Here is a 55,982-nt window from a genome sequence, read left to right as displayed (position 1 = left end):
GTCTGACGGCGCGCAAGGAAGGTTTGCTCGGTCTGGAAGGGGTGGCCGATGCCGAGCCCGACAGCTACTCGCGCAAGGGCCTGCAACTGCTGGTTGATGGCGCCGAGCCGGAAGCGATCCGCAGCATTCTCGAAGTGGATTTCTACACCCAGGAAGCCCGCGACATCGAAGCGGCCAAAGTCTTCGAAAGCATGGGCGGCTACGCGCCGACCATCGGCATCATCGGTGCGGTGATGGGCCTGATTCACGTGATGGGCAACCTCGCCGATCCGTCGCAACTGGGCAGCGGCATTGCCGTGGCCTTCGTCGCGACCATATACGGCGTGGCCAGTGCCAACCTGATCCTGTTGCCGGTGGCGGCCAAGCTCAAGTCCATCGCGTTGCGGCAGTCGCGTTATCGCGAAATGTTGCTGGAAGGAATTCTGTCGATCGCCGAAGGTGAAAACCCTCGTTCCATTGAGTTGAAGCTGCAAGGCTTCATGGACTAAGGGAATAACCTCATGGCTCGTCGTCGCCACCAGGAAGAACACGTCAATCACGAGCGCTGGCTTGTGTCCTACGCGGATTTCATCACCTTGCTGTTCGCGTTCTTCGTGGTGATGTACTCGATTTCGTCGATCAACGAAGGCAAGTACAAAGTCATTTCCGAAGCGCTGATCGGCGTGTTTACCGACTCCGATCGCGCGCTCAAGCCGATTCCGATTGGCGAGGAGCGGCCGAAAACCGTGACCCCGGCCAAGCCGTTGGTCAAGGATGCCGAGCAAGTCGACGCCGGGATCGCCGGCGCCAGCGATCCGCTGAAAAGCATCGCTGACGACATCAGTGCTGCATTCGGCGACTTGATCAGCTCCAACCAGATGACCGTGCGTGGCAACGAGTTGTGGGTCGAGATCGAGCTCAACTCCAGCCTGTTGTTCGGCAGCGGCGACGCCATGCCGAGCGACATCGCCTTCAGCATCATCGACAAGGTCGCGGCGATTTTGAAACCGTTCGACAACCCGATCCACGTCGAAGGCTTCACCGACGATCAGCCGATCCGCACTGCGCAGTACCCGACCAACTGGGAGCTATCCTCGGCGCGTTCGGCAAGCATCGTGCGCATGCTGGCGATGCAGGGTGTCAATCCTGGTCGACTGGCGTCGGTGGGCTACGGCGAATTCCAGCCAGTGGCGAATAACGCCACGGTTGAAGGCCGGGCGAAGAACCGTCGCGTGGTGCTGGTGGTGTCGCGTAATCTCGACGTGCGCCGCAGCCTCACCGGCACCGGAACCGCCCATGCGCAACCGGACGCCGCGTTGAAGCGTGCTGGCACACAAACTGCACCGACCCCGGTCAAGACGCCGGGACGCGAGAGTGCCGTCAATTCTCCGTCACCCGCATTAACACGCTGAGCCATGTCTCGGTCGAGCATATCGGCCGGGAGGAAAGAACCGAATGAGAGTCTGGGCAGTCGCCAATCAAAAGGGTGGGGTCGGTAAAACCACCTCTTCCATCGCTTTAGCCGGGTTGCTGGCGGAGGCGGGCAAGCGCGTGGTTGTGGTCGATCTCGACCCGCACGGCTCGATGACCAGCTATTTCGGCTACGACCCCGACAGCCTGGAACACAGCAACTACGACCTGTTTCTGCACAAGGGCAGCGTGCCGCAAGGCCTGCCGGGGCAGTTGCTGTTGTCGACCAGCGACGAACGCATTTCCCTGCTGCCATCGAGCACTGCACTGGCCACCCTTGAGCGGCAGTCGCCGGGGCAGAGCGGCCTGGGCCTGGTGATCGCCAAGAGTCTGGCGCAGCTGTGGCAGGACTTCGATTACGCGATCATCGACAGCCCGCCGTTGCTCGGCGTGCTGATGGTCAACGCCCTGGCCGCGAGCCAGCAACTGGTGATCCCGGTGCAGACCGAACACCTGGCCGTCAAAGGCCTGGAACGCATGGTCAACACCTTGGCGATGATCAACCGCTCACGCAAACAGGCCTTGCCATTCAGTATCGTGCCGACCCTGTTCGATCGCCGCACCCAGGCCTCGATGGGCACCTTGCGGGTGTTGCGCGATAAATTCCCTGACGACATCTGGCACGGCTACATCCCGGTCGATACCCGTCTGCGCGACGCCAGCCGTGCCGGTGTCACGCCTTCGCAATTCGACGGCAAGAGCCGCGGCGTGCTGGCCTATCGCGCGCTGCTCAAGCACCTGCTCGCGCAGCAGCTTGTCCCGCAGGTGGCTTGAGATGATGCCGATCCGATCGCCTATCTGCCCGTTGCACAAACCCTGTGGGAGCGAGCCTGCTCGCGAAGCGGACAACGCGGTTCCCCTGTCTGGCGCCATTGACCGATGAACCGCCCAGTCAAACTCAGTTCACGTCCGCAACAGGCCTTGCAGTCTTATCTGGAAGACCTGCTGCAGGACGTGCCTGAAGCGCTGCCGTTGCCGGTCGAGTCGCCGCCGCAAGTCGTGCAGCAGGCGCAGCCCGCAATCGCCGAAAGCACCGAGGCCATGGACGAGTTCCAGGCCGCCGTGCTGGAAGAGCAGGCCCGTGACGCGCAGAAAACTGTCAGTCCGGCTGCCGCGCCCGTCCCGGCACCCGTGACCAAAGCCCCGGTTGCACTGATCGATGAGCTGCGCGCGCCGCTGTCGACTCTGGCACCGCTGCTGCAAACGCAATTGTTGAACGTGCCGGAACCAGAACCAGAGCCAGAGCCGGCGCCGCAAGTAGCGGCACCCCAGGTTCTGGTCCCGCCGCTGGTCGAAGTGCACCTGCCACCGAACAACCCGCCGCCACCGGTGGAAACCGATGGCCGTCCGGCCTGGGCTGCCGAAGCTTTCGAATGCCTGCTGTTCGATGTTGCCGGGCTGACTCTCGCGGTGCCGCTGGTGTGCCTCGGCTCGATCTATTCGCTGGCCGGCCACGAGCTGACGCCGTTGTTCGGTCAGCCAGAGTGGTTCCTCGGGATTCTGCCGAGCCAGGCCGGCAACCTGAAGGTTTTGGACACGGCGCGCTGGGTCATGCCCGATCGTTACCGCGATGACTTCCGTCAGGGCCTGCAATACGTGATTTCGGTACAAGGTTACGAGTGGGGGCTGGCGGTGCATCAGGTCAGCCGCTCGTTGCGTCTGGATCCGAATGAAATCAAATGGAGAAGTCATCGGGGGCAGCGGCCATGGCTCGCCGGCACCGTGATTGAGCACATGTGTGCATTGCTTGATGTCGCCGCACTGGCCGAGTTGATTGCCAGCGGCGGGGCAAAGCACCTGGGCGGCAACAAGCCGCTACATAAACCGACATAGCAGCCGACATAACAATCAGGCGATGGCATTTTTCAGTGCCACCACACAGAACACACACCGCTCAGAGCGGTTTTTTCGAGGGGTCAGGGTATGAGTAGTCAGGCGTCGAATGCAAAAGGTTCTGAAGATCCGATCCTGCAATGGGTGACCTTCAAACTGGATAACGAAACCTACGGCATCAACGTGATGCGCGTGCAGGAAGTGCTGCGCTACACCGAGATCGCGCCGGTGCCGGGTGCGCCGAGCTACGTGCTGGGCATCATCAATCTGCGCGGTAACGTGGTCACCGTGATCGACACCCGTCAGCGCTTCGGCCTGAACAGCGGCGAGATCAGTGACAACACCCGTATCGTCATCATCGAAGCCGACAAGCAAGTCGTCGGTATCATGGTCGACAGCGTGGCCGAAGTGGTTTACCTGCGTCAGTCGGAAATCGAAACCGCACCGAACGTCGGTAACGAAGAATCGGCCAAGTTCATCCAGGGCGTGTGCAACAAGAACAACGAGCTGCTGATTCTGGTCGAACTGGACAAGATGATGAGCGAAGAAGAATGGTCGGAACTGGAGAGCATCTGATTTGATTCTCGAGGTTGCAGTCATTGTTCTGTTCCTGTTCTGGGCAGGCACGCTGGCGATGTTCGTCTCGTACATCAAGGCGCAGCGGGTGATCGCTGCGCAACAGGCCCAGGGCGATGCGCTGCGCGATCAGCGCATCAAGGACCTGGCCAAGCGTGTCGACGATTACCAGAACGGTAATGTGCGCATGGGCGAGGCGCTGCACGAGCTGCGTGCGGTGGTCAGCCCGTTGCCGGACAAAATCGTTGCGCTGGAACAGCGCGACCCGTCGAGCCTGTCATTCGCCCAGGCGGCGAAACTGGTGGGCATGGGTGCAAGCGTCGATGAACTGACTCAGTCGTGCGGGTTGACCCAGGCAGAGGCGGAGTTGATGCGCAAACTTCACAAAAACTGAGTTTTGCGCTGAGGCTAATGGCCTATTCGCGAGCAGGCTCGCTCCCACATTCGACCGTATTCCACAATTGGATCACGGTCGAATGTGGGAGCGGGCTTGCTCGCGAAGGCGTCTTTGAAACCTCAATAATCATCCCCACGGGCGGTGATGTCCTTCTCGACCATCGGCGCGTCCGGGTCGTGCCCCTCGGGAAATTTCCCCTTCAGATTCCACGCAAACGCGATGATCTCGGCAATCGTGCGATAGAGCTCTTCGGGGATGCTGTCGCCCAATTCCATCCGCGCCAAAAGGCGCACCAGCTCGGCGTTTTCATAGATCGGCACGTCACAGTCGCGGGCGATGCGCAGGATTTCTTCGGCCAGTTCTTCGTCACCCTTGGCGGTGAGGGTGGGGGCGTGGTTGCCGTCGTATTTGAGGGCGATGGCCTGGCGTGGGGCAGTGGAATCGTTCATGCGGTTTCGTCGACCCAACGGTGTTCGAGGCGGGTGTGGTTGCCTTGCGGCGGGGTGCCGAGGTGGCAGTCGATGTCACCGACGTTCAGCCCGCGATCCAGCAGGCGCTGGCGCAGGGCGAACAGGTTGGTTTCGATCAGATCGGCGGTGTATGGCCGTTCGGCCCACAGCTGACCCGACAGACTGCCGGCAATCAACTGCGCCTGAATCTGCAAAGGCCCGAGCGGTTCCATGTCGAACGCCAGATCGACGCGCCACAGTTGCTGTTTCGCTTCGCGCTCGTCGCGGCGTTCGTTCGGTTGCGGTTCGCGTTCCGGTGCTTCTTCACGCTGGAATTTGACCTGCAACGGCACGATGTCCTGCAGGTTGCGCATGGGGATTTCCAACTGCCAGGTACTGAGTAGACGCCCATCGTCGGTGACGCCGGTCTGTTCCAGGCTCGATAGCTGATGGCTTTGCAGGCGCGACACCGCCGCGGCGGCGAGGCGCAGTAGCTGTTCCAGATCACCTTCGCCCTCCAGATTTGCCAACAGACGCTCGGGCAGGGGGAAGCTGCTCGGCAGTGGTTTGGCGCTGACCTGACCAAGCGTGCCGAGGGCGTTACGGACGAAGCTCGGCAGCGCTTGCGCCAAAGTATTGGCAGCGATGATTGCGTTGAAACTGGTGCTGCTCGGCAGACCCGGGGTCAGTTGCGCGATCAGTTTGAGCAGATCGGCTTTCATGTCCGGGGCGAGGGTCGGGTTGTGTCCGGTCAGCAGTTTGGCCTCAAGAAAGGCGCCGCTGTTGGCCAAGGCCAGCGCCACGCCTTTGGCGGTACTCATTTGCTGAACATCCGGAAGACTGGCGAGCAGTTTGTCGACCACGGCACGCAGATCCGCAGCGGCAGGGTCGTCCGCTGGCGGCAGGTTTTGCAGGGCGTTGAGCAAACCGGTCAGCGACGCCTGACGACTTTGCTGGCCGACCAGTTGCTGACTCACCGCCAATTGTTCCTGGCGGCTGCTCATGGGCAGGAATTTGAGGGTCTGCGAATCTTCCACCAGCGCCGACAGCAGAGTACCGATACGCAGCGGCTGCGGGCTGTCGACAGTCAAGGTGCTGCCGCTCAACGCGGTGTTGAGCAGGCTGACCATCGAGCGGAATACCGTCGCTTGTCCCGGCGTCTGCGGCAGCACTTGCGAGGTCAGCACCTTGCCTTGCAGCAGTGTGCCGACCGGCAACTGCGCGGTATCGATGCGGGTCAGCGTGGCGACGCTGCTGGCAATCGCTTGCTGCACGGTGATCGCCAGATTGCTCGCCGACGGCTGGGTGATCGCCAGGTTGGTGCCTTGGGCCAGCGGCAAATTGCTGGTCGCTTGTACGGTGGTCTGGCGGCCATTGTCGAGCGTCACTTTGAGCAACACTTGAAAGGTCTGATCCGCCTGCTTGAGCGACAACACCTCGGCCTTGGCGCTTTGTCCGGCACCGATCAAACCCTCGACCGGCGTCAGCAGCTTGAGCAACTCGCCAACCTGCGGGCGAACGGTCGCCGCGGTGGTTGGCGGCAGCGGGAGGATGTTCATTTCGCCTGTCATACGCGGACACAACCTGAGGAAATTGCGCTCTTGAGAGTAAGGCACGGCATGTATAATGCCGCGCGTCGTGCGCTTCGTTCAAAAAACATAGCAATTGTTTGATCCAGCTCGCCAAATCGGGCGATCAAAGCATCTATGCTGCATCTCTTTAACGGCCGTGCCAGAGCCGACTTGAACCGTATAAGGCCCGTGATCCCTTGACCAGTCCTGTCCTGCAAACCGTCGCCCTCGCGTGTGAACGTGACCTCAGACTGCTCTTCGAAAACTTCGAACTGCGTCTGGCCGGCGGCGACATGGTGCAGATCAGCGGTCCCAACGGCAGCGGCAAGACCAGTCTTTTACGTCTGCTCGCCGGTTTGATGCAACCCACTGACGGCCAGGTGCTGCTCAATGGTCAGCCACTGACCGGGCAGCGCAGCGAACTGGCGCGCAATCTGTTGTGGATCGGCCACGCCGCCGGGATCAAGGATCTGCTGACCCCGGAAGAAAATCTGTCGTGGCTCTGCGCCCTGCATCATCCCTCCGAACGCGAGGCAATCTGGCAAGCGCTGGCAGCGGTAGGATTGCGCGGCTTCGAAGACGTTCCCTGCCACACGCTTTCAGCCGGCCAGCAACGGCGCGTGGCGCTGGCGCGTTTGTATCTGGACAGTCCGCCGCTGTGGATCCTCGATGAGCCGTTCACGGCGCTGGACAAGCAGGGCGTGGCGCAACTTGAAGAACACCTGGCCGGGCACTGTGAGCGCGGCGGTCTGGTGGTGCTGACCACGCACCACACGCTGAGCCGGATGCCGGCCGGTTATCGTGACATCGATCTGGGGAATTGGGCCGTATGAGTGTGTTCGGCCTGCTGCTTGCCCGCGAATCGCGACTGCTGTTCCGCCGCCCGGCGGAGCTGGCCAATCCGCTGATTTTCTTCGCCATCGTCATCGCGTTGTTCCCGCTGGCCGTCGGCCCGGAAACTCAAGTCTTGCAAAACCTGTCCCCGGGGTTAGTCTGGGTGGCGGCATTGCTGTCGGTCCTGCTTTCACTGGACGGACTGTTTCGCAGTGATTTCGAAGACGGCTCGCTGGAACAGTGGGTCCTTTCGTCGCACCCGCTGCCACTTCTGGTGTTGGCCAAGGTGCTGGCACACTGGCTTTTCTCCGGTCTGGCACTGGTGCTGCTGTCACCGTTGCTGGCGCTGATGCTTGGTTTGCCAGCGGCGTGTCTGCCGGTGCTGCTGCTGTCGTTGCTGCTGGGCACGCCGGTATTGAGCCTGCTCGGCGCAGTCGGCGCGGCGCTGACGGTCGGCCTGAAACGCGGTGGCCTGTTGCTGGCGCTGCTGATTCTGCCGTTGTACATCCCGGTGTTGATCCTCGGCAGCGGCGCGTTGCAAGCGGCGTTGCAGGGCATGCCGGCGACCGGATACCTGTTGTGGATGGCCAGCCTTACAGCGCTGGCGATCACCCTGACACCCTTTGCAATAGCCGCTGGCCTGAAGATCAGCGTCGGCGAATAATAATGAGGCCTGGTCAAAAATTGACCACTTCTTTTTGAAGAAAGGCATGACCCTCTGCCAGCTCGCGATGATGAGCGGCAACCGTGATGGAAACAGTATGAACTGGACCTGGTTTCACAAGCTCGGCTCGCCCAAATGGTTCTACGGTATCAGCGGCAAGTTCCTGCCGTGGTTGAGCATTGCAGCGCTGCTGCTGATCGGCGTCGGCGTGGTCTGGGGCCTGGCGTTTGCGCCACCGGACTATCAGCAGGGCAACAGCTTTCGCATCATTTATATCCACGTGCCTGCCGCGCTGCTCGCCCAGTCGATCTACGTGATGCTCGCGGTGTGCGGCGTGGTCGGGCTGGTGTGGAAGATGAAACTGGCCGACGTCGCCCTGCAATGTGCCGCGCCGATCGGTGCGTGGATGACCGCCGTGGCGCTGGTCACCGGGGCGATCTGGGGCAAGCCGACCTGGGGTTCGTGGTGGGTCTGGGACGCGCGCCTGACCTCGATGCTGATTCTGCTGTTTCTGTACTTCGGCGTGATCGCCCTGGGCAATGCCATCAGCAATCGCGACAGCGCCGCCAAGGCCTGCGCGGTATTGGCCATCGTTGGCGTGATCAATATTCCGATCATCAAATACTCGGTGGAGTGGTGGAACACCCTGCACCAGGGCGCGACGTTCACCCTCACCGAAAAACCGGCAATGCCAGTGGAAATGTGGCTGCCGTTGTTGCTGACGGTGCTGGGCTTCTACTGCTTCTTCGGCACCGTGCTGTTGCTGCGCATGCGTCTTGAGGTGCTCAAGCGCGAGGCCCGCGCCAGTTGGGTGAAAGACACCGTGCAGAACAGCCTGGAGGTCGCGCGATGAGTTTTGCTTCATTCGGCGACTTCCTCGCCATGGGCCATCATGGCCTGTATGTCTGGTCGGCCTACGGCATCTGCCTGGCGGTGCTGGCCCTCAACGTGGTGGCGCCGATTGCGGCGCGCAAGCGTTATTTGCAACAAGAGGCGCGTCGTCTGCGCCGGGAGAATGACAAGTGAATGCGCTGCGCAAGAAACGTCTGATCATCATTCTGGCCATTCTGGTCGGGGTGGGCGCTGCCGTCGGCCTGGCCCTTAGCGCGCTGCAGGAAAACATCAATCTGTTTTACACGCCGACCCAGATCGCCAACGGCGAAGCGCCGCAGGGCACGCGCATTCGTGCCGGCGGCATGGTCGAGGCCGGTTCGCTGCAACGCTCGCCGGACTCGCTGGACGTCAGATTCGTCGTCACCGATTTCAGCAAATCCGTGACCATCACCTACCGCGGCATCCTCCCGGACCTGTTCCGCGAAGGGCAGGGCATCGTCGCCCTCGGCAAGCTTAACGCCGACGGCGTGGTGGTGGCCGATGAAGTGCTCGCCAAGCACGACGAGAAGTACATGCCGCCCGAAGTGACCAAAGCGCTGAAAGACAGCGGTCAATCCGCGCCGACGCCTGTGAAGGAGGGTTGACCAAATGACGTCCGGGATCTTTATTCCTGAACTGGGCCACCTGGCAATGATCCTGGCCCTGTGTTTCGCGCTGGTGCAAGCGGTGGTGCCGATGCTTGGCGCCTGGCGCGGCGACCGTCTTTGGATGAGCCTGGCGCAACCGGCGGCGTGGGGCCAGTTTGCCTTTCTGCTGTTTGCCTTTGGCTGCCTGACTTACGCGTTCATGGTCGATGATTTCTCCGTCGCTTATGTGGCGATGAACTCCAACAGCGCGCTGCCGTGGTACTACAAATTCAGCGCGGTGTGGGGCGCTCATGAAGGCTCGCTGCTGCTGTGGGCGCTGATCCTCGGCGGCTGGACTTTCGCCGTGTCGGTGTTCTCACGACAGTTGCCGCAAGTCATGCTGGCCCGTGTGCTGGCGGTGATGGGCATGATCAGCACCGGTTTCCTGCTGTTCCTGATTCTCACCTCCAACCCGTTCTCGCGCATCCTGCCGCAGATTCCGGCCGACGGTCGCGACCTCAATCCACTGCTGCAAGACATCGGCCTGATCGTGCATCCGCCAATGCTCTACATGGGTTACGTCGGCTTCTCCGTGGCGTTCGCTTTTGCCATCGCCGCGCTGCTCGGTGGTCGCCTCGATGCGGCGTGGGCGCGCTGGTCGCGGCCCTGGACCATCGTCGCCTGGGCCTTCCTCGGCATCGGCATCACCCTCGGTTCGTGGTGGGCGTATTACGAACTCGGCTGGGGTGGCTGGTGGTTTTGGGACCCGGTGGAAAACGCCTCGTTCATGCCATGGCTGGTCGGCACCGCGCTGATTCACTCGCTGGCCGTCACCGAAAAACGTGGCGTGTTCAAGAGCTGGACGGTGTTGTTGGCGATTGCCGCATTCTCGCTGAGCCTGCTCGGCACCTTCCTCGTGCGCTCGGGCGTGCTGACGTCGGTGCACGCGTTTGCCTCGGACCCTGAGCGCGGCGTGTTCATTCTGATTTTCCTGCTGTTCGTCGTCGGTGGTTCGCTGACCCTGTTTGCCCTGCGCGCGCCGGTGGTGAAGAGTCAGGTCGGCTTCAATCTGTGGTCGCGCGAGACGCTGCTGCTGGGCAACAACCTGGTACTGGTCGTGGCTGCGTCGATGATCCTGCTCGGCACCTTGTATCCGCTGATTCTCGATGCCATCAGTGGCGCCAAGCTGTCGGTCGGCCCGCCGTATTTCAACGCGCTGTTCATTCCGTTGATGGCCCTGTTGATGCTGGTGATGGCGGTCGGTGTGATCGTGCGCTGGAAAGACACACCGGTGAAATGGCTGGCAAGCATGCTCACCCCGGTGTTGCTCGGCAGCGTCGCGCTGGCGGTGGTCGCGGGCGTGGCGTATGGCGATTTCAACTGGGCGGTGATCGCGACTTTCCTGCTCGCCGCGTGGGTGTTGCTTGCCGGCATGCGCGATCTGGTCGACAAGACCCGCCACAAAGGCCTGATCAAAGGCTTGCCGACACTGACCCGCAGCTATTGGGGCATGCAGATTGCCCACCTGGGCATCGCCGTGTGCGCGCTCGGGGTGGTCTTGTCGAGCCAGAACAGTGCCGAGCGCGACCTGCGGCTGGCGCCGGGAGAATCGATGGATCTGGGCGGTTATCAGTTCGTCTTCGAAGGCGCCAAGCATTTCGAAGGGCCAAATTTTACCTCGGACAAAGGCACCGTTCGGGTGATTCGCGACGGCAAGGAAATCAGCGTGCTGCACCCGGAAAAACGTCTGTATACCGTGCAGAACTCGGTGATGACCGAAGCCGGGATCGACGCTGGTTTCACCCGCGACCTCTACGTTGCTCTCGGCGAACCGCTGGGCAACGGCGCCTGGGCGGTGCGCGTACACGTCAAACCGTTTGTGCGCTGGATCTGGTTCGGCGGCTTGCTCACCGGGTTCGGTGGCTTGCTGGCGGCGCTGGATCGGCGTTATCGGGTCAAGGTGAAAAGCAAAGTGCGTGAAGCATTGGGCATGACGGGAGCGGCGGCATGAGACGTTGGTTGATGGTGCTGCCGCTGGCGATTTTCCTGCTGGTGGCGGTGTTTCTTTATCGTGGCTTGTACCTGGATCCGGCAGAGCTGCCGTCGGCGATGATCAACAAACCGTTCCCGGAGTTTTCCCTGCCGAGCGTTCAGGGCGACAAGACCCTGACCCGCGCCGATATCCTCGGCAAACCGGCATTGGTCAATGTCTGGGGCACCTGGTGCATTTCCTGCCGGGTCGAGCATCCGGTGCTGAACAAACTCGCCGAGCGCGGCGTGGTGATCTACGGCATCAACTACAAGGACACCAACGCCGACGCCTTGAAATGGCTGGCCGAATTCCACAATCCCTATGCGCTGGATATCCGCGACGACGAAGGCTCGCTGGGCCTCAATCTCGGTGTCTACGGCGCGCCGGAAACCTTCTTCATCGATGCCAAAGGCATCATCCGCGACAAGTTCGTCGGGGTGATCGATGAGCAGGTCTGGCGCGAGAAACTCGCAGCCAAGTATCAGGCGCTGGTTGATGAGGCTCAGCCATGAAGCGTTTTCTCGCTGCCGTGGTATTGGGCTTGAGCCTGGCCGGTGTCGCCCACGCGGCCATCGATACCTACGAGTTTGCCAAAGAGGGCGACCGCGAGCGTTTCCGCGAACTGACCAAGGAACTGCGCTGCCCCAAGTGCCAGAACCAGGACATCGCCGACTCCAACGCACCGATTGCAGCTGACCTGCGCAAAGAGATTTTCCGCATGCTCGGCGAGGGCAAGGACAACCAGCAGATTATCGACTTCATGGTTGATCGCTACGGTGATTTCGTCCGCTACAAACCGGCGCTCAACGCCAAGACCGCGCTGCTGTGGTTCGGCCCGGCCGGTCTGCTGCTCGGTGGTTTCGTGGTGATCGCGCTGATCGTGCGCAGGCGTCGCGGGCAACGTGCCGAAACACCGTCATCGCTGTCTGCCGAAGAACGTCAGCGCCTCGACCAACTGTTGGATAAAAACCAAGAATGATTGATTTCTGGCTTGCCGCAGGGCTGTTGCTTCTGGTCGCCCTGAGTTTTTTGCTGATCCCGGTGCTGCGTGAACGTCGCGCTCAGCGTGAAGAAGATCGCACCGCGCTGAACGTCGCGCTGTATCAGGAACGTGTTGCCGAGCTGCAAGCACAGCAAGCCGAAGGCGTGCTGGATGCCGCGCAACTGGACAGTGGCCGCGCGGAAGCGGCGCGAGAGTTGCTCGCCGATACCGAAGGCGTTGCCGCGCCGCGTGTCTCGCGCTTGGGCAAGCCATTGCCGCTGCTGGCCGCCGCGCTGGTGCCAGTATTGGGGCTTGGTCTCTACCTGCATTTCGGTGCCGCCGACAAGGTCGAACTGACCCGCGAATTCGCCCAGGCGCCGAAGTCGATGGAAGAGATGACCCAGCGCCTGGAACGTGCCGTTGCCGCGCAACCGGATTCCGCCGAGGGCCTGTATTTCCTCGGTCGTACTTACATGGCGCAAGAACGTCCGGCGGATGCGGCAAAGCTGTTTGAGCGTGCCGCCAACCTGTCCGGTCGCCAGCCGGAACTGCTCGGTCAGTGGGCGCAGGCGCAGTATTTTGCCGACGGCAAAAAATGGTCGGACAAGATTCAGGCACTGACCGACGAAGCCTTGAAGGCCGATCCGAAAGAAGTTACCAGTCTTGGCCTGCTCGGTATCGCCGCATTCGAGGGCCAGCGCTATCAGGAGGCCATCGACTATTGGAATCGCCTGCTCGCGCAACTGCCAGCGGATGACAATTCCCGTGCGGCGCTGCAAGGTGGCATCCAGCGCGCCGCCGAACGCCTGCACGCCAGCGGCGGCAAGGTGGCCCAGGCACCCGCGGCGAAAACCGCATTGCTGAAAGTCAGCGTCGATCTCGCCAGTGAACTCAAGGGCAAGGTGAAACCGGGCGACAGCGTGTTCATCTTCGCCCGCGCCACCTCCGGTCCACCGGCACCGTTGGCGGCCAAGCGCCTGACCGTCGCCGACCTGCCGGTGACCGTTGAACTGGGTGATGCCGACGCAATGATGCCGCAGTTGAAACTGTCCAACTTTCCGGAAGTCCAACTCGTTGCGCGCATCTCCCGGGCCGGTCAACCGACCGCCGGTGAATGGGTTGGTCGCAGCGGCCCTCTGGCCACTAGCACCACTGCGCTACAAACACTCATGATTGACAGCCCGGACCTATAACCGGAACCACAGGAAAGCCCCGCCATGCACACCATCGCCCGCATCACAGTCCTCACACTGGCCCTGGGCTTGAGTGCATGTGCGGTACAACGACCGGAACCGACAACCAGTCTGCCGCCGATCCCGCCGTCCCAGCCAGGTCCGACGCCGTCGACGTCGCCGACTCCCGGCAAAAGCATCCCGGCCAAACCCGCCAAGCCAGTCCCGCGCACCTCGGCCAGCTTCGCTCCGCCTCCAGGCGGCAACAGCCACTGGGACCAGAAGCTCGGCGTCTACGTCCTCGACGACCAGACCAACACCTTCTACCGCCAGCGCACCTACTACCGCTGGAACAACGGCTGGAGCCGCGCGGTCAGCCCCAACGGCCCGTGGGAAGACACCAACATCCACGGCGTACCGCCGGGGTTGGGCAAGAAGTTCGGGCAGTAAGAGAAACGGCGATCCTGGGATCGCCGTTCTTTTGTGCGTCTGATTTTCAGAGAATCGCACGATAAATGCTTAACGCCTTTACCGATTCGACCAAGCCTTGCCGTTGTAGAAGGCCAAGATATTTGTCCACTTCCACCGTGGGCGTTTTCAGTTGTCGGCGCTGGCTTTGAGCAGCAGCGACGACGGCAGCGGAATCAAGATGGAAAAGGTTTTCCACAAACTCATCCGGATGTTGAGCTTCGATGCCGTATGGCGCGAGGTATCGGGCTGGAAAATCTTTCAGGTTGAAGGTCACGATTACATCGGCGCCACATCGGATAGCAGCTGCCAGAACATGGCGGTCGTTCTCATCAGGCAGTGTCAGTCCGAACACCAAGTCTTCGTAGCCATCAATACAAGCGTCTGGAATGGCGAGGTCCATCAATTGCGATGTGCGGTCGAGTTGTTCGACGGTCAGGTCTGACCGGTTCTTCAACAAATTGCGCTTCCATTCGTGATGTATCTCCGGTGTCCAGCGAGCCCGATATAGCCCTGATAACGCGAGCCACATCAGGAAGTCTCTCAAGGGGGCCGGATATAAGACGCATGCATCGTATACAGCAGTGAAAGAGGAATGCCTCACTCGTATCCTGTCCTTAGCGCCTGTGCCTGCTCCGCGAGAAGCGTCATTGCCTGCTCGCTGGCGGTGTCTCGCCGGGTTTTATATTCCATCAGATCAGCAAAACGCACACGTCGGTGCTTGCCTGTTTTGTGGTAGGAAATCTCACCGCTCTCCAGCAGTTTGATCATGTGCGGACGTGAGACGTTGAGCAGGTCGGCCGCTTCTTGAGTGGTCAGCTCGGCGTGGATCGGCACCACCTTTACGGCGTTGCCCTCCGCCAGCGCGGCGAGGATATCGCTCAGTAAGCGCAATGCGGACGTAGGCAGCTCGACGCTGTGGGCTTCGTTCTGTTCATCAAAGATCTGGATGCGCTGAGTTTCAAAACCCGTTGCGAGGAAAGCGGTCAAGGTGCGCTGGCCTTCAATCGCAGCTTTGACTTCTCGTTCAACTGGCAGATTGATAGCGGAGGGAATAGCGGTGGACATAAGACTGTTCCAGCATTCTATGGGCGATGCGCGAAACGTTATTCGAATTAAACGAAAATCGCAATAAACGAAAATTGTCTCAGGTATATCTTGCAAAGCAACGAGCCATCGCGCCATACCATTCTGTGCTTGAGTAAAGATAACTCTAGGGTTACTTTTAGAAGACCAGGCCAAGGAGGCGGTTGGTGCAGAGCAGGCTATTGATGAAGGAGCTGGAGGAGGCGGGCTGGACGCTGGATCGGGTTGCGGGCAGTCATCACATCTTTACTCATCGCTACAACCCGAACACGATTGCTGTCCCGCATCCGAAGAAGGATTTACCGCTGGGGACGGTCAAAAGCATCCGGCGGCGTGCGGGGTTGTTCAGCCCGCCAACCCGTCATGAAGGAGATCCGTAATGCAATATCCCATCTGCATCGAATGGGGGGACGAGAACACTGCCATCGGTATTCAGATCCCCGATATTCCCGGCGCAGTCACGGCCGGGGACAGTTTTGAAGAAGCGTACAACGCTGCCGTGGAAGTCGCGCACCTCATGCTGCAAGAAATCGCGGCGGCCGGGCGGGCGATTCCGATGCCGACCTCGGCAGCGGCGCATCGCAACCATCCGGATTTTGCCGGGATGGGCTGGGGCATGCTGGAGCTGGATATCTCGCCGTACCTGGGCAAGACCGAGAAGGTCAACGTTACGCTGCCCGGCTATGTGATTCAGCGCATCGACCGCTATGTTCGTGAGCATAACGTCAAAAGCCGCTCTTCGTTTCTGGCGGATGCGGCGATGGAGAAACTGATTCGTTATTGAGCGCATGGCCAATGTGGGAGCGAGCCTGCTCGCGAAAGCGGTGTGCCAGTCAGCGAAAATATGGCCTGAACTGACGCCTTCGCGAGCAGGCTCGCTCCCACAATGACATCACCTCAGGAAGCGATCTGTGGGAGCGAGCTTGCTCGCGAAGCTTTTGACGCCTCATGCCGTCGCGAATGAAGCACGTCGCGATGCGCTCAAAAACCGCAACAACGCCAACAGCGGAAACACGCTGCCGACAATCACGATCCACAACCAGCCGCCATGTTCATACACCGCACTGGCCACCGACGAGCCGAACGCGCCGCCGATGAAGATGCTGGTCATGTACAGCGCGTTGAGGCGACCACGGCTTTTCGCGTCCAGTGAATACACCGCGCGTTGACCGAGGACCATGTTCATCTGCACGCAGAAATCCAGGACCACGCCGGTCACGGCCAGGCCAATGACGCTGTAGGCCGGGTGAATGAAGGCGGGCAGGAAGCTCAGGCTGGCGAACAGCATGGCCAGCAGCGAGGCGATGCGCGTGTGGCCGGCGTCGGCGAGACGGCCGCTGATGGGCGCGGCGATGGCACCGATGGCGCCGACCAGGGCGAAGATCGCAATTTCGCTTTGCGACAGGCCATGGTTGCGTGCCAGTTCCAGCGGCACGGCGGTCCAGAACAGGCTGAACGTGGCAAACATGCAGCCCTGATAAAACGCCCGCTGGCGCAGCACCGGTTGCTGGCGCAGCAGCGTCCACAGCGAGCCGATCAATTGCCCGTAGGTTGCGCTGTGGTCGGGCTGGCGCTTGGGCACGGTCAACGCCAAGACCACGCTGATCGCCGCCATCAACGCGGCGGCGATCATGAACATGGCCCGCCAGCCGAGGTGATCGGCGACCACGCTCGACACCGGTCGCGCCAACAGAATGCCCAGCAGCAAACCGCCCATGATCCCGCCGACCACGCGACCGCGAGATTCTTCCGGCGCCAGATGCGCCGCCAGCGGAATCAGGATTTGCACCGACACCGAGCTGAAGCCGACCAGCAATGAGATCAGCAGGAACACATTGGGCTGCTCGGTAAACGCGGCGCCCAGCAGACTGGCAATCGCGACCACCGTAGTGATGATCATCAGGCGTCGGTTTTCCAGCAGATCACCCAGCGGTACCAGAAAGAACAGGCCCAACGCATAACCGATCTGAGTCAGCGAGACGATGAAGCTGGCCATGGTGTCGGACAGGCCGATGTCTGGCGCGATCAGGCCGATGATCGGTTGCGCGTAGTAGATGTTGGCAACGATGGCGCCGCAGCAGAAAGCGAACAGCAGGACCATGCCTCGGGTCATTGCGTGAGGGGTGGCGGTCATAGGATTACTCAGGTCGGGCACAGGGAAAGCGGTGAGGCTAATGGACAGCGCGGGTCGGCAGAAGGCGCTTTCGGATAATAACTCTTATTACTCGCGGTAATGATTGGTTACTTAATTTTGAATGAGTGAGTGAGGGTGATGCAGACGCATGAAAAAGGCGACCTCAGTGGGTCGCCTTGTCTTGATCGAGCAGGCCTTACTGCCCGCTATAAATCTGATCAAACACCCCACCGTCATTGAAGTGGGTTTTTTGCACCGTGCGCCAGTCACCAAAGGTCTTCTCCACCGAGAGGAAATCGACTTTCGGGAAACGGTCGGTGTATTTCGCCAGCACCGCCGGATCACGCGGGCGCAGGTAATTGGCTGCAGCAATTTCCTGACCTTGTGGCGACCACAGGTACTTCAGGTACTCGTCAGCCGCGGCGCGCGAGCCTTTCTTGTCGACAACTTTGTCGACCACGGACACCGGTGGCTCGGCCTCGGCGGAAACGCTCGGATAGACCACTTCAAACTGATCGCGACCAAATTCGCGGGCGATCATTTCCGCTTCGTTCTCGAAGGTCACCAGCACGTCGCCGATCTGGTTGGTCATGAAGGTTGTGGTGGCGGCGCGGCCACCGGTGTCCAGCACTGGCGCCTGCTTGAACAGTTTGCCAACGAAGTCCTTGGCCTTGTTCTCGTCGCCACCGTTTTTCAGCACGTAGCCCCAGGCTGACAGATAGGTGTAGCGGCCATTACCGGAGGTTTTCGGGTTGGGCACGATCACCTGCACGCCGTCCTTGAGCAGATCGGGCCAATCCTTCAGGGCTTTCGGGTTGCCCTTGCGGACAATGAACACCGTGGCCGAGGTGAACGGCGCGCTGTTGTTCGGCAGGCGCGTGACCCAATTGTCCGGCACCAGTTTGCCGTTGTCGGCGAGGGCGTTGATGTCTGTGGCCATGTTCATGGTGATGACGTCGGCCGGCAAGCCGTCGATTACCGAGCGCGCCTGCTTGCTTGACCCGCCGAAGGACATCTGTACGGTGATGTTTTCGTTGTGCTCGGCTTGCCAGTGTTTCTGGAACGCAGTGTTGTAGTCCTTGTAGAAATCGCGCATCACGTCGTAGGAAACGTTAAGCAGGGTCGGGGCTGCCTGAGCGATGTTGGCCAAGGCCAGGCCGGCGGCGAGAAGTGAGGCGCCAAAGAGTTTTTTCACTGCGCATTCCTTGTTGATTATCGTCAAACGGGGGTGATGTTTAATTGCCACTGACTATAACGGTGCCGGCATAGTCACTTAAAGATTAAAAAGCTCTGTGCTTATTCCACTTTTTTGAACAGCTGACTGCCGCAGCGCGAACAGAACGCCGCACTTTGCTCATGGTTCTTTTTCTGACACCCCGGGCAGTCATGTTGCAGCTGCTCGCCGCGCATGGCATTAGCCAGTTCGGCAGTGAAAATGCCGGTCGGCACGGCGATGATCGAGTAACCGGTAATCATCACCAGCGACGAGATCACCTGACCCAGGGGCGTCTTCGGCACGATGTCGCCGAAGCCCACCGTGGTCAAGGTCACGATCGCCCAATAGATGCCTTTGGGAATGCTGGTGAAGCCATGTTCCGGGCCTTCGATCACGTACATCAGCGTGCCGAACACCGTCACCAGCGTGCAGACGCTGACCAGAAACACGACGATTTTCTGCTTGCTGCCGCGCAGCGCCGACATCAGATAGTTGGCTTGCTTGAGGTACGGACTGAGCTTGAGTACGCGGAAGATCCGCAGCATGCGGATGATGCGGATGATCAGCAGGTACTGCGCATCGCTGTAATACAACGCGAGGATGCCGGGCACGATCGCCAGCAGGTCCACCAGTCCGTAAAAGCTGAAGGCATAGCGCAGCGGTTTGGGTGAACAATACAGGCGCAGGATGTACTCGCCGAGGAAGATCGCCGTGAAACCCCACTCGATGTAGGCCAGCAGGTCGGCGTAATTGCGGTGGACGCTGTCGATACTGTCGAGCATCACGATCACCAGACTGGCGAGGATGATCAACAGCAGAATGCCGTCGAAGCGACGCCCGGCCGGGGTGTCGCTCTGGAAAATCATGACGAAAAGCCGTTCGCGCCAATTGTTGCTGCTGTCCATGGATAACGCCTGAATCGAAGATCAGCGCAGCCTAGGGTGATTGTCCCCGTGAGCGCAAGGCTCATGCGCCAGCGACGCTTTGCCAAGCATCTGCAGGCCGAAGCGGATCAGCCAGCAGGCGAGGATGAACGGCGCGGTCAGTGTCGCCAGTCCGAGGGCGGCGAACAACGGCGTCACCAACAGTGCCAGGACGATTCCGAGCAGCGGCAGCCACGGATGTTGGCGCTGAGCGCTGAAGGCGAGGGCGGCGAGTACGGCGTTGTAGCTGCCGAGTCCGGCCAGTGCGGCGCTGGTTTCGTGGTGCAGCAGACTCGAACCGAGGCCGATTGTCGACGCGAACAGCGCCCAGCAGAAAGCCCGGCGGTCGGCCATCAGCAAACCGCTGGCGATCAATGCCCCGGCCAACGGATGGTCGAGGAACATCACCTGGCCGAAGCCCCGCAGTTCAGCAGCCAGCACATTGGCGGTGTTCAATTCGATGGTGGCCGCTGGCGCGGACGGTTCGGCGAACGCCAGCAGCAGCCAACTGATCGCTACGAACGGCGAGGTGTAGGCCGGTATGGCGCGGCTGCGGTACACGTGTTGGAGCCATTGCTGCGTGAGCATCGCGCTCAAGCCGCCGGCCGCCAGAATCAGCGGCGGCAGCAGCGGCGACCACGGGAAGTACAGGCTCAGCAGCAGGCCCAGCAGCACGCCGTTATAGCTGAACAATCCGGCCTGGCGATCGGCCTTGGCGTAGTTGCGCCGTTGCGCGGTCAGCAACCCGGCGACGCCACCGAGCAACGCCCCGGCGAACAGCACTGGCGCGGTCAGCAGAATCGCCAACAGACACAGCAGGCCGCACAGCGGATGGCGCTGGAAGAAAATCTGACTGAAGCCGTTGAGCAAAGCCTCGGCCCAGTCGGGGCAGTGGGTGTTGAAGTGATTGGCAGGCATGTCGGGAAATAATCTGGGCAGCTGATCGTTCCCACGCTCTGCGTGGGAATGCCTCAATGGACGCTCTGCGTCTGCTCTTGGGACGCGGAGCGTCCCGGGCTGCATTCCCACGCAGAGCGTGGGAACGATCATGGTGGGAGGCTAAATCAACGTTTCGATGCGCAGCGAATTGGTCGAGCCCGGCTGTCCGAACGGCACGCCGGCGGTGATCAGCAGTGTGTCGCCACGCTCGGCCATGCCCTGCGCCTGGGCGATCTCCAGCGCCGTCGAGCAGACCTCATCAACCTGACGCAGGCGATCGTTGACCACCGAATGAATCCCCCACGCCACGCTCAAGCGCCGCGCGGTTTGCAGGTTCGGCGTCAGGTTGAGAATCGGCGCTTTCGGTCGCTCGCGCGATGCGCGCAACGTCGAGGCGCCCGACTCGCTGTAATTGACCAGCACCGCCACTGGCAGCACGTTGCTGATACGGCGGATTGCGCAGCTGATTGCATCGGAAACGGTGGCTTCGGCTTTCGGTCGGCTGACGTCGAGCTGGGTCTGATAATCCGGGCCGTTTTCCACCTGGCGGATGATCTTGCTCATCATTTGCACGGCTTCCAGCGGATACTCGCCGGACGCGGTTTCCGCCGACAGCATCACCGCATCGGCGCCTTCGGCCACGGCGTTGGCGACGTCGGTCACCTCGGCGCGGGTCGGTGCCGGGGAGAAGCGCATCGATTCGAGCATCTGCGTCGCCACGACCACCGGTTTGCCCAGCGCGCGGCAGGTGGTGATGATGTTTTTCTGAATCTGCGGCACGCTTTCGGCCGGCACTTCGACGCCAAGGTCGCCGCGCGCCACCATGATCGCGTCGCTCAGTTCAGCGATTTCGCGCAGTTGTTCGACCGCCGACGGTTTTTCGATTTTCGCCATCAGAAAGGCCTTGTCGCCGATCAGCGCGCGAGCTTCGATGATGTCCTGCGGGCGCTGCACGAACGACAGCGCGACCCAGTCGACACCCAGCTCCAGACCGAAGCTCAGATCGCGGCGATCCTTGGCGGTCAGCGGGCTGAGGTCGAGCAGCGCTTGCGGCACGTTCACGCCTTTGCGGTCTGACAGTTCGCCGCCGTTGAGCACGGTGGTGTCGATCGCATCAGCGTATTTGGTGACTACGCGCAGCCGCAGTTTGCCGTCGTCAAGCAGCAGATCCATACCGGCTTCCAGCGCTGCGATGATTTCCGCATGCGGCAGGTTCACTCGGCGTTCATCGCCCGGCGTCGCATCGAGATCGAGACGGAACGCCTGACCGCGATGCAGTTGCACCTTGCCGTCGGCGAACTTGCCGACACGCAGTTTCGGCCCTTGCAAGTCCATGAGGATGCCCAGTGGATAATTGAGCTGGCGCTCGACTTCGCGGATCCATTGATAGCGCTTGGCATGGTCGGCGTGATCGCCGTGGCTGAAGTTGAGGCGGAAGATATTCACCCCGGCCTCGACCAGCTCGCGGATGTCGTCGATGCCATCAACCGCAGGCCCGAGGGTGGCGAGGATTTTGACCTTTTTATCAGGCGTCATGATTTGCAGTTCTCAAGGATCAGGATGGCGCGGAAGTCGTTGACGTTGGTGCGGGTCGGCTCGGTGACAATCAGCGCATCAAGCGCCTGGAAGTAGCCGTAACCGTTGTTGTTATCCAGCTCGTCGCTGGCGCTCAAACCCAAGGCCGCAGCGCGGGCGTAGCTGTCCGGGGTCATGATCGCGCCGGCATTGTCTTCCGAGCCATCGATGCCATCGGTGTCGCCGGCCAGCGCATAGACGCCGGCCTGGCCCTTGAGGCTGTCGGTCAGGCTGAGAAGGAATTCAGCGTTGCGTCCGCCACGGCCGTTGCCGCGCACGGTCACTGTGGTTTCACCGCCGGAGAGAATCACGCATGGCGCGGCGAGTGGCTGGCCGTGGTTGATGATCTGTCGGGCTATGCCGGCGTGGACTTTCGCCACTTCGCGGGATTCGCCTTCGAGGTCGCCGAGGATCAGTGTGCTGAAACCGGCCTGACGGCATTTCACCGCCGCGGCATCCAGCGATTGCTGTGGACGGGCGATCAACTGGAAGTGACTGCGCGCCAGACGCGGGTCGCCGGGTTTGACCGTTTCCGATTGCGGGCTTTGCAGCCAGTTGCGCACCGAGGCCGGAATGTCGATGCCGTAGCGCTTGATGATCGCCAGGGCTTCGGCCGACGTGCTCGGATCGGCCACGGTCGGGCCGGAGGCGATGACGGTGGCGAGGTCGCCCGGTACATCGGAAATCGCGTAGGTGTAAACCGTGGCAGGCCAGCAGGCCTTGCCGAGGCGCCCGCCCTTGATCGCCGAGAGGTGTTTGCGCACGCAGTTCATCTCGCCGATGGTCGCACCGGATTTGAGCAGGGCTTTGTTGATCGCCTGCTTGTCGGCGAGGGTGATGCCTTCGGCCGGCAAGGCGAGCAGGGCAGAGCCGCCGCCGGAGAGCAGGAAGATCACACGGTCGTCTTCGCTGAGATTGCTGACCAGTTCCAGCACGCGTTTGGCCACGGCCAGACCGGCGGCGTCCGGCACCGGATGGGCGGCTTCGACCACTTCGATTTTTTCGCACGGGGCGCCGTGACCGTAACGGGTCACCACCAGGCCGGTGACTTCACCTTCCCAGCAACGCTCGACGACCTGGGCCATGGCGGCCGCGGCTTTGCCGGCACCGATGACGATCACCCGGCCGCTGCGGTCGGCGGGCAAATGGGCTTCGAGGACTTGGTTCGGATGGGCCGCGTCGATGGCTGTGGCAAACAGCTCGCGCAGCAGTTGTTGCGGATCGACCGACATGGCGGGCTCCCGGAATTCTTGTTATTCGAAAGGGCAACTCAGGTCCCTTGTGGGAGCGAGCCTGCTCGCGAAGGCGGTGTGTCAGCCAACATGGATGTTGAATGTGAAACCGCTTTCGCGAGCAGGCTCGCTCCCACAGGGTTTTGTGCAGGTTTTATTTGTTGTCGCGAATCGAGAAGTTGGCCATGTGTTCCAGGCCCTTGATCAGCGCCGAGTGGTCCCAGTTGCTGCCACCGATGGCTGCGCAGGTGCTGAACACTTGCTGGGCGTTGGCGGTGTTCGGCAGGTTGATGTTCAACTCTTTGGCGCCTTGCAGGGCCAGGTTCAGGTCTTTCTGGTGCAGGCTGATGCGGAAGCCTGGGTCGAAGGTGCCCTTGATCATGCGCTCGCCGTGCACTTCGAGAATCTTCGAAGAGGCGAAACCGCCCATCAGCGCTTCGCGCACCTTGGCTGGATCGGCGCCGTTTTTCGAGGCGAACAGCAGGGCTTCAGCGACCGCCTGAATGTTCAGTGCGACGATGATCTGGTTGGCGACCTTGGCGGTCTGACCGTCACCGTTGCCACCGACCAGGGTGATGTTCTTGCCCATGGCCTGGAACAGCGGCAGGGCGCGTTCGAAGGCATCGACATCGCCACCGACCATGATGCTCAAGGTCGCGGCTTTGGCGCCGACTTCACCGCCGGACACCGGCGCGTCGAGGTACTGCGCGCCTTTCTCGTTGATCTTCGCCGCGAAGGCTTTCGTAGCGGTCGGCGAGATCGAGCTCATGTCGATGACCACTTTGCCCTTGCCGATACCAGCTGCAACACCGTCAGCGCGGAACAGCACGTCATCGACCTGCGGGGTGTCGGGGACCATGACGATGATGAATTCGGCTTCCTGCGCCACTTCGCGCGGGTTGGCCAGGGCGACAGCGCCAGCAGCGACCAGATCGGCCGGGGCAGCGTCGTGGTGTTGCGACAGGAACAGGCTGTGACCGGCTTTCTGCAGGTTCGCCGCCATTGGGTGGCCCATGATGCCAGTGCCGATAAATCCGATTTTAGCCATGAGAAAATCCTCTTGTTTTTGTCGTGCTCAAGCAAATAGGGGAGCTGCTTTTCTGTAGGAGTGAGCCTGCTCGCGATAGCGTTCTGTCAGGCAGCATCGATATTGAATGTGCCGGCCTCATCGCGAGCAGGCTCACTCCTACAGGGGATTTGCGGTGTTTTTAGATTGCGTTATGGGTTTTCAGCCAGCCCAGGCCTGCTTCAGTGGTGGTCAGCGGCTTGTACTCGCAACCCACCCAACCCTGATAACCGATGCGGTCGAGGTGTTCGAACAGGAAGCGGTAGTTGATCTCACCGGTGCCCGGTTCGTTGCGCCCGGGGTTGTCCGCGAGCTGCACATGGTTGATCTCGCCCAGGTGCGATTGCAGGGTGCGGGCCAGATCGCCTTCCATGATTTGCATGTGATAGATGTCGTATTGCAGGAACAGATTGGCGCTGCCGACCTGCTCGCGAATCGACAGGGCCTGCGCCGTGTTGTTCAGGTAGAAGCCGGGGATGTCGCGGGTGTTGATCGCTTCCATCACCAGTTTGATGCCCGCCGCTTGCAGCTTGTCGGCGGCGTATTTGAGGTTGGCGACGAAGGTCTTTTCAATCGTGGCATCGTCGACGCCTTGCGGGCGGATACCGGCCAGGCAGTTGACCTGGGTGTTGCCCAGCACTTGCGCGTAGGCAATCGCCAGATCGACCCCGGCGCGGAACTCTTCGACCTGGTCCGGCAGGCAGGCGATACCACGCTCGCCCTTGGCCCAGTCACCGGCCGGCAGGTTGAACAGCACTTGGGTCAGACCGTTGGCTTGCAGTTTTGCCTTGATTTCGGCAGAGCTGAAATCGTACGGGAACAGGTATTCCACGCCACTGAAACCGGCCTTGGCGGCGGCGTCGAAACGGGCAAGGAAATCCTGTTCGGTGAACAGCATGGACAGGTTGGCTGCGAAACGCGGCATGGTGGTCTCCCGTTCTAGATTCTCGTTCCCACGCTCTGCGTGGGAATCCCTCAATGGACGCTCTGCGTCCGCTTTGGGACGCGGAGCGTCCCGGGCTGCATTCCCACGCAGAGCGTGGGAACGATCAGCTGTCAGCAATCAGTCAAGCAACGAAATTGCCGTCGGCGCGTCGTTGCCGACCAGTGCCAGGTCTTCAAACTCGTTGACCGCGTTGATCTCGGTACCCATGGAGATGTTGGTCACACGCTCCAGAATGATCTCGACGATCACCGGCACCTTGAACTCTTCGATCATCTGTTCAGCCTTGCGCAGGGCAGGGGCGATCTCCGACGGTTCGAACACCCGCAGCGCCTTGCAGCCGAGGCCTTCGGCAACCGCGACGTGGTCGACACCGTAACCGTTGAGTTCCGGCGCGTTCAGGTTATCGAAGGACAGCTGCACGCAGTAGTCCATTTCGAACCCGCGCTGTGCCTGACGGATCAGACCCAGGTACGAGTTGTTCACCACGACGTGGATGTACGGCAGTTTGAACTGAGCGCCGACCGCCAGTTCTTCGATCATGAACTGAAAATCATAGTCCCCCGACAGGGCCACGACTTTGCGGTTCGGATCGGCCTTGACCACGCCCAGCGCCGCCGGAATGGTCCAGCCCAACGGGCCAGCCTGGCCACAGTTGATCCAGTGACGCGGTTTGTAGACGTGCAGGAACTGCGCGCCGGCAATCTGCGACAGACCAATGGTGCTGACGTAGCAGGTGTCCTTGCCGAACACCTGGTTCATTTCTTCATATACGCGCTGCGGCTTGACCGGCACGTTGTCGAAGTGGGTTTTGCGATGCAGGCTGGCTTTGCGCTGCTGGCAATCCTGCAGCCATGCGCTGCGGTTTTTCAGCTTGCCGGCGGCTTGCCATTCTCGGGCGACTTCGATGAACACCGTCAGCGCGGCGGCTGCGTCGGAAACAATGCCCAGATCCGGGGTGAACACGCGGCCGATTTGCGTGCCTTCTATGTCGACGTGAATGAACTTGCGACCTTCGGTGTAAACGTCGACCGAGCCGGTGTGACGGTTGGCCCAACGGTTGCCGATGCCCAGCACCACGTCGGATTTGAGCATCGTCGCGTTGCCGTAACGGTGCGACGTCTGCAAACCGACCATGCCGACCATCAACGGGTGATCGTCAGGAATGGTGCCCCAGCCCATCAGGGTCGGGATGACCGGGATGCCGGTCAGCTCGGCGAACTCGACCAGCAGATCGCTGGCATCGGCGTTGATGATGCCGCCACCGGCAACCAGCAGTGGACGCTCGGCCTGATCCAGTAACGCCAGGGCTTTCTCGACCTGCACGCGGGTCGCAGTCGGTTTGGCCAGTGGCAGCGGCTGATAGGCGTCGATGTCGAATTCGATTTCGGCCATCTGCACGTCGAACGGCAGATCGATCAGCACCGGGCCTGGACGGCCGGAGCGCATTTCAAAGAAAGCTTTCTGGAACGCGTAAGGCACCTGGCCCGGTTCGAGAACGGTGGTTGCCCACTTGGTGACTGGCTTGACGATGCTGGTGATGTCGACCGCCTGGAAGTCTTCCTTGTGCATGCGGGCGCGGGGTGCCTGGCCGGTTATGCAGAGGATTGGAATCGAGTCGGCCGAGGCGCTGTAGAGCCCGGTGACCATGTCGGTACCGGCCGGGCCGGATGTACCGATGCACACGCCGATGTTGCCGGCCTTGGTGCGGGTGTAGCCCTCGGCCATGTGCGAGGCGCCTTCAACGTGGCGAGCAAGGACGTGATCGATGCCACCGACCTTCTGCAAGGCGGAGTACAGCGGGTTGATCGCTGCGCCCGGGATGCCAAAAGCGGTATCAACCCCTTCACGGCGCATCACCAGAACGGCGGCTTCGATTGCTCTCATTTTGCTCATGGTTTTGTGCCTCTTTACGTTTTGTAATTGTATACAAGTGGCTTTGCGCAGAGTTTATTCACGGCGGACGGCGCAGGTCAATCCATTTTCTCAAGCGCCTGTTTCATTCGTCGGAAGCCCGCTTTGCTGTGGCTTTTCGTCGCATGTGGCGCTTTTCGAGAATTATTGTATACAAAAACATACGTCATTGTGTTCTATTTGTTTTATCGGGCTGCGGCAGAAACGCACAGTCCCACGACTTTCCCTATAACAAAATGAGGACGGCACCATGAGCGCTTTAACCTTGAAAGTCGCAGTCAACCTGGTCAGCGAAGCCATCAGCGCAGGGCGTGGCATCAACGCCGCGCCGCTGACCATCGCGGTACTCGACACCGGCGGCCACCTGATCGCCCTGCAGCGCGAAGACGGCGCCAGCCTGTTGCGCCCCGATATCGCCATCGGCAAAGCCTGGGGCGCCATCGCCTTGGGCAAAGGCTCACGGCTACTGGCGCAGGACGCGCAACAACGTCCGGCGTTTTTTTCTTCGTTAAACAGCATGGGGCAGGGCAGCGTTGTGCCGGCGCCGGGTGGCGTGTTGATTCGCAACCAAGCGGGTGAAGTGCTGGGCGCGATCGGGATCAGTGGGGATTTGTCGGACGTCGACGAGCAGGTGGCGATCAGAGCGGTGGAGGCGCTGGATTTGAGGGCGGATGCGGGGGCGTGAATCTGCGTTGATTGAATAAATGCTATCGCGAGCAGGCTCACTCCTACAGGGGATTTGCGCTGGACACAAAATGTCTGAATCCCACAAATCCCGTGTAGGAGTGAGCCTGCTCGCGATAGCTATCTCCCAGACACATCCTGCCAACAGTTAGCCCGCTCCATTCGCATTTCCCGTACTAGCCTTTTATGACTTGCTCACAGGAGGCAAAGGAATGCCGGATCTACCTGCTGCACATAAATTGCGAGTCGGGCGCTATGCCGAAGTCAGCCGAATCTATCTGCTGACCAGTAACACCCATCAACGAAGGCCGATCTTTACGGATTTTGCCTTGGGTAGGCTGGTCGCTGACCAGTTGCAGAATGCGCAAGAATCGGGATTGGTAAATTCACTGGCCTGGGTTGTCATGCCAGACCATTTCCATTGGCTGATTGAGTTACGGAGCGGTTCATTGAGTGTGCTGATGCAAAAAACCAAGTCGCTGAGCACCAGGTCTGTGAGGCAAGCGACTGGTGAAATCAGCGTGCTCTGGCAGAGAGGTTTTCATGATCGGGCGCTGCGAAAGGACGATGATTTAGTGAAAATGGCGCGGTATGTAGTAGCCAATCCATTGCGCGCAGGGCTGGTTGACAGGCTTAGCGAATATCCGCTTTGGGGGGCGATCTGGGTTTGAGCCGGGACCGCGTCGCCTCGATCGCGAGCAGGCTCACTCCTACAAGTTGGAATGCATTCCCCTGTAGGAGTGAGCCTGCTCGCGATAGCATCGCTACGGTCTTTCAGTCCGGCTCACACCCCTTCAACACCAACCGGATAATCGTCTGCGCCGCGGCCTCGTAATCCGCCTCGTCCAGCTTGTCTTTGCCGGTCACTGCAGAAATCTGCCAGTCGAAGTCGGCGTAGGTCTGGGTCGCGGCCCAGATGCTGAACATCAGGTGGTTGGGGTCGATCGGGGCGATCTGGCCGCGGTCGATCCAGCTCTGGATGCAATCGATGTTGTGCTTGGCTTGGGCGTTGAGTTGTTCGACCAGATCGGCGCTCAGGTGTGGGGCGCCGTGCATGATTTCGCTGGCGAACACCTTGGAGGCGAAGGGCAGGTCGCGGGAGATGCGGATTTTCGAGCGGATGTAGCCGCTCAGCACCTCGCTCGGCACGCCGTCCGGGTTGAACGGCGTCGAGGCCTGCAAAATCGGCTCGATGATGCTTTCCAGCACTTCGCGGTAGAGGTTTTCCTTGGACTTGAAGTAGTAGTAGACGTTGGGCTTGGGCAATCCCGCCTTGGCGGCGATGTCGCTGGTTTTGGTCGCCGCGAAGCCCTTGTCGGCAAACTCTTCGCTGGCGGCGCGCAGGATCAGTTCTTTGTTACGCTCGCGGATTGTGCTCATAAACCCGGTGATTCCTTGCCTGTTCTGGCGGTGGCGCATGGTAGCACCGGCCTTGAGCGACGCTCAACAATGCAGCCTGTGGCCGGCGGTCGCGTTATGCTTGGCAACATTCATACACAGAAGGAAACAGGATTCATGGCAGGAAGCAGTTTGCTGGTGCTGATCGATGACATCGCCACCGTTCTGGATGACGTTGCATTGATGACTAAAATGGCTGCGAAGAAGACCGCCGGCGTGCTCGGTGACGATCTGGCGCTCAATGCCCAGCAAGTCTCCGGTGTGCGTGCCGAGCGGGAAATTCCCGTGGTTTGGGCGGTGGCCAAGGGCTCGTTCGTCAACAAACTGATCCTGGTGCCGTCGGCGCTGGCGATCAGCGCATTCGTGCCATGGCTGGTGACGCCGTTGCTGATGGTCGGTGGTGCGTACTTGTGCTTCGAGGGTTTCGAAAAGCTCGCGCACAAATTCCTGCACAGCAAAGAGGAAGACGAAGCCGGGCATGCGCAGTTGACCGAAGCCGTCGCCGACCCGGCCACCGATCTGGTCGCTTTTGAGAAAGACAAGATCAAGGGCGCGATTCGCACAGACTTCATCCTCTCGGCAGAAATTATTGCCATCACCCTCGGCACAGTGGCGGATGCCTCACTGACCCAGCAAGTGGTGGTGATGTCCGGCATCGCCCTCGTCATGACTGTGGGCGTTTACGGCCTGGTCGCCGGCATCGTCAAACTCGACGACCTGGGCCTGTGGCTGACCCAGAAGCCTGGGCAAATGGCGAAAAAAATCGGCAGCGGCATCCTCAGCGCGGCGCCATACATGATGAAAACCCTGTCGGTGGTCGGTACGGCGGCGATGTTTCTGGTCGGCGGCGGCATCCTCACCCACGGCGTGCCGGTAGTGCATCACTGGATTGAAGGCGTTGGCGCGGCGGCGGGCAGTGCCGGCTTCGCGGTGCCGATGCTGCTCAATGGCGTGGCGGGGATTATTGCCGGGGCGGTGGTGTTGGCGGTGGTTGCTGTCGTCGGCAAGACCTGGCGCGCAATAAAAGGCTGAACTCAAACCCTTGTAGGAGTGAGCCTGCTCGCGATAGCGGTGTATCAGACATAAACTAATCGTCTGACACACCGCTATCGCGAGCAGGCTCACTCCTACAGTTGATGGGTGTTGTGCCATGAAAAAGGGCCATTCGATTCGCATCGAATGGCCCTTTTTTGTACCCGCCGAAATTACTCGGCAATCTGCAATTTACGCGCCTCGGTGTACACGTAACGCACTTTCTCGTACTCGAACGGCGAGTTCATCTGTCCATAGCGGAAGCTGGTCTGATAGCGCTTGTCGATCGCACGCAATGCCCAGACTTCAGGATGGTTGGAGCTGACTTCCGCCACATTGAGGAAGTTGATCGCAGAGTCGGCGGTGTAATCCACGGCAAGGCCCGCCGTGTCGCGGATGTTCGAGGGGCCGAAGATCGGCAGCACGAAGTAGGCGCCGCCCGGCACGCCATAGAAGCCCAGGGTCTGGCCGAAGTCTTCGCTCTGGCGCGGCAGGCCCATGGCGGTCGCCGGGTCCCACAGGCCGGCGATGCCGATCGTGGTGTTGAGCAGCAGGCGCGCAGTGGTTTCCATCGAGCGCTGGCCCTTGAACTGCAACAGGCTGTTGACCAGGTTCGGCACGTCGCCAATGTTGTTGAAGAAGTTGCTCACCCCGGTGCGCACGAAGCTCGGCGTGATGTAGCGATACCCGTCAACCACCGGCAGGAACACCCACTGGTCGAAGCGGTAGTTAAAGTGATAGACCCGACGGTTCCACGACTCCAGCGGGTCGTAGACGTTCAGCGCGTTGAGCGTCGAGCGCTCGAACTCGCGCTGGTCCAGGCCCGGGTTGAACTTGAGTTTGGTCAGCGGCTCCTTGAAACCGTCGCTGTCGACCACCACCGGTGCATTGGCTTTGCTGTTGTCGGCCTGGGCCACGCCTGCACAGAGGAACGCTGCAATCAGCAGGAGATATTTAGCCACGGAAGAACTCCAGCATGGCGTCGCTGTTGACGCGGTAGTTAAGGTTGCCGCAGTGGCCGCCCAGTGGATATACGGTCAGACGGTCACCGAAGGTCTTGCGCAGGAAACCGAGGTCGCCCGGGCCGAGGATGACGTCGTCGGCGTTGTGCATCACGGCGATTTTCGGGCTGTCGTGCAGGTAATCCTTGAGCGCATACAGGCTGACCTGATCGATCAGTTGCAGCAGGCTGCCGCCATCGGTGCGCGCACGCCACATCGGAATCACCTGCTCGGTCAGGTAGCAGTCGAAATCGCACTGCAATGCACGCTTGAGGAACGGCGTGAGGCTGGTGCTTTCGGTAATCGGGTACTTCGGCGGGGTGATCAGCCCACGACGGTTGACCAGGTCCGAGGTGTAGGCAATGTCGGCTGCCGAGAAGCGGAACGACGTACCGATCAGCATGGCCATCTGTTCATTGGTCAGGTGCTGCTTGGACTGCTGGAAGTCGTAGAGCAAGGCATCGTTGAGGTCGATGTAGCCCTTCTGCTGGAAGTAGCGGGTCAACTTGCCCAGTACCAGTTCATAGAACGTGGTACTGCTGTTGATGCCTTTAACCTCGGTTTGCACCAGCTTGTCGAGGTTGGTCACCGAGGTGTAAAGGTTGACCGGCGGATTGAGCAGCAGGACTTTCTTGAAGTTGAAGCTGCGGCGCGTCTCGTCCAGGTGCGCGACGAACGCGGCATCCAGCGCGCCGAGGCTGTAGCCGGTCAGGTAATACTCGGTGACCGGCAGTTTCGGGTTCTGCGCCCGCACCGCTTGCATCACCCGGTACATGTCTTCGGCGTCTTCCTTGGTGACGCCCGGGGTGGCGAAACGCGAGGCGGCGCTGATGAAGTCGAAGCTGGTGGGCGACGACAGCTGCACGACGTGGTAGCCAGCCTTGTAATAGAGCTTTTTCAGGTATTCGTTGAGGGTGCTGTCATAGCGCGCGCCGGTACCGGCAATCAGGAAGATCAGCGGTGCCGGCTTGTCCTGGGTGGCGATGCGATAAGTGAGCTTTTTTACCGCCCAGAAATTGTCCGGCAACTGGAACTCGCGCTCCGGGCGCAGCGTAAGGCTGCGATCGGACTGGTTGATGTCGTCGTCCAGCGGCAATTCCGGACGCAGGTCCGGCGGAGTCGTGGCGATAGTCGCCTCGAACGGGTTGGTCAGCGGGTAGCCATAACTGGCGGCGTCGATATCCACCGCCAGTGCGGACGCACTCGAAATAAGGCCGCTGAACAGCGCGGCGAAGCGCAAGGAACGGAGCATGACTAGATCCCTTAGAGGAAGGTGCCGGATGAAGTTCGCAGGCTATGACCACCGGGTTTGCACCAAAGTGCCATGCCTCGGCACCAAACAGGCGGAATTCGGAGTAATAGTAGCTGGACGATACACTTTGCACGGCCTGGATGAACAGTTAAGTGTTGTTAGCGCTTGCGTATGGATCACGGCAGATTAAGCTGGCCGCCGATTTCCGTAGATTGGAGTGCTTCATGTCTCGCCGCTTGCCCGTGATTGTGCTGCTCGTTCTCTTGCCGTTGTGGCTGGCCGCCAGCTATGGCGCGCGATATGGCTTTATGGAGGACGGACGCTGGGTGGGCATCTGCGTGGATGAGGCCAGCCGTTGGGAATGCGTCGTGCGTTCGAACCTGGGGCTGATGATTCATTTCAAGGTACTGGGCTGGGCGGCGCTGGGGACGGCGGTGTCGGGTTTCGTTGTGCCCGGACGGGCAGGGTGGTGGCTGGCGGTGCTGGCGCTGGTGATGGGTTTGCCGGCGCTGGCGTTGTACAACACGACGTTGGCGGTGTTTGCGGTGGTGATTGCCGGGTTGCGGTTGGTCAGATCCTCTCGCGGCGCCTGACAGTCAGCTATCGCGAGCAGGCTCACTCCTACAAGGGGAACGCATTCCAAAATGTAGGAGTGAGCCTGCTCGCGATAGGGCCAGTGAAGCCCATGAAGCTTTAAGTCCTGCGAACGCGCAGGCAACGCCACAACGCCGCCACCATCAACCCGCTGACCAGCGCCCAACCCCACGCCTGCTGATTCAACAAGCCTTCCTGATACAACTGCGGTGCAATCCCTGCACCGATCATAAAGGTCAGCAAGGCGATCTCCCGCCGCGGCACGTTCACCGGCCGGCACAGATAAACCAGCGCCGGCAGCACGAACGCCATGCTGGCGAAACTGCGATAACGCGGGTCGAAGACCATTTCCAGCATCATCACCGCCGCCGCAAAGCCTGCCGTCGCGACCAGCCAGCCGGCGCGACGCTCAAGGAAATCGAATGCGCGTGAGCGCCAACCGCTGCGTGCACTCAACGTCAGCGCGGCGTGCGCGAGCACCAACAAATTCAACGCGGTCAGCAAGCCGACCCACAGCCATTCACTGGCAAATCGCGTGGTCAGCCGCGCCAGATCCCCCCAGGCGCCCAGCGAGCAGGCGGCGAGGGCGCCCAGCAGCGGCAGCAGCAACGCCGCGCGCGTTGTGCGGACACGACCGCCAAGGAACAGCGTGCCAAGGAATATCAAACCACCGACCGCCAGCCACTGTTGCCAGTACGGCACATTGCTCACCGGCCCGGCGAGTACGCCCTTGTCCTGCCGATCGGCATCGAACAGACCCCAATAGCCGCCGACCGCGCCTTCGCTGCCACGCTTCCAGGGCTGATCGAAGGCTTCGATCAGGTTGTAACGCCAGCCTTCTCTTTCGGCCATGGCAACAAAGCCGCGTATGAATTTCGCTTCGTTGACCCGGCTCGGCACCGCAGTCTCGCGCTGGCGGCCTTCGCTCGGCCAGCCGGTTTCGCCGATCATCACGTCTTTGGGAGCGAACTTGTGGCCGAACACCTGGCGTACGTCCGCCACGTGTTGCAGCGCGACGTCGATATTCGACGGGGCATCTTCCCAATAGGGGAGCAGGTGGATAGTCAGGAAATCCACGGCCGGCGCGACTTCCGGGTGTTTGAGCCAGAACTCCCAGACATCGGCGTAAGTCACTGGCTGCTTGACCTGGCTTTTGACTTTGTCGATCAGTCGGACCAGTTGCGCGGCGCTGACTTCCTTGCGCAGCAAGGCCTCGTTGCCAACGATCACGGCGCTGACCACATCCGCATTGGCATTGGCCGAAGCGATCAGCAAATCGACTTCCTTTTCAGTCTCCACCGGGTTGCTGTTGACCCAGGCGCCGATCATCACTTTCAGGCCATGTTTACGCGCCAGGTCCGGTATCGCCTCCAGGCCGGTCATCGAGTAGGTGCGAATGCATTCGAAACGCGTTGCCAGCAGTGCAAGGTCGGCGTCCATGCGCTCCGGGCGCAATTTGAACGGGACGTCGAACGGCGATTGGTCTTTATCGAAGGGCGTGTACGAGGCGCATTGCAGCTTGTGCGTCGGTGTCGCGGCGTCCGGCAGCACCACCGGATGGCCGAGGCCGTACCAGAAACCGCCGATGGCGAACAGCCCGAGCAGGCAGGCGAACAGATAAGCGAGAAGGGGGGAGCGGGACGTCGCGGACATGGTCGGGCCGAGTGGCTGCAAAGCGGCGCATGTTACCTGCATTTACGGACGGGCTGGTGGCTCGCAGGCGTTGCCCATGCAAAGTTCGGGCGGATTGTCTGGCGTCAAATATTCAAGGGCGGTTAATGGCGTTCTGATGTCGTTTCTCGTTGCCTTGAGGTCGCTGACAGAGCAGGTCGCCAACGGCGTCAGGTTGATGATCGAAGCGTCAGTACCCTTGGATAAATCGCGCCGTGGCTCGAACGGGTTTGCACTCGGCGGTGGTGAGGGCGCTGTGCACCATAACAATACGTTGACGATGTCCGGCATCCGTCGGGCGCAGCATTTCGGGGAAGTAACGATGAAGATGCGACGACTGTTAGGCGCAGGTGCCGTTCTGGCGCTTGCGATGAGTTCCACTTTCGCCAACGCTGAAAAACAGACCCTGAACATCGGTTACGTTGACGGCTGGTCCGACAGCGTCGCGACCACCCACGTGGCGGCCGAAGTGATCAAGCAGAAACTCGGTTATGACGTGAAGCTGCAAGCCGTCGCCACCGGGATCATGTGGCAGGGCGTTGCCACCGGCAAACTTGACGCCATGCTCTCGGCCTGGCTGCCGATCACCCACGGCGATTACTGGACCAAGAACAAGGATCAGGTCGTCGATTACGGCCCGAACTTCAAGGATGCGAAAATTGGCCTGATCGTGCCGGAGTACGTCAAAGCCAAGTCGATCGAAGACCTTAAAACCGACGACACCTTCAAAAACCGCATCGTCGGCATCGACGCCGGTTCAGGGGTGATGCTCAAGACTGATCAGGCGATCAAGGATTACGGCCTCGACAAGTACAGCCTCAAGGCCAGTTCCGGCGCCGGCATGATTGCCGAGCTGACCCGTGCCGAGAAGAAAAACGAATCCATCGCCGTCACCGGTTGGGTGCCGCACTGGATGTTCGCCAAGTGGAAACTGCGCTTCCTTGACGACCCGAAAGGTGTGTATGGCGCTGCTGAAACCGTGAACAGCATCGGCAGCAAAGGCCTGGAAGCCAAGGCGCCGGAAGTGGCGAAGTTCCTGAAAAACTTCCAGTGGGCCTCGAAAGACGAAATCGGCGAGGTCATGCTGGCGATTCAGGACGGTGCCAAGCCTGATGCAGCGGCCAAGGACTGGGTGGCAAAACACCCTGATCGTGTAGCTGACTGGACCAAATAATTTCAACACCGCCACACCCCTGTAGGAGTGAGCCTGCTCGCGATAGCGTCCCGTCGGTTGATAGAAATATCGACTGATACGACGCCATCGCGAGCAGGCTCACTCCTACAGTTGTTTTGTGTGTACCGGAAAATGGCAGAAGGGTCATGGCCTTCTACTACTAAGGTCGTCTGGAACCTCTCTCGCAGCCGCATACATTAGCTACGTTCCAACAATAATCTGTGCTGCGAGGATAAAAACAATGAACGACAGCATTTACCTCTCGATTCAAAACAGTCCCCGATTCAAGGAGCTGGTGCGAAAAAGGGAAAAGTTCGCCTGGATACTCTCGGCGATCATGCTCGGGCTCTACTCTGGATTCATTCTTCTGATCGCATACGGCCCGCATGTACTGGGGGCGAAACTCAGTCCTGAATCTTCGATTACCTGGGGCATCCCGATCGGTGTCGGCCTGATTGTTTCGGCCTTCATCCTGACCGGCATTTATGTCCGCCGCGCCAATGGCGAGTTCGACGACCTGAACAATGCGATTCTCAAGGAGGCTCAGCAATGATCCGGCGTCTACTGGCTCTTTTGAGCATTGCAGCGTTTGCACCCGGCGCCTGGGCGGCTGATGCCCTGACCGGTGCGGTGGCCAAGCAGCCGCTGAACGTTGCGGCGATCCTGATGTTCGTGGCCTTCGTTGGCGCGACCTTGTACATCACCTACTGGGCTTCGAAGAAGAACAACTCGGCCGCCGATTACTATGCGGCAGGCGGCAAGATCACCGGTTTCCAGAACGGTCTGGCGATTGCCGGTGACTACATGTCGGCGGCGTCCTTCCTGGGGATTTCCGCGCTGGTGTTCACTTCTGGCTACGATGGCCTGATCTACTCGATCGGCTTCCTGGTGGGCTGGCCGATCATTCTGTTCCTGATTGCCGAGCGCCTGCGTAACCTGGGTAAATACACCTTTGCCGACGTGGCGTCCTACCGCCTCGGGCAAACCCAGATTCGCACCCTGTCCGCCTGCGGTTCGCTGGTGGTGGTGGCGTTCTACCTGATCGCGCAGATGGTCGGCGCCGGCAAGCTGATCCAGCTATTGTTCGGCCTCGATTACCACGTTGCGGTGATTCTGGTCGGCGTGCTGATGTGCCTGTACGTGCTGTTCGGCGGCATGCTGGCGACCACTTGGGTGCAAATCATCAAGGCTGTGCTGTTGCTGTCCGGCGCCTCGTTCATGGCGCTGATGGTGATGAAGCACGTCGGCTTCGACTTCAACACGCTGTTCTCCGAAGCGATCAAGGTTCACGCCAAGGGCGAAGCGATCATGAGCCCGGGCGGTCTGGTGAAAGATCCGATTTCAGCGTTCTCGCTGGGTCTGGCGTTGATGTTCGGTACTGCGGGCCTGCCGCACATTCTGATGCGCTTCTTCACCGTGAGTGACGCCAAAGAAGCGCGTAAAAGCGTACTGTACGCGACCGGCTTCATCGGCTACTTCTACATTCTGACCTTCATCATCGGCTTCGGCGCGATCCTGCTGGTCAGCACCAACCCGGCGTTCAAAGATGCAGCGGGCGCCTTGCTCGGCGGCAATAACATGGCGGCGGTGCATCTGGCCAACGCGGTCGGTGGCAGTATCTTCCTTGGTTTCATCTCGGCAGTGGCATTCGCGACCATTCTCGCGGTGGTTGCGGGGCTGACTCTGGCCGGCGCTTCGGCGGTGTCGCATGACCTGTATGCCAGTGTGATCAAGAAGGGCAAGGCCAACGAGAAAGACGAGATTCGCGTTTCGAAGATCACCACCATTGCCCTGGCGGTGCTGGCGATTGGTCTGGGCATTCTGTTCGAAAGCCAGAACATCGCGTTCATGGTGGGCCTGGCGTTCTCGATTGCGGCGAGCTGTAACTTCCCGGTGCTGTTGCTTTCGATGTACTGGAAGAAGCTGACCACCCGTGGCGCGATGATCGGCGGCTGGTTGGGGTTGGTGAGTGCGGTGGGTCTGATGATCCTCGGCCCGACCATTTGGGTGCAGATTCTGCATCATGAGAAGGCGATTTTCCCTTACGAATATCCAGCGCTGTTTTCCATGATCATTGCGTTTGTGGGGATCTGGTTCTTCTCGATCACTGACAAGTCGGCGGCTGCGGACAATGAGCGGGCGCTGTTCTTCCCGCAGTTTGTGCGTTCGCAGACCGGGTTGGGGGCGAGTGGGGCGGTTTCGCACTAAGGGGTCAGCTACAAGCTACAAGCTACAAGCTACAAGCTTCAAGAAAGCGCCCCGGTTGAGAGATCGGGGCGTTTTTTTTGTGGGCGGTTATTGGTTGGTTTGGTGGGTATATCCGTTGCTGCGGGCGTTGCTGATTACGGTTCCGCCCTTACGGCGGGTCACTTTTTCCAGACGCCGAAAAAGTAACCAAAAAGGCTTGCTCCTGCGTTCGGCCCTCGCAGGCTCGGGTTCCTTCGCTGCGGGATCAATCCGGGCGCAGCGGCTCCGGTTTGCTTCGCTGCACCTCCTTCCGCTGTGTCTGGCTGCGCCAGACGGTCGCTGCGCTCCCACGCCCGAATCAATCCCTCCGCTCAGCCTCCCGAAGTCGCCCGTGGATCAAAAGCACTCGAGCTAACGCTCATTGTTGAGTGGGGCGGCTTTGCCGCGGGCAGCTGCGCTGCTTTGCTTTTCTGTGGGAGCGAGCCTGCTCGCGAAGGCGGCCTGACAGCCGACCTGATTCTTCCGAATGCCACGATTCCAATTGTAGGAGTGAGCCTGCTCGCGATGGCGGCCTGCCGGCCAACATATTTCTACCAGATACAAACGATCCAACGGTAGGAGCTGCCGAAGGCTGCGATCTTTTGATCTGGCTTTTGCTTCGGCTGTTGATCTTTCGCCCCTTCGGCAGGCTTCGTTACGGGATCGATCCGGGCGTGGGAGCGCAGCGACCGTTTGGCGAAGCCAAACACAGCGAGTGTAGGTGCAGCGAAGCCAACCGGAGACGCTGCGCCCGGATCGGTCCCGTAACGAAGGAACCCCGAGCCCCAGCGAGCGGGCCGAACGCCGGGGCAAAGCCTTTTGGGTTACCTTTTCGGCGTTTGGAAAAGGTGACTCGCTGTAAGAGCGAAACCGCCAGCGGCAGCACCCGCAGCAACGGATATGCCCCCAAAACCCAAAAACCAGTCGGCCCAAAGGCCGCTGCGCCCACAAACAAAAACGGCCTCTATATAAGAGGCCGTTCCTGACACACCACTAACTGATCACAAAAAGAAAAAACCTTATTTGCGATCTTCCAGCGAAGTAATGTCACGCGACTCGTAGCCAGTATAGAGCTGGCGCGGACGGCCAATCTTGTACGGGCTCGACAACATTTCCTTCCAGTGCGAAATCCAGCCCACAGTACGTGCCAGGGCGAAAATCACGGTGAACATGCTGGTCGGAATGCCGATCGCCTTGAGGATGATCCCCGAGTAGAAGTCGACGTTCGGGTACAGCGAGCGTTCGATGAAGTACGGATCGGTCAGGGCGATCTCTTCCAGGCGCATGGCCAGTTCGAGTTGCGGATCGTTGTTGATGCCCAGTTCCTTCAACACTTCGTCGCAGGTCTGCTTCATCACAGTCGCGCGCGGGTCGCGGTTCTTGTAGACGCGATGACCGAAGCCCATCAACTTGAACGGATCGTTCTTGTCCTTGGCCTTGGCGATGAACTTGTCGATGTTCGACACATCGCCAATTTCATCGAGCATGGTCAACACGGCTTCGTTCGCACCGCCGTGAGCAGGGCCCCACAGTGCGGCGATACCGGCGGCGATACAGGCAAACGGGTTGGCACCCGAAGAGCCGGCCAGACGCACGGTGGAGGTCGAAGCGTTCTGCTCGTGGTCGGCGTGGAGGATGAAGATCCGGTCCATGGCCTTGGCGAGCACCGGGCTGATCGGTTTGATCTCGCACGGGGTGTTGAACATCATGTGCAGGAAGTTTTCCGCGTACGTCAGATCGTTGCGCGGGTACATCATGGGTTGACCCATGGAGTACTTGTAAACCATCGCTGCCAGGGTTGGCATCTTTGCAACCAGGCGGATCGCGGAAATTTCGCGATGCTGCGGGTTATTGATGTCCAGGGAGTCGTGGTAGAAGGCCGAGAGGGCGCCGACTACACCGCACATGACGGCCATCGGGTGGGCGTCGCGACGGAAACCGTTGAAGAAGGTTTTCAGCTGCTCGTGAACCATGGTGTGGTTTTTCACGGTGCTGACGAACTGGGCCTTCTGTTCTGCGGTCGGCAATTCGCCGTTGAGCAGCAGATAGCAGGTTTCCAGGTAGTCCGACTTTTCAGCCAGCTGTTCGATCGGGTAGCCGCGGTGCAACAGAATGCCGTTGTCGCCGTCGATATAGGTGATCTTCGATTCGCACGAGGCGGTCGACATGAAACCCGGGTCGAAAGTGAAGCGGCCCGTGGCCGTCAGGCCCCGAACATCGATTACATCGGGACCAACGGTGCCGGTTAAAATGGGCAGCTCGACGGGGGCTGCGCCCTCGATGATCAACTGCGCTTTTTTGTCAGCCATGTGGCCTCCTATTTATGCTTGAACCATCAGACAGACCCCCCACGCAGGGCCCGCACCACTATAGTGAGATAAATTCGAATGTCAATTTGCCTAAAGTCTTGCTCCAGAAGGCTTTAAGCCGACTTTTTCCTCGAAATTGCCTGCCATTTACGCCTTTTATGCAACTTGTGCAATCCGCTATTGGGGGTAGGTGAACGCGTTGTCATTAGTAGCCTAACTGTCTATACTCGGCCACCGACCGCCAAGGGCTTTTGGGCTTGCTTTCATTGGGGGTCGCATCCCTGGGTGGTGGTTACCTGACCAGTGCACTCCCCAACAACTTTGCCCTGATTGTTAGGGGCTCTTCAGTGTGAAAAAAAAGCCGTGAAAAGCCAACGACCTGTAAACCTAGACCTAAGGACCATCAAACTCCCAGTCACTGCTTACACGTCCATTCTTCACCGAATCTCCGGTGTCATCCTCTTTGTGTGCCTTGCCATCATGCTTTATGCATTGGACAAGTCGCTGAGCTCCGAGGAAGGCTTCGGTCAGGTGAAAGCGTGTCTGACCAGTCCGCTAGCCAAGCTAGTGATTTGGGGCATCCTGTCCGCTCTGCTGTATCACTTGGTAGCCGGTGTGCGCCACTTGATCATGGACATGGGCATCGGTGAGACGCTGGAAGGCGGCAAACTGGGCTCGAAAATCGTTATCGCCGTTTCCGTGGTGGTAATCGTTCTGGCAGGAGTCTGGATATGGTAACTAACGTCACTAACCTGTCGCGTTCGGGCCTCTATGACTGGATGGCGCAACGTGTGTCTGCGGTCGTTCTCGCGGCTTACTTCATCTTTCTGATCGGATACATCGTCGCCAACCCTGGCCTCGAGTATGCCCAGTGGCATGAACTGTTCGCCCACAACGGAATGCGTATTTTCAGCCTGCTGGCCCTTGTTGCTCTGGGCGCTCACGCCTGGGTCGGCATGTGGACCATCGCGACCGACTACCTGACGCCAATGGCGTTCGGCAAGTCCGCAACGGCGATACGTTTCCTTTTCCAGGCAGTATGCGGCGTTGCGATGTTCGCTTACTTCGTCTGGGGTGTGCAGATTCTCTGGGGTATCTGAGTCATGGCTAACATTCCAACGATTTCTTTCGACGCCATCATTATTGGTGGTGGCGGTGCCGGCATGCGCGCGGCGCTGCAGCTGGCACAGGGCGGCCACAAGACTGCGGTGATCACCAAGGTTTTCCCGACCCGTTCGCACACTGTGTCCGCACAGGGTGGCATCACTTGCGCAATCGCTTCCGCCGATCCGAACGATGACTGGCGCTGGCACATGTACGATACCGTCAAGGGTTCCGACTACATCGGTGACCAGGACGCTATCGAATACATGTGTCAGGAAGGCCCGGCCGCCGTGTTCGAGCTGGACCACATGGGTCTGCCGTTCTCGCGTACCGAGCAAGGCCGTATCTACCAGCGTCCGTTCGGTGGCCAGTCCAAGGACTACGGCAAGGGCGGTCAGGCAGCACGTACCTGCGCGGCGTCCGACCGTACCGGCCACGCGCTGCTGCACACCCTTTATCAGGGCAACCTGAAAGCCGGTACCACGTTCCTCAACGAGTACTACGCTGTCGATCTGGTGAAAAACCAGGAAGGCGAGTTTGTCGGTGTGATCGCGATCTGCATCGAAACCGGCGAAACCTCCTACATCCGTGCCAAGGCCACCGTTCTGGCAACTGGCGGTGCAGGCCGTATCTACGCGTCCACCACCAACGCTCTGATCAACACCGGTGACGGCGTCGGCATGGCCCTGCGTGCTGGCGTACCGGTACAAGACATTGAAATGTGGCAGTTCCACCCGACCGGTATCGCCGGCGCCGGTGTACTGGTTACAGAAGGCTGCCGTGGTGAAGGTGGTTACCTGATCAACAAGCACGGCGAGCGTTTCATGGAGCGTTATGCTCCGAACGCGAAAGACCTGGCCGGTCGTGACGTGGTTGCTCGTTCGATGGTTAAAGAAATCATCGCCGGCAACGGTTGCGGTCCGAATGGCGACCACGTGATGCTCAAACTCGACCACCTGGGCGAGGAAGTGCTGCACAGCCGTCTGCCAGGCATCTGCGAATTGTCGAAGACTTTCGCTCACGTTGACCCGGTGGTTGCGCCGGTTCCGGTTGTTCCGACCTGCCACTACATGATGGGCGGCGTTGCCACCAACATTCATGGCCAGGCGATCACCCAGAACGCCGAAGGCGTGGATCAGATCATTCCTGGTCTGTTCGCCGTAGGTGAAGTGGCTTGCGTATCGGTGCACGGTGCCAACCGTCTGGGCGGCAACTCGCTGCTCGACCTGGTGGTCTTCGGTCGCGCTGCCGGCCTGCACCTGGAAAAGGCGCTGACCGACGGTATCGAATACGACGACGCCACCGAGTCCGACATCGAAGCTGCACTGTCGCGTCTGAACGCGCTGAACAACCGTACCGACGGTGAAGACGTTGCCACCCTGCGTCGCGAGCTGCAAAGCTGCATGCAGAACTACTTCGGTGTATTCCGTACCGGCGAATACATGCAGAAGGGCATCGCTCAGCTGGCCGATCTGCGCAAGCGTATCGCCAACGTGAAGATCAACGATAAGTCGCAGGCGTTCAACACTGCACGTATCGAAGCGCTGGAGCTGCAAAACCTGCTGGAAGTGGCTGAAGCTACCGCCATCGCGGCCGAAGTACGTAAAGAGTCCCGCGGCGCTCACGCCCGTGAAGACTTCGAAGACCGTGATGACGAAAACTGGCTGTGCCACACCCTGTACTTCCCGGGTGACAAGCGCGTCACCAAGCGTGCCGTGAACTTCTCGCCGAAGACTGTTCCGACTTTCGAACCTAAAGTCCGGACTTATTAAGGGTGACCGCCATGTTGCAAGTCAGTGTTTATCGCTACAACCCTGATCAGGACGCTGCGCCGTTCATGCAGGATTTCCAGGTCGATACCGGTGGTAAAGACCTGATGGTGCTGGACGTGCTGGCCCTGATCAAGGAGCAGGACGAGGGTTTCTCCTATCGTCGCTCCTGCCGTGAAGGCGTCTGCGGCTCCGACGGCATGAACATCAACGGCAAAAACGGTCTGGCATGCATCACGCCGCTGTCTGCCGTTGTTAAAGGTAACAAGCTGATCGTTCGTCCACTGCCAGGCTTGCCGGTTATCCGTGACCTGGTTGTCGATATGAGCATCTTCTACAAGCAATACGAGAAGGTGAAGCCTTACCTGCAGAACGACACGCCGGCTCCGGCCATCGAGCGTCTGCAATCGCCGGAAGAACGTGAAAAGCTCGACGGTCTGTACGAGTGCATCCTGTGCGCCTGCTGCTCGACTTCTTGCCCATCGTTCTGGTGGAACCCTGACAAGTTCCTCGGCCCTGCTGCGCTGCTGCAAGCCTACCGCTTCCTGGCTGACAGCCGTGACACCAAGACCAGCGAGCGTCTGGCTTCACTCGATGACCCGTTCAGCGTCTTCCGCTGCCGGGGCATCATGAACTGCGTCAACGTATGTCCGAAAGGCCTGAACCCGACTAAGGCCATCGGTCACATCCGTAACATGCTGCTTTCGAGCGGCGTGTGATTCAGCTGCTGTAACCGTTGCACCGTAGAGGCTGTGGCGCGGGCTTCAACCCGCGTCATGGCTATAACCAGAGCCGTAGCCATAAGCTGCAGCTCTTATTTTGAAGAAATGAGACAAGCAGGGGCATCCGGGCTGGTACCCGGACTATCAGTGTGATCCTAAGTGGCTTGTTTTAGTCGCTGCATTCGGACTTCTGCAAGTTTGCTCGGTGTCGACGCCGATGGTGTTCCCCTAACCGAGGGTGACCAAGCATGCAAGAAAGCGTGATGCAGCGCATGTGGAACAGCGCCTACCTTTCAGGTGGAAACGCTGCCTATGTGGAAGAGCTTTATGAGCTCTACCTGCACGACCCTAACGCTGTGCCAGAAGAGTGGCGCACCTACTTTCAGAAGTTGCCCGCCGACGGCAACTCTGCCACTGATGTTTCGCACTCGACAATTCGCGATCATTTCGTGCTGCTGGCAAAGAACCAGCGCCGCGCCCAACCGGTTTCCGCCGGTAGCGTGAGCAGTGAGCACGAGAAGAAGCAAGTTGAAGTGCTGCGATTGATCCAGGCCTACCGTATGCGTGGCCACCAGGCAGCCCAGCTTGACCCGCTGGGGCTGTGGCAGCGTCCTGCACCTGCAGACCTGTCGATCAATCATTACGGCTTGACCAATGCCGATCTTGATACGACCTTCCGTGCCGGCGACCTGTTCATCGGCAAAGAGGAAGCGAGCCTACGCGAAATTCACGAAGCGTTGCAGCAGACATATTGCCGCACCATCGGCGCTGAATTTACGCACATCACCGATTCCGAGCAGCGCCAGTGGTTCCAGCAGCGTCTGGAAAGCGTGCGTGGTCGTCCGACGTACTCCGCCGACATCAAGAGCCACCTGCTTGAGCGCGTGACCGCCGGTGAAGGTCTGGAAAAATACCTGGGCACCAAATACCCGGGCACCAAGCGTTTCGGTCTGGAAGGCGGCGAAAGCCTGATTCCGATGCTCGACGAACTGATCCAGCGTTCCGGCTCGTACGGCACCAAGGAAGTCGTCATCGGCATGGCCCACCGTGGTCGTCTGAACGTACTGGTCAACACCTTCGGCAAGAACCCGCGCGAGCTGTTCGACGAGTTCGAAGGCAAGAAGAAGGTCGAGCTCGGTTCCGGCGACGTGAAATATCACCAGGGCTTCTCGTCCAACGTGATGACCACCGGCGGTGAAGTTCACCTGGCGATGGCGTTCAACCCGTCCCACCTGGAAATCGTTTCCCCGGTGGTCGAAGGTTCGGTGCGCGCCCGTCAGGACCGTCGCAACGACCTGACCGGTGAGAAGGTGCTGCCGATCTCCATCCACGGTGACGCGGCGTTCGCCGGTCAAGGCGTGGTCATGGAAACCTTCCAGATGTCGCAGACCCGCGGTTTCAAGACCGGCGGTACCGTGCACATCGTGATCAACAACCAGGTCGGTTTCACCATCAGCAACCCGCTGGACTCGCGTTCCACCGAGTACGCCACCGACGTTGCCAAGATGATCCAGGCGCCGATCCTCCATGTGAATGGCGATGATCCGGAAGCCGTGTTGTTCGTGACCCAGCTGGCGATCGACTACCGCATGCAGTTCAAGCGTGACGTGGTGATCGACCTGGTCTGCTACCGTCGTCGCGGCCACAACGAGGCCGACGAGCCAAGCGGCACCCAGCCTCTGATGTATCAGCAGATCACCAAACAGCGCACCACCCGTGAGCTGTACGCTGATCGCCTGACCCAGGCCGGTGTGCTCGACGCTGAGCGTGTTCAGGCCAAGGTCGACGAATACCGCAACGCGCTGGACAACGGTCTGCACGTCGTGAAATCGCTGGTCAAAGAGCCGAACAAAGAGCTGTTCGTGGACTGGCGTCCGTATCTGGGCCACGCCTGGACCGCGCGTCACGACACGCGCTTCGATCTCAAGACCCTGCAAGAGCTGTCCGCCAAGCTGCTGGAAATTCCGGAAGGCTTCGTGGTCCAGCGTCAGGTCGCGAAGATCTACGAAGACCGTCAGAAGATGCAAGCCGGCGGCCTGCCGATCAACTGGGGTTATGCCGAAACCATGGCGTACGCGACCCTGGCGTTCGAAGGTCACCCGATCCGCATGACCGGTCAGGACATCGGCCGCGGTACGTTCTCGCACCGTCACGCTGTGCTGCACAACCAGAAAGACGCGGGCACCTACATTCCGCTGCAGAACCTGTACGACGGTCAGCCTCGTTTCGACCTGTACGACTCGTTCCTCTCGGAAGAAGCAGTCCTGGCGTTCGAATACGGTTACTCGACCACCACGCCAAACGCGCTGGTGATCTGGGAAGCCCAGTTCGGCGACTTCGCCAACGGTGCACAGGTCGTGATCGACCAGTTCATCACCAGCGGCGAGCACAAGTGGGGCCGTCTCTGCGGTCTGACCATGCTGCTGCCACACGGTTACGAAGGCCAGGGCCCTGAGCACAGCTCGGCACGTCTTGAGCGTTACCTGCAGCTGTGCGCCGAGCACAACATTCAGGTGTGCATGCCGACCACCCCGGCACAGATCTACCACTTGCTGCGTCGTCAGGTGATTCGTCCGCTGCGCAAGCCGCTGGTCGTGCTGACGCCGAAGTCGCTGCTGCGCCACAAACTGGCCATCTCGACGCTGGAAGATTTGGCCGAAGGTTCGTTCCAGACCGTGATCCCGGAAATCGATGCCCTGGACCCGAAAAAGGTCGAGCGCGTGGTTCTGTGCAGCGGCAAGGTCTACTACGACCTGCTGGAAAAACGCCGTGCCGAAGGCCGCGAAGATATCGCCATCGTGCGTATCGAGCAGCTGTATCCGTTCCCTGAGGACGACTTGAAGGAAGTCCTGGCTCCGTACACCAACGTCAAACATGCCGTGTGGTGTCAGGAAGAGCCGATGAACCAGGGTGCCTGGTACTGCAGCCAGCATCACTTGCGTCGCAGCATCGCCAACCTCGACAAGACTCTCGTACTTGAGTACGCGGGCCGTGAGGCTTCGGCTGCGCCAGCTTGTGGTTACGCATCGATGCACGCCGAGCAGCAGGAAAAACTGCTGCAAGATGCTTTCACTGTTTAACGCCTTCGCGCTGACTGAAACCGAATTTTAAGGACCCACAGATAATGGCTATCGAAATCAAAGCCCCGTCATTCCCGGAATCGGTTGCCGATGGCACCGTTGCCACCTGGCACAAGAAACCAGGTGAGGCCGTCAAGCGTGACGACCTGATCGTCGACATCGAAACCGACAAGGTCGTGCTGGAAGTATTGGCCGAAGCGGACGGCGTGCTGGGCGCAATCGTTGCCGAAGAGGGCGCTACCGTTCTGTCGAACCAGGTCCTGGGCTCGATCGAAGAGGGCAGCGCTGCTGCCGCTCCAGCCGCCGCTGCTGCTCCGGCGGCTACTGCCGCTGCCGCACCGGCTGCTGCCGAAGGCGAAGATGACCCGATCGCAGCTCCGGCTGCGCGCAAGCTGGCTGAAGAAAACGGCATCAACATCGCCTCCGTTGCCGGCACCGGCAAAGGCGGTCGTGTGACCAAGGAAGACGTGGTTGCAGCGGTTGCTGCCAAGAAAGCCGCTCCGGCTGCCGCGCCTGCCAAGGCTGCTGCGCCTTCGGCTGCCGCTCCAGTGTTCGCTGCTGGCGACCGCATCGAGAAGCGCGTACCGATGACCCGCGTTCGTGCCACCGTGGCCAAGCGTCTGGTTGAAGCGCAGTCGAATATGGCCATGCTGACCACGTTCAACGAAGTCGACATGACCGAAGTCATGGCCCTGCGTTCGAAGTACAAGGACCTGTTCGAGAAGTCCCACAACGGCGTACGCCTGGGCTTCATGTCGTTCTTCGTGAAAGCGGCCACCGAAGCGCTGAAACGCTTCCCGGCGGTCAACGCGTCGATCGACGGCGGCGACATCGTTTACCACGGCTACGCGGACATCGGCGTTGCCGTTTCCAGCGACCGCGGCCTGGTGGTACCGGTTCTGCGTAACGCCGAGCTGATGAGCCTGGCTGAAATCGAAGGCGGCATCGCAACATTTGGCAAGAAAGCCCGTGACGGCAAACTGTCGATGGACGAGATGACCGGTGGTACCTTCACCATCACCAACGGTGGTACCTTCGGTTCGATGATGTCGACCCCGATCGTCAATCCGCCGCAGGCAGCGATTCTGGGCATGCACAACATCATCCAGCGTCCTATGGCCATCAACGGTCAGGTCGTGATCCGCCCGATGATGTACCTGGCACTGTCCTACGATCACCGTCTGATCGATGGCAAAGAAGCTGTAACCTTCCTGGTGACCATCAAGAACCTGCTGGAAGATCCGGCTCGTCTGTTGCTGGATATCTAAGAAAACAGCTGCAAGTTTCAGGCTTCAAGCCACAAGCTCCAGGCGAGCTGAAGGGCTTGCAGCTTGTGGCTTGCGGCTCGTAGCTTTATTGCTAAAGAGGATTTTTTGAATGTCGCAGAAATTTGACGTAGTAGTGATCGGTGCTGGCCCTGGTGGCTATGTGGCTGCCATCAAGGCCGCACAGCTGGGTCTGAGCACTGCCTGCATCGAGAAGTACACCGATGCCGAAGGCAAGCAAGCCTTGGGCGGTACCTGCCTGAACGTCGGCTGCATTCCTTCCAAGGCGCTGCTGGACAGCTCCTGGAAATACAAGGAAGCAAAAGAAAGCTTCAATGTTCACGGTATCTCGACCGGCGAAGTCAAAATGGACGTCGCTGCGATGGTTGGCCGCAAGGCTGGTATCGTCAAGAACCTGACCGGCGGTGTTGCCACCCTGTTCAAGGCCAACGGCGTGACTTCGATCCAGGGCCACGGCAAGCTGCTGGCCGGCAAGAAAGTCGAAGTCACCAAGCCGGACGGCTCGGTTGAAGTCATCGAAGCTGAAAACGTCATCCTGGCTCCAGGTTCGCGTCCGATCGACATTCCACCGGCTCCGGTCGATCAGAACGTCATCGTTGATTCGACCGGCGCGCTGGAATTCCAGTCCGTACCGAAGCGTCTGGGCGTGATCGGCGCTGGCGTGATCGGTCTGGAACTCGGTTCTGTATGGTCGCGTCTGGGTGCGGAAGTGACCGTTCTCGAAGCGCTGGATACCTTCCTGATGGCGGCGGACACCGCTGTTTCCAAGGAAGCATTCAAAACCCTGACCAAGCAGGGCCTGGACATCAAACTGGGCGCTCGCGTCACCGGTTCGAAAGTCAACGGCGACGAAGTCGTGGTGAACTACACCGATGCCAACGGCGAACAGACCATCACGTTCGACAAGCTGATCGTAGCCGTTGGTCGCCGTCCGGTGACCACTGATCTGCTGGCTGCCGACAGCGGCGTGACCCTCGACGAGCGCGGTTTCGTGCACGTTGACGATCACTGCGCCACCACTGTACCGGGCGTTTTCGCCATCGGTGACGTGGTTCGCGGCATGATGCTGGCGCACAAGGCTTCGGAAGAAGGCATCATGGTGGTCGAGCGCATCAAGGGCCACAAGGCTCAGATGAACTATGATTTGATCCCTTCGGTTATTTATACTCACCCGGAAATCGCGTGGGTAGGTAAAACCGAACAGGCGTTGAAGGCCGAAGGCGTTGAAGTCAACGTCGGCACCTTCCCGTTCGCCGCTTCCGGCCGTGCCATGGCTGCCAACGATACCGGTGGTTTCGTCAAGGTCATCGCCGATGCCAAGACTGACCGCGTATTGGGCGTGCACGTGATTGGCCCGAGCGCTGCAGAACTGGTTCAGCAGGGCGCGATCGGTATGGAATTCGGCACCAGCGCTGAAGACCTGGGCATGATGGTTTTCTCCCATCCGACCCTGTCTGAAGCCTTGCACGAAGCTGCTCTGGCAGTGAATGGCGGCGCCATCCACATTGCCAACCGCAAGAAGCGTTAACAGACAATAAGAAACCACGGCGGTAGCGGCCCGTCGTGAGCCTTGCGAGCAAGACTCACCGCGGAATGTCCGCCGGACGCAGTCTTGCGTAGCTCAGCTACGCAAGCAGCAGTCACAGGTGGCGCGGCACTCAATCGAGCGCAGCGCCGAATGCGCAGTACCTAACGAAGACGGTAAAAAGCATGAATCTTCACGAGTATCAGGGTAAGCAGCTGTTCGCTGAATACGGCCTGCCAGTTTCCACTGGTTACGCAGTAGACACCCCGGAAGCAGCAGCAGAAGCTTGCGACAAGATCGGCGGCAACGAGTGGGTCGTCAAAGCCCAGGTTCACGCCGGTGGTCGCGGTAAAGCGGGCGGCGTCAAGCTGGTTCGCAGCAAAGAAGACGCCAAGGCCTTCGCACAGCAGTGGCTGGGCAAGCGTCTGGTGACTTACCAGACTGATGCCAATGGCCAGCCAGTCACCAAGATCCTGGTTGAATCGTGCACTGATATCGCTAAAGAGCTGTACCTGGGCGCTGTCGTTGACCGTTCGAGCCGTCGCATCGTGTTCATGGCTTCCACCGAAGGTGGCGTGGACATCGAGAAAATCGCTCACGACACGCCAGAAAAAATTCTCAAGGCCACTATCGATCCACTGGTTGGCGCTCAGCCATCCCAGGGGCGCGAGCTGGCATTCCAGCTGGGTCTGGAAGGCAAGCAGGTCACTCAGTTCGCCAAGATCTTCGTCGGTCTGGCCAAGCTGTTCAAAGACCACGATCTGGCTCTGCTGGAAGTGAACCCGCTGGTGATCAAGGCTGACGGCGATCTGCACTGCCTCGACGCCAAGATCAACATCGACGCCAACGCCATGTACCGTCAGCCTAAGCTGAAGGCTTTCCACGATCCGTCGCAGGACGATCCGCGCGAAGCGCACGCTGCCAAGTTCGAACTGAACTACGTAGCCCTGGAAGGCAACATCGGCTGCATGGTCAACGGTGCCGGTCTGGCCATGGGTACCATGGACATCGTCAACCTGCATGGCGGCAAGCCAGCCAACTTCCTCGATGTGGGCGGCGGTGCTACCAAGGAACGCGTTACCGAAGCGTTCAAGATCATTCTGTCCGACACCAATGTCGCTGCAGTACTGGTCAACATCTTCGGCGGCATCGTTCGCTGCGACATGATTGCCGAAGGCATCATCGGCGCTGTGAAAGAAGTCGGCGTGAAAATCCCGGTTGTTGTTCGCCTTGAAGGCAACAACGCTGAGCTGGGCGCTAAAGTACTGGCAGAAAGCGGTTTGAACATCATCGCTGCTACCAGCCTGACCGACGCTGCTCAACAAGTTGTCAAAGCTGCGGAGGGCAAATAATGAGCGTCCTGATCAATAAAGACACCAAAGTTATCTGCCAGGGTATTACCGGTTCGCAAGGTAGTTTCCACACCCAGCAAGCCATCGAATACGGCACCAAGATGGTCGGTGGCGTAACTCCGGGCAAGGGCGGCACCGAGCACCTGGGCCTGCCAGTGTTCAACACCGTCAAAGACGCAGTAGCGGCCACTGGCGCTACCGCCAGCGTGATCTACGTTCCGGCTCCGTTCTGCAAGGACTCGATCCTGGAAGCGGCATTCGGCGGCATCAAGCTGATCGTCTGCATCACCGAAGGCATTCCTACCCTGGACATGCTGGACGCCAAAGTTAAGTGCGACGAGCTGGGCGTAGTCCTGATCGGCCCTAACTGCCCAGGCGTGATCACCCCAGGCGAATGCAAGATCGGCATCATGCCAGGTCACATTCACTTGCCAGGCAAGGTCGGTATCGTTTCGCGTTCCGGCACCCTGACCTACGAAGCTGTGAAGCAGACCACTGACGCCGGTTTCGGTCAGTCGACTTGCGTCGGCATCGGCGGTGACCCGATCCCGGGCTCGAACTTCATCGACATCCTGAAGCTGTTCCAGGAAGACCCGAAGACCGAAGCGATCGTCATGATCGGCGAGATCGGCGGTTCGGCTGAAGAAGAAGCGGCTGCTTACATCAAGGCACACGTGACCAAGCCGGTTGTTTCCTACATTGCTGGTGTGACTGCTCCTCCGGGCAAGCGCATGGGCCATGCTGGCGCAATCATCTCTGGCGGCAAAGGCACTGCAGACGAGAAATTCGCTGCTCTGCAAGACGCAGGCGTGAAAACCGTGCGTTCGCTGGCAGACATCGGCAAGGCCCTGGCCGAGCTGACTGGCTGGGAAGTGAAGAAGTAAGCTTCGGCTGACTTTTTAGCTCCAGCAACAAAGGCCACCTTCGGGTGGCCTTTGTCGTTTCTGGCGTATGAGAATTTTGAGGGCTGGTGTGGCGAGGGGATTTATCCCCGCTGGGCTGCGAAGCGGCCCCATGCTAGCGACCATGATCAGTCAGGCAGCTTCAGCTCGGATTCTTGGGACTGCTGCGCAGTCCATCGGGGATAAATCCCCTCGCCACAGGTTTCCTGTGATGAATTCAGGTTCTGTGTATGAAAATTAAATACGTAAACGCGACACGGAAACGTCGCGTATCGGATAGTTCGCCCTCTAACAGTGCGTTTGTCAGCCAAATTCGTTAGGCTGGCAGCCATTTTTGCGTCCGCCGCCCACAAGGCAGCCACGCGCTTTAAGGGTCAGTCCCATACGGATCGACAGCATTTCCCTAATCCCACAGGGCAATCCCCCTCTAAATTCCGATTTCAGTAGTGTGGTATTACCTTAATGAAAGTTTTGAAAGGTCAGGACATCCTGGCACTTGGTTTTATGACGTTTGCCCTGTTCGTTGGGGCCGGTAACATCATTTTCCCGCCGATCGTTGGCTTGCAGGCCGGCCCTCATGTCTGGATGGCTGCGCTGGGCTTTCTGATCACCGCAGTGGGTTTGCCGGTGGTCACCGTGGTGGCGCTGGCCAAGGTCGGCGGAGCAATGGACGCGCTAAGCAGCCCGATCGGCAAGATTGCCGGCGGCATCCTTGCCGCTGCGTGCTACCTGGCCGTCGGCCCGCTGTTCGCCACGCCGCGGACGGCGACCGTGTCGTTCGAAGTGGGTCTGGCGCCGCTAACGGGCGAAAGTCCGTTGGCACTGTTCCTCTACAGCTCGGTGTACTTCCTGCTGGTCTTCTTCATCTCGCTCTACCCTGGGCGTTTGCTGGACACAGTCGGTCGTTTTCTCGCGCCGCTGAAGATCATCGCCCTGGCAGTGCTGGGTATCGCCGCGTTCGCCTTGCCGGCCGGTGACATCGGCCACGGCACCCCGGAATACGTCGCAGCACCGTTCTCCCAAGGTTTCATCAATGGTTATCTGACCATGGATACCCTCGGCGCGCTGGTGTTCGGTATCGTCATCGTCAATGCGATCCGCTCCCGTGGCGTCGAATCGCCTGCACTGATCACTCGTTACGCGATCATCGCCGGGCTGATTGCCGGCGTCGGGCTGGCGCTGGTGTATGTCAGCCTGTTCCGCCTCGGTTCCGGCAGCCATGAAGTGGCGGTCGGTGCGACCAACGGCGCGGCGGTCTTGCATGCCTACGTGCAGCACACCTTCGGTTCGCTGGGCAGCGGTTTCCTCGCGGTGCTGATCTCGCTGGCGTGTCTGGTCACGGCGGTTGGCCTGACCTGCGCCTGCGCCGAATACTTCAGCCGCGTGTTGCCACTGTCCTACAAGACCCTGGTGATCATTCTGGCGGCGTTTTCGCTGCTGGTGTCCAACCTGGGCCTGACCAAGCTGATTGCCTTCTCCATTCCCGTGCTGACGGCGATCTATCCGCCGTGCATCGTTCTGGTGGCGTTGAGCTTCTGCAAGGATTTCTGGCATGAGCACGGGCGCATTCTTGGTCCGGTGATGCTGGTGTCGTTCCTGTTCGGCAGCATCGATGCGCTCAAAGGTGCGGGTCTGGCTGACTGGATGCCGTCGCAGCTGACCCATTTGCCACTGAGTGAGCAGGGTCTGGCGTGGCTGGTGCCTTGCGTGATGACACTGGTGGTCGCAGTGGTGTGTGATCGCCTGCTGGGCAAGCGCAGCGAAGTCACTGCCTGACGTGGTTTGATCCGCCACAAGCGGGTCGGGCACGGTTAAACAGAAATGCCCCGTATCAATCGATACGGGGCATTTTTTATGCGCGTGAGGCAGTGTCTTTTTTGCTGAGCTAACGTCGAAGGGTTGCTTAGCTTTTATGTAGGAGTGAGCCTGCTCGCGATAGCGGTTTCTCAGTCACCTCAGTATTGAATGACAAACCGCTTTCGCGAGCAGGCTCGCTCCCACAGGTAATGTGTGCCGTGATCACATCTCACAAGGAATTGCATGTCGTTCATCCAAGCCAATCTGATCCACCTGCTCGCCGCCGTCTGGTTCGTCATCTGCTGGGGCGGTTACACCCGTTATGCCACCTGGAAGGCCCGCGACACAGCGTGCCTGGCCAGCGTTCTGCACCTGTATCGCGAAGACTGGATGCGCCGCATGTTGTTGCGTGACAACCGCATCGCCGATGCCAGCGTGATCGGCAACCTGGAGCGCAACGCCTCGTTCTTCGCCTCAAGTACCTTGATTATTCTTGCCGGTATTCTCACCGTGCTTGGCGCGTCGGAGCGGGCGGTGTCGTTGCTGGCGGATATTCCGATGATTCAGCAGGCGTCCCAGGGCATGTCGGAGATCAAGCTGCTGTGTCTGGCACTGGTGTTCGTCTATGCCTTCTTCACGTTTAGTTGGTGCATGCGCCAGTACAACTTCGCGGCGATTCTGGTGGGTTCGGCGCCGATGATCGGCGAGCGCCAGGTGACCGAGCAGGAACGCAAGGCCTTCGCTTCGCGGGCGGCGCGGGTAATCTCGATGGCCGCCAACCAGTTCAACTTCGGCTTGCGCTCTTACTACTTCGGCATGAGCATGCTTGCCTGGTTCGTCAGCCCGTGGCTGTTCATGATCATGAGTGCAGGGGTCGTGGTGGTGTTGTATCGCCGCGAGTTTCATTCCGACGTGCTTGACGTGATGGTCTATACCCCTACAGAGGCGCCATTGCCCGAAGCGAATAAGGAAATTGTTTGATGAGTATTCCGTTCTGGTGCGTGTTGATCAGCGCCCTGTTGATTTACATCGCGCGCATGCCGGTGGGCAAAGCCATGAAAGAGCAGGGCGGTTACAACAACCACCTGCCGCGTCAGCAACAGGCGCAACTCACCGGTTATGGCGCACGGGCGCTGGCGGCCCATCAAAACAGCATTGAAGCGTTCGTCTTGTTCGCGGTCGGTGCACTGATGGCGCACACCACCCAAACGGCGGGCTGGTTGATTGATGCGTTGGCGATCATCTTTGTACTCGCGCGGATTCTCTACGTTTGGTTCTATCTGGCCGACCTGCCGAAGTTGCGCAGCCTGATGTGGCTAGTCGGCTTCGTGTGTTCGTTGTTGCTGATGATTAGTCCGACTTTTCGAACCGTCTTGCTCTAAGGCTGCTGAATCGCAGGCAAAAGAAAACCCGCACTTGGCGGGTTTTCTTTTCACACCAGAAAGCTTATTGCTTTTTGGCGGCTTCATCTTGAGCTGCGGCGTTCGATTCAGCCTGAGCTTTGGCAGCTTCGGCGTTTTCTTTTGCTGCGTCGTTCACTTTATCCTGAGCTTTGTTCATGTCTTGCTGAGCCTGCTCAGCATGTTGGTTGGCATCTTGAGCTTTGTCCTCGGATTTTTTATCGCAGGCAGCGAGACCGAGGGAAGCGGTCAACATCAAGGCAATAGCTAAAGTCTTACGCATGGGGTGTTTCTCCTTATGGAAAATAACTACTGGCCTTAAGAACTCGGCGCTACAGGTTAAGTTCCTCATTTGTTTCAGATATATAAGTTTGTTTTATCACGGAACTTTTGCCGCTTTTCTCAATACTGGCACAAGGCCCAAACGCGAGTAATTATCAGATGGCCGAAAACCCCGTTTTTGAGCGTGCGACGCGCTTTTTATCGGCATTGCGTCACTGTCAGGTACTGGGCCTGCACGTGCACAGTGCTTCCGGCGAAGGGCTCACAGTGATGTTGCCTTACAGCAATAAAATCGTCGGGAATCCCGACTCCGGGGTTATCCATGGCGGCGCCATAACTTCATTGATGGACACCGCCTGCGGAATGTCGACTTTATGCGTACTGCCGGAGTTTGAAGTCTGCCCGACCCTCGACCTGCGCATCGATTACATGCACGCCGCCGAACCGAACAAAGCCGTGTATGGCTTTGCGCAGTGCTACCGCGTCACCACCGATGTGATCTTTGCT

The 55,982-nt window shown here is 59.7% G+C and carries 57 protein-coding genes (2 of these 57 cut by a window edge); 38 read left to right on the top strand and 19 right to left on the bottom strand.

Annotated elements, in window-relative coordinates; translation table 11 throughout:
- The 6 genes from HU755_RS20915 to HU755_RS20890 form a co-directional block, all read left to right on the top strand.
- On the top strand, positions 1-488 hold the 3' portion of the coding sequence (locus HU755_RS20915; RefSeq protein ID WP_186552041.1) for a flagellar motor protein. The gene continues 253 nt to the left of window position 1, outside the view; only the last 488 of its 741 coding nucleotides appear in the window; the start codon falls outside the window, past its left edge; it ends in the stop codon at positions 486-488.
- Between the two features lie 12 nt (positions 489-500).
- Complete coding sequence (gene motD, locus HU755_RS20910; protein WP_186636050.1) at positions 501-1,391, top strand: flagellar motor protein MotD; 891 nt, start codon at positions 501-503, stop codon at positions 1,389-1,391.
- Positions 1,392-1,434: 43 nt separating this feature from the next.
- The gene (locus HU755_RS20905; protein ID WP_186552043.1) at positions 1,435-2,223 is read left to right on the top strand and encodes a ParA family protein; all 789 of its coding nucleotides are present in this window, start codon (positions 1,435-1,437) and stop codon (positions 2,221-2,223) included.
- 105 nt (positions 2,224-2,328) lie between these two features.
- Positions 2,329-3,282, top strand: coding sequence for a CheW domain-containing protein (locus HU755_RS20900; RefSeq protein ID WP_186636047.1), 954 nt, complete (start codon positions 2,329-2,331; stop codon positions 3,280-3,282).
- A gap of 90 nt (positions 3,283-3,372) precedes the next feature.
- Entirely contained in the window at positions 3,373-3,858 is a 486-nt protein-coding gene (locus HU755_RS20895; protein WP_186552045.1) for a chemotaxis protein CheW, read from the top strand.
- A gap of 1 nt (position 3,859) precedes the next feature.
- Complete coding sequence (locus HU755_RS20890) at positions 3,860-4,252, top strand: DUF2802 domain-containing protein (protein ID WP_093103420.1); 393 nt, start codon at positions 3,860-3,862, stop codon at positions 4,250-4,252.
- Positions 4,253-4,374: 122 nt separating this feature from the next.
- Here the strand turns inward: HU755_RS20890 and HU755_RS20885 are convergent, their stop codons facing one another.
- Together HU755_RS20885 and HU755_RS20880 are read right to left on the bottom strand one after the other, a co-directional pair.
- A complete protein-coding gene (locus HU755_RS20885; RefSeq protein ID WP_186620262.1) occupies positions 4,375-4,704 on the bottom strand; it encodes an EscU/YscU/HrcU family type III secretion system export apparatus switch protein in 330 nt (109 codons plus the stop codon).
- Positions 4,701-6,275 (bottom strand): flagellar hook-length control protein FliK, encoded by a 1,575-nt coding sequence (locus HU755_RS20880; RefSeq protein WP_186636044.1) that lies wholly within the window; start codon positions 6,273-6,275, stop codon positions 4,701-4,703. Before HU755_RS20880 ends, HU755_RS20885 begins: the two co-directional genes overlap by 4 nt.
- A gap of 197 nt (positions 6,276-6,472) precedes the next feature.
- Here HU755_RS20880 and ccmA point away from each other — a divergent pair, with 197 nt between their 5' ends.
- The 10 genes from ccmA to HU755_RS20830 all read left to right on the top strand — a co-directional run bounded on the left by ccmA (position 6,473) and on the right by HU755_RS20830 (position 13,869).
- A complete protein-coding gene (gene ccmA, locus HU755_RS20875; protein WP_186636041.1) occupies positions 6,473-7,108 on the top strand; it encodes a cytochrome c biogenesis heme-transporting ATPase CcmA in 636 nt (211 codons plus the stop codon).
- Positions 7,105-7,773 carry a heme exporter protein CcmB gene (ccmB, locus tag HU755_RS20870; RefSeq protein WP_039763615.1) on the top strand — a complete coding sequence of 223 codons (669 nt, stop codon included), beginning with the start codon at positions 7,105-7,107 and terminating at the stop codon, positions 7,771-7,773. The genes ccmA and ccmB overlap by 4 nt, the downstream gene beginning before the upstream one ends.
- Before the next feature lie 97 nt (positions 7,774-7,870).
- The gene (locus HU755_RS20865) at positions 7,871-8,626 is read left to right on the top strand and encodes a heme ABC transporter permease (RefSeq protein WP_186620268.1); all 756 of its coding nucleotides are present in this window, start codon (positions 7,871-7,873) and stop codon (positions 8,624-8,626) included.
- Positions 8,623-8,799: a heme exporter protein CcmD gene (ccmD, locus tag HU755_RS20860; protein WP_186636038.1), complete on the top strand. Its 177-nt coding sequence runs from the start codon at positions 8,623-8,625 to the stop codon at positions 8,797-8,799. The genes HU755_RS20865 and ccmD overlap by 4 nt, the downstream gene beginning before the upstream one ends.
- Positions 8,796-9,251, top strand: a complete 456-nt coding sequence (gene ccmE, locus HU755_RS20855; RefSeq protein ID WP_186620271.1) for a cytochrome c maturation protein CcmE — start codon at positions 8,796-8,798, stop codon at positions 9,249-9,251. Before ccmD ends, ccmE begins: the two co-directional genes overlap by 4 nt.
- A gap of 4 nt (positions 9,252-9,255) precedes the next feature.
- Complete coding sequence (locus HU755_RS20850; protein WP_186636035.1) at positions 9,256-11,244, top strand: heme lyase CcmF/NrfE family subunit; 1,989 nt, start codon at positions 9,256-9,258, stop codon at positions 11,242-11,244.
- A complete protein-coding gene (locus HU755_RS20845; protein ID WP_186636032.1) occupies positions 11,241-11,777 on the top strand; it encodes a DsbE family thiol:disulfide interchange protein in 537 nt (178 codons plus the stop codon). Before HU755_RS20850 ends, HU755_RS20845 begins: the two co-directional genes overlap by 4 nt.
- Positions 11,774-12,244 carry a cytochrome c-type biogenesis protein gene (locus HU755_RS20840; RefSeq protein ID WP_016771041.1) on the top strand — a complete coding sequence of 157 codons (471 nt, stop codon included), beginning with the start codon at positions 11,774-11,776 and terminating at the stop codon, positions 12,242-12,244. Before HU755_RS20845 ends, HU755_RS20840 begins: the two co-directional genes overlap by 4 nt.
- Positions 12,241-13,440, top strand: coding sequence for a c-type cytochrome biogenesis protein CcmI (gene ccmI, locus HU755_RS20835; protein WP_186636029.1), 1,200 nt, complete (start codon positions 12,241-12,243; stop codon positions 13,438-13,440). The genes HU755_RS20840 and ccmI overlap by 4 nt, the downstream gene beginning before the upstream one ends.
- A gap of 24 nt (positions 13,441-13,464) precedes the next feature.
- Positions 13,465-13,869, top strand: a complete 405-nt coding sequence (locus tag HU755_RS20830; protein ID WP_186552061.1) for a hypothetical protein — start codon at positions 13,465-13,467, stop codon at positions 13,867-13,869.
- Positions 13,870-13,915: 46 nt separating this feature from the next.
- Here the strand turns inward: HU755_RS20830 and HU755_RS20825 are convergent, their stop codons facing one another.
- A complete protein-coding gene (locus HU755_RS20825; protein ID WP_186620286.1) occupies positions 13,916-14,491 on the bottom strand; it encodes a PIN domain-containing protein in 576 nt (191 codons plus the stop codon).
- Positions 14,488-14,955: a helix-turn-helix domain-containing protein gene (locus HU755_RS20820; protein WP_186552062.1), complete on the bottom strand. Its 468-nt coding sequence runs from the start codon at positions 14,953-14,955 to the stop codon at positions 14,488-14,490. Before HU755_RS20820 ends, HU755_RS20825 begins: the two co-directional genes overlap by 4 nt.
- Before the next feature lie 185 nt (positions 14,956-15,140).
- Here HU755_RS20820 and HU755_RS20815 point away from each other — a divergent pair, with 185 nt between their 5' ends.
- Positions 15,141-15,353, top strand: a complete 213-nt coding sequence (locus HU755_RS20815) for a type II toxin-antitoxin system HicA family toxin (protein ID WP_076566640.1) — start codon at positions 15,141-15,143, stop codon at positions 15,351-15,353.
- Complete coding sequence (locus HU755_RS20810; protein WP_186620288.1) at positions 15,353-15,757, top strand: type II toxin-antitoxin system HicB family antitoxin; 405 nt, start codon at positions 15,353-15,355, stop codon at positions 15,755-15,757. Before HU755_RS20815 ends, HU755_RS20810 begins: the two co-directional genes overlap by 1 nt.
- 162 nt (positions 15,758-15,919) lie before the next feature.
- On the opposite strand, the gene HU755_RS20805 is transcribed toward HU755_RS20810, so the two are convergent.
- The 9 genes from HU755_RS20805 to gcl form a co-directional block, all read right to left on the bottom strand.
- On the bottom strand, positions 15,920-17,107 hold the full coding sequence (locus HU755_RS20805) for an MFS transporter (RefSeq protein ID WP_186636025.1): 1,188 nt from the start codon (positions 17,105-17,107) through the stop codon (positions 15,920-15,922).
- Between the two features lie 196 nt (positions 17,108-17,303).
- Positions 17,304-18,302, bottom strand: coding sequence for a sulfate ABC transporter substrate-binding protein (locus tag HU755_RS20800; protein ID WP_186636023.1), 999 nt, complete (start codon positions 18,300-18,302; stop codon positions 17,304-17,306).
- 101 nt (positions 18,303-18,403) lie between these two features.
- A complete protein-coding gene (locus HU755_RS20795) occupies positions 18,404-19,228 on the bottom strand; it encodes an ion transporter (protein WP_186636020.1) in 825 nt (274 codons plus the stop codon).
- Between the two features lie 21 nt (positions 19,229-19,249).
- Positions 19,250-20,164 carry an urea transporter gene (locus HU755_RS20790; protein ID WP_186636017.1) on the bottom strand — a complete coding sequence of 305 codons (915 nt, stop codon included), beginning with the start codon at positions 20,162-20,164 and terminating at the stop codon, positions 19,250-19,252.
- A 141-nt stretch (positions 20,165-20,305) separates the two neighbouring features.
- Positions 20,306-21,721 (bottom strand): pyruvate kinase, encoded by a 1,416-nt coding sequence (pyk, locus tag HU755_RS20785; protein WP_186636014.1) that lies wholly within the window; start codon positions 21,719-21,721, stop codon positions 20,306-20,308.
- Entirely contained in the window at positions 21,718-22,992 is a 1,275-nt protein-coding gene (locus tag HU755_RS20780; protein ID WP_186636011.1) for a glycerate kinase, read from the bottom strand. The genes pyk and HU755_RS20780 overlap by 4 nt, the downstream gene beginning before the upstream one ends.
- A 154-nt stretch (positions 22,993-23,146) precedes the next feature.
- Entirely contained in the window at positions 23,147-24,040 is an 894-nt protein-coding gene (locus HU755_RS20775; RefSeq protein WP_186636008.1) for a 2-hydroxy-3-oxopropionate reductase, read from the bottom strand.
- 160 nt (positions 24,041-24,200) lie between these two features.
- Positions 24,201-24,983, bottom strand: a complete 783-nt coding sequence (hyi, locus tag HU755_RS20770; RefSeq protein ID WP_186636005.1) for a hydroxypyruvate isomerase — start codon at positions 24,981-24,983, stop codon at positions 24,201-24,203.
- 138 nt (positions 24,984-25,121) lie between these two features.
- The gene (gene gcl / locus HU755_RS20765; RefSeq protein ID WP_008083509.1) at positions 25,122-26,897 is read right to left on the bottom strand and encodes a glyoxylate carboligase; all 1,776 of its coding nucleotides are present in this window, start codon (positions 26,895-26,897) and stop codon (positions 25,122-25,124) included.
- Positions 26,898-27,165: 268 nt separating this feature from the next.
- Between gcl and HU755_RS20760 the strand changes: the two genes are divergently transcribed.
- On the top strand, positions 27,166-27,600 hold the full coding sequence (locus HU755_RS20760; RefSeq protein WP_186636002.1) for a heme-binding protein: 435 nt from the start codon (positions 27,166-27,168) through the stop codon (positions 27,598-27,600).
- A gap of 211 nt (positions 27,601-27,811) precedes the next feature.
- Complete coding sequence (locus HU755_RS20755) at positions 27,812-28,270, top strand: transposase (protein WP_186635999.1); 459 nt, start codon at positions 27,812-27,814, stop codon at positions 28,268-28,270.
- Between the two features lie 103 nt (positions 28,271-28,373).
- Here HU755_RS20755 and HU755_RS20750 read toward each other — a convergent pair whose 3' ends face one another.
- On the bottom strand, positions 28,374-28,979 hold the full coding sequence (locus tag HU755_RS20750) for a TetR/AcrR family transcriptional regulator (RefSeq protein ID WP_186551057.1): 606 nt from the start codon (positions 28,977-28,979) through the stop codon (positions 28,374-28,376).
- Between the two features lie 135 nt (positions 28,980-29,114).
- Between HU755_RS20750 and HU755_RS20745 the strand changes: the two genes are divergently transcribed.
- On the top strand, positions 29,115-30,029 hold the full coding sequence (locus tag HU755_RS20745) for a DUF808 domain-containing protein (protein WP_186635996.1): 915 nt from the start codon (positions 29,115-29,117) through the stop codon (positions 30,027-30,029).
- 173 nt (positions 30,030-30,202) lie between these two features.
- Here HU755_RS20745 and HU755_RS20740 read toward each other — a convergent pair whose 3' ends face one another.
- Both HU755_RS20740 and HU755_RS20735 read right to left on the bottom strand, forming a co-directional pair.
- Complete coding sequence (locus HU755_RS20740; protein WP_186551055.1) at positions 30,203-30,991, bottom strand: VacJ family lipoprotein; 789 nt, start codon at positions 30,989-30,991, stop codon at positions 30,203-30,205.
- The gene (locus HU755_RS20735; protein WP_186551054.1) at positions 30,984-32,282 is read right to left on the bottom strand and encodes a serine/threonine protein kinase; all 1,299 of its coding nucleotides are present in this window, start codon (positions 32,280-32,282) and stop codon (positions 30,984-30,986) included. The genes HU755_RS20740 and HU755_RS20735 overlap by 8 nt, the downstream gene beginning before the upstream one ends.
- 224 nt (positions 32,283-32,506) lie before the next feature.
- Between HU755_RS20735 and HU755_RS20730 the strand changes: the two genes are divergently transcribed.
- A complete protein-coding gene (locus HU755_RS20730) occupies positions 32,507-32,875 on the top strand; it encodes a hypothetical protein (RefSeq protein ID WP_186635993.1) in 369 nt (122 codons plus the stop codon).
- Positions 32,876-32,975: 100 nt separating this feature from the next.
- On the opposite strand, the gene HU755_RS20725 is transcribed toward HU755_RS20730, so the two are convergent.
- Positions 32,976-34,571 carry a glycosyl hydrolase family 17 protein gene (locus HU755_RS20725; RefSeq protein WP_186635990.1) on the bottom strand — a complete coding sequence of 532 codons (1,596 nt, stop codon included), beginning with the start codon at positions 34,569-34,571 and terminating at the stop codon, positions 32,976-32,978.
- A 298-nt stretch (positions 34,572-34,869) separates the two neighbouring features.
- Here HU755_RS20725 and HU755_RS20720 point away from each other — a divergent pair, with 298 nt between their 5' ends.
- The 3 genes from HU755_RS20720 (at position 34,870) to HU755_RS20710 (ending at position 37,929) form a co-directional block, all read left to right on the top strand.
- On the top strand, positions 34,870-35,721 hold the full coding sequence (locus HU755_RS20720; protein ID WP_186620317.1) for a glycine betaine ABC transporter substrate-binding protein: 852 nt from the start codon (positions 34,870-34,872) through the stop codon (positions 35,719-35,721).
- A 241-nt stretch (positions 35,722-35,962) separates the two neighbouring features.
- A complete protein-coding gene (locus HU755_RS20715) occupies positions 35,963-36,274 on the top strand; it encodes a DUF485 domain-containing protein (protein ID WP_186551050.1) in 312 nt (103 codons plus the stop codon).
- Positions 36,271-37,929 carry a cation acetate symporter gene (locus HU755_RS20710; protein WP_186635987.1) on the top strand — a complete coding sequence of 553 codons (1,659 nt, stop codon included), beginning with the start codon at positions 36,271-36,273 and terminating at the stop codon, positions 37,927-37,929. The genes HU755_RS20715 and HU755_RS20710 overlap by 4 nt, the downstream gene beginning before the upstream one ends.
- A 1,037-nt stretch (positions 37,930-38,966) precedes the next feature.
- On the opposite strand, the gene gltA is transcribed toward HU755_RS20710, so the two are convergent.
- Complete coding sequence (gltA, locus tag HU755_RS20705) at positions 38,967-40,256, bottom strand: citrate synthase (protein ID WP_101158686.1); 1,290 nt, start codon at positions 40,254-40,256, stop codon at positions 38,967-38,969.
- A gap of 363 nt (positions 40,257-40,619) precedes the next feature.
- Here gltA and sdhC point away from each other — a divergent pair, with 363 nt between their 5' ends.
- From sdhC to HU755_RS20645, 12 genes are all read left to right on the top strand, one after another.
- The gene (gene sdhC, locus HU755_RS20700) at positions 40,620-40,994 is read left to right on the top strand and encodes a succinate dehydrogenase, cytochrome b556 subunit (protein WP_016773673.1); all 375 of its coding nucleotides are present in this window, start codon (positions 40,620-40,622) and stop codon (positions 40,992-40,994) included.
- Entirely contained in the window at positions 40,988-41,356 is a 369-nt protein-coding gene (gene sdhD, locus HU755_RS20695; protein WP_008049683.1) for a succinate dehydrogenase, hydrophobic membrane anchor protein, read from the top strand. Before sdhC ends, sdhD begins: the two co-directional genes overlap by 7 nt.
- Before the next feature lie 3 nt (positions 41,357-41,359).
- Complete coding sequence (sdhA, locus tag HU755_RS20690) at positions 41,360-43,132, top strand: succinate dehydrogenase flavoprotein subunit (RefSeq protein ID WP_186534249.1); 1,773 nt, start codon at positions 41,360-41,362, stop codon at positions 43,130-43,132.
- Positions 43,133-43,143: 11 nt separating this feature from the next.
- A complete protein-coding gene (locus tag HU755_RS20685) occupies positions 43,144-43,848 on the top strand; it encodes a succinate dehydrogenase iron-sulfur subunit (protein WP_016773675.1) in 705 nt (234 codons plus the stop codon).
- A gap of 251 nt (positions 43,849-44,099) precedes the next feature.
- Positions 44,100-46,931, top strand: coding sequence for a 2-oxoglutarate dehydrogenase E1 component (locus HU755_RS20680; RefSeq protein ID WP_041479560.1), 2,832 nt, complete (start codon positions 44,100-44,102; stop codon positions 46,929-46,931).
- A 44-nt stretch (positions 46,932-46,975) separates the two neighbouring features.
- The gene (odhB, locus tag HU755_RS20675) at positions 46,976-48,199 is read left to right on the top strand and encodes a 2-oxoglutarate dehydrogenase complex dihydrolipoyllysine-residue succinyltransferase (RefSeq protein ID WP_186551048.1); all 1,224 of its coding nucleotides are present in this window, start codon (positions 46,976-46,978) and stop codon (positions 48,197-48,199) included.
- A gap of 109 nt (positions 48,200-48,308) precedes the next feature.
- Complete coding sequence (gene lpdA / locus HU755_RS20670; RefSeq protein WP_186551047.1) at positions 48,309-49,745, top strand: dihydrolipoyl dehydrogenase; 1,437 nt, start codon at positions 48,309-48,311, stop codon at positions 49,743-49,745.
- Between the two features lie 182 nt (positions 49,746-49,927).
- Positions 49,928-51,094, top strand: a complete 1,167-nt coding sequence (sucC, locus tag HU755_RS20665; protein WP_186551046.1) for an ADP-forming succinate--CoA ligase subunit beta — start codon at positions 49,928-49,930, stop codon at positions 51,092-51,094.
- On the top strand, positions 51,094-51,978 hold the full coding sequence (gene sucD, locus HU755_RS20660) for a succinate--CoA ligase subunit alpha (RefSeq protein ID WP_186551045.1): 885 nt from the start codon (positions 51,094-51,096) through the stop codon (positions 51,976-51,978). The genes sucC and sucD overlap by 1 nt, the downstream gene beginning before the upstream one ends.
- 480 nt (positions 51,979-52,458) lie before the next feature.
- The gene (brnQ, locus tag HU755_RS20655) at positions 52,459-53,772 is read left to right on the top strand and encodes a branched-chain amino acid transport system II carrier protein (RefSeq protein WP_186551044.1); all 1,314 of its coding nucleotides are present in this window, start codon (positions 52,459-52,461) and stop codon (positions 53,770-53,772) included.
- A gap of 264 nt (positions 53,773-54,036) precedes the next feature.
- Entirely contained in the window at positions 54,037-54,774 is a 738-nt protein-coding gene (locus HU755_RS20650; RefSeq protein WP_186551043.1) for a DUF599 domain-containing protein, read from the top strand.
- Positions 54,774-55,175 (top strand): MAPEG family protein, encoded by a 402-nt coding sequence (locus HU755_RS20645; RefSeq protein ID WP_186635984.1) that lies wholly within the window; start codon positions 54,774-54,776, stop codon positions 55,173-55,175. The genes HU755_RS20650 and HU755_RS20645 overlap by 1 nt, the downstream gene beginning before the upstream one ends.
- Before the next feature lie 64 nt (positions 55,176-55,239).
- Here the strand turns inward: HU755_RS20645 and HU755_RS20640 are convergent, their stop codons facing one another.
- Positions 55,240-55,476: a hypothetical protein gene (locus HU755_RS20640; protein WP_008082962.1), complete on the bottom strand. Its 237-nt coding sequence runs from the start codon at positions 55,474-55,476 to the stop codon at positions 55,240-55,242.
- Positions 55,477-55,634: 158 nt separating this feature from the next.
- Between HU755_RS20640 and HU755_RS20635 the strand changes: the two genes are divergently transcribed.
- Positions 55,635-55,982: the 5' portion of a PaaI family thioesterase gene (locus HU755_RS20635; RefSeq protein ID WP_186635981.1), read on the top strand. It continues 129 nt past the right edge of the window; only the first 348 of its 477 coding nucleotides appear in the window; its start codon is at positions 55,635-55,637; its stop codon lies off the right edge, out of view.

Source organism: Pseudomonas sp. SWRI111 (genome assembly GCF_014268555.1).
GTDB classification, from domain to species: domain Bacteria; phylum Pseudomonadota; class Gammaproteobacteria; order Pseudomonadales; family Pseudomonadaceae; genus Aquipseudomonas; species Aquipseudomonas hamedanensis.
This window is presented reverse-complemented; position numbering and strand designations above follow the sequence as displayed.

Coding starts and splice junctions, on each gene's coding strand:
- sdhD (WP_008049683.1), top strand. CDS start 40,988: ATGGTAACTAACGTCACTAACCTGTCGCGTTCGGGCCTCTATGACTGG.
- HU755_RS20775 (WP_186636008.1), bottom strand. CDS start 24,040: ATGGCTAAAATCGGATTTATCGGCACTGGCATCATGGGCCACCCAATG.
- HU755_RS20780 (WP_186636011.1), bottom strand. CDS start 22,992: ATGTCGGTCGATCCGCAACAACTGCTGCGCGAGCTGTTTGCCACAGCC.
- HU755_RS20885 (WP_186620262.1), bottom strand. CDS start 4,704: ATGAACGATTCCACTGCCCCACGCCAGGCCATCGCCCTCAAATACGAC.
- lpdA (WP_186551047.1), top strand. CDS start 48,309: ATGTCGCAGAAATTTGACGTAGTAGTGATCGGTGCTGGCCCTGGTGGC.
- HU755_RS20830 (WP_186552061.1), top strand. CDS start 13,465: ATGCACACCATCGCCCGCATCACAGTCCTCACACTGGCCCTGGGCTTG.
- HU755_RS20840 (WP_016771041.1), top strand. CDS start 11,774: ATGAAGCGTTTTCTCGCTGCCGTGGTATTGGGCTTGAGCCTGGCCGGT.
- sucC (WP_186551046.1), top strand. CDS start 49,928: ATGAATCTTCACGAGTATCAGGGTAAGCAGCTGTTCGCTGAATACGGC.
- HU755_RS20820 (WP_186552062.1), bottom strand. CDS start 14,955: ATGTCCACCGCTATTCCCTCCGCTATCAATCTGCCAGTTGAACGAGAA.
- HU755_RS20865 (WP_186620268.1), top strand. CDS start 7,871: ATGAACTGGACCTGGTTTCACAAGCTCGGCTCGCCCAAATGGTTCTAC.
- HU755_RS20725 (WP_186635990.1), bottom strand. CDS start 34,571: ATGCAGGTAACATGCGCCGCTTTGCAGCCACTCGGCCCGACCATGTCC.
- gcl (WP_008083509.1), bottom strand. CDS start 26,897: ATGAGCAAAATGAGAGCAATCGAAGCCGCCGTTCTGGTGATGCGCCGT.
- pyk (WP_186636014.1), bottom strand. CDS start 21,721: ATGACGCCTGATAAAAAGGTCAAAATCCTCGCCACCCTCGGGCCTGCG.
- gltA (WP_101158686.1), bottom strand. CDS start 40,256: ATGGCTGACAAAAAAGCGCAGTTGATCATCGAGGGCGCAGCCCCCGTC.
- HU755_RS20645 (WP_186635984.1), top strand. CDS start 54,774: ATGAGTATTCCGTTCTGGTGCGTGTTGATCAGCGCCCTGTTGATTTAC.
- HU755_RS20650 (WP_186551043.1), top strand. CDS start 54,037: ATGTCGTTCATCCAAGCCAATCTGATCCACCTGCTCGCCGCCGTCTGG.
- HU755_RS20905 (WP_186552043.1), top strand. CDS start 1,435: ATGAGAGTCTGGGCAGTCGCCAATCAAAAGGGTGGGGTCGGTAAAACC.
- HU755_RS20880 (WP_186636044.1), bottom strand. CDS start 6,275: ATGACAGGCGAAATGAACATCCTCCCGCTGCCGCCAACCACCGCGGCG.
- ccmI (WP_186636029.1), top strand. CDS start 12,241: ATGATTGATTTCTGGCTTGCCGCAGGGCTGTTGCTTCTGGTCGCCCTG.
- HU755_RS20680 (WP_041479560.1), top strand. CDS start 44,100: ATGCAAGAAAGCGTGATGCAGCGCATGTGGAACAGCGCCTACCTTTCA.
- HU755_RS20895 (WP_186552045.1), top strand. CDS start 3,373: ATGAGTAGTCAGGCGTCGAATGCAAAAGGTTCTGAAGATCCGATCCTG.
- HU755_RS20850 (WP_186636035.1), top strand. CDS start 9,256: ATGACGTCCGGGATCTTTATTCCTGAACTGGGCCACCTGGCAATGATC.
- HU755_RS20640 (WP_008082962.1), bottom strand. CDS start 55,476: ATGCGTAAGACTTTAGCTATTGCCTTGATGTTGACCGCTTCCCTCGGT.
- HU755_RS20790 (WP_186636017.1), bottom strand. CDS start 20,164: ATGCCTGCCAATCACTTCAACACCCACTGCCCCGACTGGGCCGAGGCT.
- ccmB (WP_039763615.1), top strand. CDS start 7,105: ATGAGTGTGTTCGGCCTGCTGCTTGCCCGCGAATCGCGACTGCTGTTC.
- brnQ (WP_186551044.1), top strand. CDS start 52,459: ATGAAAGTTTTGAAAGGTCAGGACATCCTGGCACTTGGTTTTATGACG.
- HU755_RS20715 (WP_186551050.1), top strand. CDS start 35,963: ATGAACGACAGCATTTACCTCTCGATTCAAAACAGTCCCCGATTCAAG.
- HU755_RS20685 (WP_016773675.1), top strand. CDS start 43,144: ATGTTGCAAGTCAGTGTTTATCGCTACAACCCTGATCAGGACGCTGCG.
- ccmD (WP_186636038.1), top strand. CDS start 8,623: ATGAGTTTTGCTTCATTCGGCGACTTCCTCGCCATGGGCCATCATGGC.
- HU755_RS20730 (WP_186635993.1), top strand. CDS start 32,507: ATGTCTCGCCGCTTGCCCGTGATTGTGCTGCTCGTTCTCTTGCCGTTG.
- HU755_RS20810 (WP_186620288.1), top strand. CDS start 15,353: ATGCAATATCCCATCTGCATCGAATGGGGGGACGAGAACACTGCCATC.
- HU755_RS20900 (WP_186636047.1), top strand. CDS start 2,329: ATGAACCGCCCAGTCAAACTCAGTTCACGTCCGCAACAGGCCTTGCAG.
- HU755_RS20745 (WP_186635996.1), top strand. CDS start 29,115: ATGGCAGGAAGCAGTTTGCTGGTGCTGATCGATGACATCGCCACCGTT.
- HU755_RS20845 (WP_186636032.1), top strand. CDS start 11,241: ATGAGACGTTGGTTGATGGTGCTGCCGCTGGCGATTTTCCTGCTGGTG.
- sucD (WP_186551045.1), top strand. CDS start 51,094: ATGAGCGTCCTGATCAATAAAGACACCAAAGTTATCTGCCAGGGTATT.
- odhB (WP_186551048.1), top strand. CDS start 46,976: ATGGCTATCGAAATCAAAGCCCCGTCATTCCCGGAATCGGTTGCCGAT.
- hyi (WP_186636005.1), bottom strand. CDS start 24,983: ATGCCGCGTTTCGCAGCCAACCTGTCCATGCTGTTCACCGAACAGGAT.
- HU755_RS20750 (WP_186551057.1), bottom strand. CDS start 28,979: ATGAGCACAATCCGCGAGCGTAACAAAGAACTGATCCTGCGCGCCGCC.
- HU755_RS20720 (WP_186620317.1), top strand. CDS start 34,870: ATGAAGATGCGACGACTGTTAGGCGCAGGTGCCGTTCTGGCGCTTGCG.
- HU755_RS20755 (WP_186635999.1), top strand. CDS start 27,812: ATGCCGGATCTACCTGCTGCACATAAATTGCGAGTCGGGCGCTATGCC.
- HU755_RS20795 (WP_186636020.1), bottom strand. CDS start 19,228: ATGGACAGCAGCAACAATTGGCGCGAACGGCTTTTCGTCATGATTTTC.
- motD (WP_186636050.1), top strand. CDS start 501: ATGGCTCGTCGTCGCCACCAGGAAGAACACGTCAATCACGAGCGCTGG.
- HU755_RS20710 (WP_186635987.1), top strand. CDS start 36,271: ATGATCCGGCGTCTACTGGCTCTTTTGAGCATTGCAGCGTTTGCACCC.
- HU755_RS20760 (WP_186636002.1), top strand. CDS start 27,166: ATGAGCGCTTTAACCTTGAAAGTCGCAGTCAACCTGGTCAGCGAAGCC.
- HU755_RS20735 (WP_186551054.1), bottom strand. CDS start 32,282: ATGCTCCGTTCCTTGCGCTTCGCCGCGCTGTTCAGCGGCCTTATTTCG.
- HU755_RS20805 (WP_186636025.1), bottom strand. CDS start 17,107: ATGACCGCCACCCCTCACGCAATGACCCGAGGCATGGTCCTGCTGTTC.
- sdhA (WP_186534249.1), top strand. CDS start 41,360: ATGGCTAACATTCCAACGATTTCTTTCGACGCCATCATTATTGGTGGT.